We start from the raw sequence: 55540 nt of genomic DNA, 5'->3' as shown, positions 1-55540 counted from the left end.
CGTCGCTGTCGTTGCTCGCGACCGTCCCGGTGATGGTGGTGTCCTCGTTGCCCGAGTTGGTGTCGGCAACCGCAACCGGCGCGTCGTTGGTCCCGGTCAGCGTGAGCGTCAGCGTCGAGGTCGACGTCGCGCCGTGCTCGTCGGTGACCGTGTAGTTCGCCACCACGGCCGTCGTCGCGCCCTCCGCCAGGTGCTGGTAGGCCGCATTTCCGGCATCAAAGCTGTAGCTGCCGTCCGCGTTCAGCGTCAGGCCGGCAACCGGCGCATTCAGGCTGTAGCTCAGAGTCGCCCCGTCATCGACGTCGCTGTCGTTGCTCGCGACCGTCCCGGTGATGGTGGTGTCCTCGTTGCCCGAGTTGGTGTCGGCAACCGCAACCGGCGCGTCGTTGGTCCCGGTCAGCGTGAGCGTCACAGTTTGGGCGGCGGTCGATCCGTGACCATCATTGACCGTGACCACAAAGCGCTCGGTCACGCTCTGGCCCTCGGCGAGGTACTGCGCAGCCGTGTTGTTCAAATTGTAGTGCCACTGCACCGCGCCATTGGCGACATTGGCCGCCTCGCTCACCGGATCGAGCGAGAAGGTGCCCAGCGCGGTAGTGTTGCCTGGCGCGGCGACAAACGTTGCGGTATGCCCATCGCTCAGATCTACGTCGTTAAAACTGATGCTACCGGCGGCAGCCAGGGAGTCCGACAAACTTGGCGTCGACGGGGCGTCCTCCACCACCGCGCCGCTCTGGACACCCGAGGTGATCGACACGATGTCGTTGGTGCCCGTGATCGTGACCGTCACCGTCTGGGTGGCTGTTGAGCCGTGACCATCATTGATCGTCACCACGAAGCTCTCGGTGACGGTTTGGCCTGCAGCGAGGTACTGCGCAGCCGTGTTGTTCAAATTGTAGTGCCACTGCACCGCGCCATTGGCAGCATTGGCCGCCTCGCTCACCGGATCGAGCGAGAAAGTGCCCAGCGCGGTAGTGTTGCCTGGCGCGGCGACAAACGTTGCGGTATGCCCATCGCTCAGATCTACGTCGTTAAAGCTGATGCTACCGGCGGCAGCCAGGGAGTCCGACAGACTTGGCGTCGACGGGGCGTCCTCCACCACCGCGCCGCTCTGGACACCCGAGGTGATCGACACGATGTCGTTGGTACCCGTGACCGTGACCGTCACCGTCTGGGTGGCTGTTGAGCCGTGACCATCATTGATCGTCACCACGAAGCTCTCGGTGGCGGTTTGGCCTGCAGCGAGGTACTGCGCAGCCGCGTTGTTCAAATTGTAGTGCCACTGCACCGCGCCATTGGCAGCATTGGCCGCCTCGTTCACGGGGTCGAGCGAGAAAGTGCCGAGTGAAGTGGTGTTGGAAGAGGCCGCCGCGAACGAGGCCGAATGCGTGTCGCTGAGATCGGCGTCGTTGAAACTGATAGTGCCGGCCGCGCTCTGCGAATCCGAGAGATCCGGTGTGGCATTCGCGTCCTCTACCACCGAGCCGCTCTGCGGACTTGATGTGATGAAGACCGAATCGTTTGCGCCATTGTACTGGAGTGTCACGGTCGCCCAGCTGAGCGTGCCATTGCCCAGCTGGATAGCGTACGTGAATGTGTCAGTCAGCGTTTGCCCGGTCGCCAGCGCCTGAAGCTGAGCGTTGATGTCACCCTTGTCGTAATGAATCGTGCCGTCCGACTCGATCCAGATGCGGGCACCGAGCGCGCTGCGGTCACTGGTCCCGGCCATGCCGGCTGCGTCACTGCTGTACGCCACATCCTTCACCAGCAGATCAGCAGGTGCGTAGCTCTTGGTGGACGCGGAGGCGCTCGTGCCGTCGTCCAGCGAGAACAGCGTCTTGGCCGCGCCCCCAAGGTCATTTGCCAGCACGTTCAAGATGAGAATGTTGCTGGCGTCCTCCGTAAACGAGAAACTGTCCGTGTTGGCTTGCGGAGTATTGCCGAACGAAACCGTGCTGCCGCCGCCCGTTGTCTGCGTCGCCATAGCTTAAATCCTCTGGGTGATGCGCCGTCCGCATTCACGGACCGGCACAAATTGCACAATGGCGCGGGGATGATCGGCCGTTGCCTTGCCTATGCTGCTGAAGAAAAATGCCGAGCTGCCCAGCATGCCTGCCGTCCTGCTCAGCGCTTCGAAAATGTGCAAAGAGAACATGTGCCGCTCAAGCCAGTTTGGGGCTGGAGTCGCTCCGAGCTTGCGAGCGGATGTCGCGTGCACGGTCGCGCGCCTGGCAGCCGCCATGTTTGCAAACCGCAAACCTGGCTGGATCGAACGATCGCAAACTGACGGAGAAGAATTCGAAATTGCGCGAGCCCGGCCGAACATTGCTACAAAATGCGTGCACGTCATTCGCAACCCTCGTCTGCCAATGCAGAGCAGAGAGCGTCACCGCAAAATCACAATTCACGCAAATTGGTAGCGCTCGCTCGGACGGCGATAGGTCCGCCGCCAGCGACAAATCCCTGCCAAGTTACGCAAAAGAACTAGCGGTTCCCCCTGCCCACCGTGGCCGGTGCTTGACCTCCACGTTGGCAATTATTGATTCCTCAATATTCGCGGCTTCAGAAGCGACAACCGTGATCAAGAAGCGCCACGATCATTCCCTCCTGATTAAATCAAACCTATTTTAAATTGAAGCGTCAGTCCATTTTTTTATTTATTCTTCAAATTTAATAATTAATGCATCGAAATCAATAACAAGGAGGCTCTTGCGCCCCTCCTTGCGAGACGACACCGGAATTTTACGGCTTGTCTCCACGATGCACTCGGTCCGCGAGATGATCCTTGCTTCGTAAATCGGCAGTCGCACGGAGCCATTGGAGCCGAAACTCAGCACTGTCTGCGAGGACGAGGCATGAGAATGACAATCTCGCAATGCGTTGTTGGTCACCCTCGTCGGCTTGTCGCCCGGGCGCACATTCCGGAGCGTGAGACCATCGCGGACTCAAGCGAGCCGCGTAGCCAGACCGCTGACGCAATCCAATGGCTGGGTTATGGCTCGGTAGCCGGCGCATGTGTCCTGGAGTGCGGCGAGAAGAGGCCTCGGTTGGGATTTCTGACTAGCGATGCTCGCGCACGAAGCTTCGCATCTCGTGCTGCTGTCCCGCGCACGTTTCTCGTTCGCTTTACCGCGCAGCGGGGCCCGCCGAGCAAGCATTCGAAATGGATGTGAAGCTTAAACCGAAAGCAGTTCCCGGTCGGCTTATAAATGGAACCAAATTGACCGCCATTAAATGAGAAATTTGATTATTCTGTATAATCATGATGACTCCATCGCAAAATTAAAAAATATGTTTGGGGAAAACATGGGAGGTCGAAATGGAAGCTGCCCGCCGCTTTCGCGCAATGGCGTTGCTTTGTCGACAGACTGCCGCACTCCAACCTGAGAGAAGCTGGAAACTGCTTGCAGAGGCAGAGTACTGGGAGCATCTGGCGGCTGCGGCTTTAGCTCATTGAGCTTCGGTCCGGCGTTCTTTGTCTTTCGCTTTTCGTCGACTTCTTACTCCAAGTCATTTTCTGAGGCATGTGATGTCGAGTACGCGTCAGATTTTTTCTAGTGCTGTTCTGAGCGAACGGCACCAGGCACTTCTGGAGGAGCTTAGAGAGGTGGAGAAGCTTCGGAGTAAGCTCCGACATGTAGAAGCAAGAACAATCGGCAGAAGACGGCGTACCAAACCGAGCGGCAGAGCGAGAACCGTTTAGAGACCCGCCGGGTTCGAAGGTTGACCGCGTTGGCTCGCTGGGGCGATTCGATGCACGGATTGCCCGCGCATCCGGCCATGGCTTTGAGGGATTGCGTGCGATAGGCTCAGGGCAGCAACTGATCGATATCTCGCTGTTCGGATTACCATCGACGATTCTGGCAAGAGCGTCGGTACCCGGTTGGTGCAGGGCCGCCTTTCGGCTCTTAAGAGTTCAGTTTGATCCGGGCAGCACTTTCCCTTCAAACGTCACGCGCCCACTCAGGCGAGAGGTCGACGGACCAAATCACATTGGGCGAGATGCGCGAGATGGCCGTGCGCGCCGTGCTGGTCTACTGTCACTGCGGACACATACAGCACTAGAAGCCGATCGATAGCCTGACGCGGTGCGGATGTCCGATCTCGAGCCGCACTTCGTCTGTGTAGGTTGCGGAAGCCGCGGTGCCGACGTGCGGCCTGACTACGGTCGAAGGCAATTCTCGGCTTACGATCAATGGCTATCGAGACGCGCAATAGACGCGCCAAAGCTTCGGTCCTCCGTCACATATCGTGATTGAACCGATAACCAATTTAATTATTTAATTTCCGACTTAATAATATAACGTGGACGCGTGGCCTCGGAGAGCGCGGAGAGTGAGATGACAGAACGAGAAGATAACGATCGGCGGGAATTCCTGAAGGCCTGCGGTAAGTTTGCCGTCGTAACTCCTCCCACCATCACAGCGTTGCTATCGACGTCTCTCACCAGTACGGCCATCGCCCATTCCGGCGGCGGCTTGGTGCATGGCCATCGTGGCAACAATGGCTGGGGCAACGGCGGGCGTGACGGCAGCCCCAACGGCAAACCCGATAAGGATCGGTGACCTAAGGCGAGGCTTGGAGGGCTTTGCCAGTTGCTAGCTTTCCCGATGCGTTCCCCCAAGGGTGACCCCGATTGGCCCCAGCTCCTCCCCATTGCCCCCCGGGAGCTGGGGCCACTTTTGCGGGTCAGTAAGCCAAGAAATGAACAAGCCACCACTGTATTGATCTCGGCCCACACCAGGGAAACTCTGGTGCATTGCCATGCTTTCCCGGCGCGATTCACATCCGTGAAAGAAGCTAGAAGATGAATGCCCCCTCCCTGCCAGGTGCTGGGCACATCGGGAGCATGCTTCATTGACTGACGAAGTCCCATCACGGAGGCGGCCAGTTTGACCAAGGAGCAAGCTGAACAAGTGCTACGCTCGCTTACTTCTTCGCCTGCGGAGAAGCCGCCCCCCTGAAACCGACAGTGGCCCGCCAGCGTGAACCGGCGGACCACTGATGCGGCTTAATGGGGAGCTTCTCTTCTCGGTTTAGCAGCTCCAGTCGCCTTTCTAGCTCTTCTTTCTTCGCCACGAGCCCTCCGGCGAGAACGTCACTGACGACAGTGTGGAGCTGCCACAGTTCTTCGAGAGACATGCTCTCAAACGGTTTCCCTTTCCAAGAATTCTTCCCCGACTAGCAGAGGGCCGAAGCTTGGAGTTAGTAGACGAGGACGGCAACGAGACGTGGACTGCGCGGAAGGTGTTTTACAGGCGCTTCGTCGGCCGGTTTTCGGGAAACTGCGATCTCAACGGACAGCGGCTTAAATCCGCCGACGTTGTGGCCGGCGGGAGTTAGATCGAGATATTGGCTACCAGCAGGCACCGGGTCACGGGGGGCTTCTAGCAGCGAAGCTCCGCACCGACACAAAATGCGAGGGCCGCAGGCACCGCTCCGGAGCAGCTCCTGCGGCCAGTGCCGCGACTTTCCGCACGATCGGCGCGGCGCGGTGGTAGGTGGTACCACGGCGACTCACCAGTGTGAACCGACGGACCACTTGTCACTGCCTCAGCCGTTTCGGGGCGGCAGGAGCTGCTCCAGTCCATCCTCGATCACTCGGAGATCCTCAAGTAAAGCGTCTCGCGAGTGGGTCGGGCTCACGCCCGATGTGGACTGTAGCTGTTCAAGCAACTGGCGCCGAAGGTCTCGCATATTCTCCAGAGCTTGTCGGTTGTTCAAACGCACATAAGCCGAAACGATCGATCCAATGCTTGAACGGGTAGATCCAAACACAAATTTCTAAAACAGGTTGTATAGTAACTCATTCGAGATAAATCACAAGCGGCCGCCATGCCACCGGGCTGAGTGGATATTTCACTTAAACAGGCCGCAGCGACAACAGCGCTGCGGCCTTTCGCATTTCATCGGCCCAGCCTTCGGCGGTGCATCATCAGCCGCTGCCGGTCGCGCTTTCTATGGGGTCTGCGGCGGCGCTTCACTAGTCGCGCTCTGCTATTATGCGACGGAGTTCGGCCGTCGCCATCATCTGATCTAGGGCGAGAGCTGAGCGTGTTTCGCCGCAATGTCAGCCGCTTGCTTTGTCAGCGCCTCCCGGCCTCCGGCGCGACGTCGCTGCGCCATGTCGGGAACCAGCCAGGCCGGGGCGCCTCACGAACTAATCGGCGGCGAGACGTCTATTCAGGATCGCGCGTTAGCTCCGGCTTCCATTCGACGTTGCACTTCGGAACACCGCAACGAGTCGATTGCCTTCCCAAAGCTCAACGTCGTGCTCGTCATGCATTTGCTCGGCTCGGCGTCTCGCCGCCTGCTCGTCAATGCAGTCGAGCTTTGCAGCGCAGATCACCTGCCGGCTGCCGTCCACCACGAACACCTTGTACCGCATAGTGCAGTCCGATCCCAAAGGCGACCGTCATCGTACTCGAATGCTCGTCTAAGGCACTGCCAAACTAGGTGTGGCGCACGGAACCTTTGTTCGTGTTGCAGTCCGGCTATATCAGCTCGTGGAATCCACCGATCGCGCGGCGGCTGTACCTCGTATCTAAGCTACCTCAGTGGCGTAATCTCCACGCGTGCCGAAGCGTGCGGCTCGAGCTTAAGAGCGAGAGGCCACCAAGCGTCATCAGCAGCACACCGAACCAGGTCGTCCAGCTGCGCGCTTCGTCGCGCGCCTCTGCAGTGCGCGCCCCCAGCGGCATATCTTGAGGTGGGTCGGCGGGCGCGGCGGCGAGAAGCTGCCCAGCGTCGACTTGGCCCGGCACGGAGTGTTCGGGCGTGAGCTGGTTGGGAAGATCGACAATGGGGGCCGCCGACAGGGCGGGGCCCGTGCCGAGACTGGAATCGGCATCAGCTACCTTCATTTCGGGTACAGGCGGCTGAGATTGCTCGGGCGGTGCTGAGCGCAGCAACTCCGCGCGCGCATCGACGACCGCGCTCCGCCTCGTCCCGTTTTCGTCCGAACTGGCGCTGCGGTCTTTGGCCACGCGCGCCCGAATGGGCTTCTTCACCGTCGCGATGCCCTCGGCCAGGAACCAGCATTTGCGGCGACCGTCCGTCCGGTAGACCCAATGCTGTCCACCAGTGATCGAGGTACCCGGACGCGACACGCATTCGGCTTGCGGCGGAGGGGTTACCGTGGGTTGGGACCTAGCAGTATTGAAGAAATCGGCAAGAGGATCGGAAGACGCAGGCCCCGCCGAAAAACCTCCGACAAGGACCAAACTGGCGAAGTACAATCGCAAATGACCGGACATCGAGAACTCCCGGGTGCGCCCTTACCCCCGCTCGAGCCTTAGCGGCGACAACGGCTCCCATGGGGCTTAAATCGGGCAGCGCGATGAATTAATTGTAGTCTTGGCTACCTAATTAATATGCCGGTCCGGCACTCCAGGGGTGCAACACGGGGCAGCGCGATCGATTCATCGAGCCACCTGAATTGCGCCGGGCCTCACTCCCGCCCGCGATCCGCGGCGCCGTCGCCCGCCATCATTGCGCTCGTTCCCCAACACGAAAGCGCGCAACTGTCCGAGGGGGAGCTTGTGGATGTCACGATACCTGGATACCCCTCGCAGGAAATTAAACACTCCGCCACGATATTACCACTGTCGCGCCTTTCTCCCTGCTACCCTTGGCATTTAAATGTGGATTGCACGATCAATATTTAACTGACGGCTTGTCTGCTCCCGGATTCCCGACTTGTCTGCCTGGGCCTTCTGCCCAAGATTCGGATGAAGCCATGAACACCGCGCATTTCAATTCGCTCTCCGTTGACGAGCTCTGGATACTTCACCAAGAGGTCGCCGCCAAACTCACTCAGAAAATGTTGGTGCAAAAAGCACATTTGGAGGAAAGGCTCCACAGGATTGGACTGGCCAACGAGGCCACGCGGTTCAATCGTAAGCGCCGTCCATACCCGCCCGTTCGTCCCAAATATCGCAATCCGAAGAACCCGGCGGAGACATGGTCGGGGCGCGGCAGGCTGCCTCGATGGCTGCGGCCGCAGCTTCGAGGCGGCCGAGATTTGCACGATTTCCTGATCGATCAGGCCTCAGCCCAAAAGCGGCAGACAAATTGAGCGCCGATTGCGGCATTTTGGGATGGGAATGCTGGCTCCGGCTGCTACCCCTGGGGCTCTGAGCTTTTCACATCATCGCTCGAACGCGGATCATACCATGCTTGGAGGCATGGCATAGCGAGCGCGCTGGCGATCTGGCTGATGGTCTCGCTGAATCGCTCGGGGGGCCCGCGGCGCAGTGAAGACATCGACGAGAATCTCGAGCGCGCGACGGCCCGCGTCTAGTCGTGGCGCCCTCTGAAGTGCCGCCTAACCGCATTCCACGCTCGAAGGACTGGAAGGACGAGGACGACGAAAAGAAATCTGATTGCAACCGGCGTCATCCCGCGCCGCAGGAGTGGTGGGTTGTGATCGTCCGATCGACGGGCCGTCGTGTTGATCGTCACCGGAGATGGAGTTCCTGCTCGCCGAGTAGGTGCCGGTCTGCGCGAGGGCAGGACAACTACAACGAACAGAACGTTCACCAGTAGCCATATTCCCACAATGAGAAGGAATGTACGCACGAGAACGACCATCGTTTGATCTGAAATCTGCCGAGCCTGCTCCTGCCTCATACCCGGCACGCAGCCGGCAGCACTGCGTTCGCGGACGGAGCCGCTTCAGCACAGCCGGCACATTGGCATCCCCCGAGGCCATTGGGCCCCGAGCGCTTCGCGAGCGTCCGGGGTCACTCACAAGCCTAGTCCGGCGCAACAATCGCGTCTGTGCGCTTTCGAACATTCATGCCCTTTCAGGTATGGTAGTTTTATGCATCCGGCGAGAGCCGGACAGGTATGGCTCATCAGAGCGTGGCTAGATATCGCAGCATGATGAGCGGCGAATTTGGCGATCCGCATAGAACCAATATCCAGTTTCGGCAGTTGACTCCCGGGCGATCGGAACAAGCGAACTGATCCTTCGGGCCGAGGATAAGTTTAGAAGCTGAGCCGGCACACATGAAGGACCTCCGACGACGTTTGGAAAAGGTCCGCGCTGACGCCAGAGAGTTTGCGCTGATGAGTCAGCGGACGACGGACATGGAAAAGCGCGAGCTGTTTAAGCGCATGGCGGATGAGCTCGCCTTCGAGGCTCTCGAGCTTGAGCTAATCGTGAAAAAAAATGAGCCACCTGATCCGTGCGACCAGCACGAGGTCGTGGAGTTTAAGCCACCCTCTCAGCGCAAGCGCGGCTGACGCGGAAGCGCGTTAAGCCGGCTGGATCGTGCGTGCACAACTGATCTTTGCTTGTCTCCGCTGTCGGCCTGAAGCGATTGTAGCAGGTCGTGTACGACTGAAGCTTGTCCGCAAAGTGGGCACATTGATCGCAAGACGAAGAAGAGACCATCGAGGACACGACGGTCATTGGCGGCACAGGCCGCGCTTGAAGCGCGCAGACACACGTTGAGCGAAAGATCGGGATCGGGCTTCGGCCATTCATTGATGCGGCGCGCCGCTTCGAGGCGGAGACAATTATGCTGGCGCGCAGCGAATCCCATCAAGGGGTATTCACTGTAGCTCAGAACGACCGTAGGAACGGGCTGCGGCGTCGGTGCCGAAAGCAGCACAAAACCTAGCAAAGGCGCGCCGCGCTCGGTCCCAACTGCGCTTGCTGAGCGGCAGCACGCCGAACGCGCCGCTCGTACTCGCGGCCGACCATGAAACCGGTAATGTTCTGCAGGAACAGCAGCGGCGTACGATTCGTGTCGCAGAGCTGAATGAAATGGGCGCCCTTCAATGCGCTATCGCTGAACAAGACACTCCCAGATGTAGCCGCTGCCGCCATGGATCTGCACCGCCTTGATCAGGTGGAACGCTTGGTCCGGCCACCATTCCTCACGGTCCATTCAGCGAACCGCGCCGGTGCCGCTCTTAGTCCCTGTAACGCGAACCCTTTGCGTCCAATGCGCGCCGATAGGCTTCGAACGAATCTTGTCCAAAGGCGGTCTTTTCGTCGAAGCCCTTCGCAACCTCGCTCTGCATCTGTCGCGTCGTACGGCGCAAAATCTCTTCCGGCACCGGCCGCCAGCCCTTCCCGAACGTTGCCGCCGCGAGCTGCGCCTCGCACGCCCGTTGCAGGATCGTCATGCGGAACAGCGCCTCCGCGGCAGTCCTCCCGCAGGTCAGAAGCCCGTGATGTCTCAGGATCATGTAGTTCTTGTTGCCGAGCGATCTGACGAGGCGTTCGCGCTCGCCGAGATCCGTCGAAATGCCCTCGAAATCGTGATACGCGATTTGCTCGTAAAGCATCGCGCCGTAGAAGCTGTGATGCGAGAGCCCCTCATCCGTGCAAGCAACGGCCACACCGGCCGTCGTGTGCGTGTGGGCGATAAAATGGGCGTCATCGCGCGCGGCATGAACCGAAGAGTGGATCGTGAACCCCGGCGCATTGACACGACCCGGAACGTCCACAACCTTATTCCCATCAAGATCGATCTTGATGAGATTGGAAGCCGTGACTTCGTTGTACGCCAGCCCGAACGAATTGATCAGAAAGTGCTTCTCGGGACCCGGGACGCGAGCCGTGATGTGATTGTAGATGTGTTCGCACCAGCCTAGATCAAAAAACACATGATACAGCGCACCGAGGTCCTCACGGACCAGCCGCTCGTCGGCGGCCCGAGCGTTCTGGCTGACTTTTCCAAGGGAAGTTTGGGCGTTCATGCGATACCTCCGAACAAGATTATTGCTGGCCGGCACCTCAGATGAGCAGATCCGGCTGTTCTTTTACGATCGAATACAGGGTCTGGAATTGGAAACCACCCTGCAGGCGGGAAGTTCGTTGACCTTACGGGACTATAATCGTCTCGCCGATCCATTCCTGTTGGTCGGAATAAACCAGGCAAGCATAGGCTGTGCTTCGGTAGCGCCTCGCGGGCCGCAATTTATCCTCCTACACTCGCTCGCCGAGTTTTGCGTGAGCCCTGCGGCGATATCGACCGCATCATGAGGGGCTCAGAAGACAAACGCAGCCAAGCGGCCCACCACGGCGACCGATAAGGCTACGAGAACGACGAGAAGTTGCCCAAACTGGACCTCTTCCATGTCGATGTCCGGCATCGTGATCATGGCGTATGTGATCATGTGGCAATTTTCCATGGCAGTTCCTCTCCTAGCTATTGTTCTGCCGTCTTCCGGGCAGTACCAACCCGCTCGGAGCGGATCGCTCGAGGGGCGACTCTTCGCTTAACACGCGCGGATCAGGCCGCCCTGCTTTCAAGCTCCGTCTGATGAGATGCCGCAATCGTTCCGACGCACACTCCGAAGCCGATGGATGCAAAACCCTCACGAGTGCAGCGCCCCTCAAATCGGATCTCGTCACCGTCGTGTAGAAAGCCGCGACGCTCTCCGTTGGGAAGCGTAATGGGGCGGGTTCCGGCAGAAGTGAATTCGAGCATGCTGCTCAATTCAGCGTCGGTAGGTCCGGAGATCGTGCCGGTGCCGATCAGGTCCCCCGGTAGAAGGTTGCATCCATTGATCGTGTGGTGCGCAACCATCTGCGCCGGTGTCCAATATAGATATCTGGCGTTCGAGCTGAGAATTTCGACCGGAACGTCCCTTGCGGCCCGCATCTTTTCGGTCGTAAGAAAAACCTTCAGGCTTATGTCCAGCCCGCCACTTTTCTGATCATCGTCGTCGAGCAGATATTTCAACGGCTGGGGGTCCCCGTGAGGACGAACCATCGCCGGAATGCGGAACGGCGCCAATGCGTCCGCGGTGACAACCCACGGCGAGACCGACGTTGCGAAACTTTTGCTGAGGAATGGGCCGAGTGGGTACATCTCCCAGCGCTGGACGTCCCTCGCCGACCAATCGTTGAGAAGTGAATAGCCGACAATCTGTTCGCTTGCGCGCGCAACCGGGATCGGACTTCCGAGCTCGTTGCCGCCGCAGAGATAGAAACCCATCTCCAATTCGAAATCGAGCCGGTCGCACGGACCGAAGCCCGGAGTGCCTCCGTCGACCGACGGCGGCCGCTGTCCAATCGGTCGGCGAACAACACCCTGCCCGACTTGCACCGAAGACGCCCGTCCGTGATAGGCAATCGGCACCCATTTGTAGTTGGCGGGCAGCGGATTCTCAGGCGTGAGAAGTGCGCCCGCCGCCTTCGCGTGATGTATACCGGCATAAAAATCCGTGTAGTTCGGCACCGCGGTCGGACGATACATCGTGCAGGCGCCCATTGAGACCAGCAGGTCCGACGCCCGGCGGCGCGCAGCCTCACCGCTTGAACCCGCGTCAAGCGCGGCACTGATTGCCTTTCGTAAGGTGCGCAACGCGCGAGGTCCCAACGCAAATAGCGAGTTGAGCGAGGAGTCGGCGACGGTCCACTCGGGAATTTCTGCCGGGAGGAGACCGGCCCTGTGCGCCGCATGAAGATCGAGGATCTGGTCGCCGATCCCAATCCCCGCGGATCGTGTCCCGTCCTTGCCACGGCTGAAGACACCGAGCGGCAGGTTCTGGATGGGGAAGTCGCCGGAGGGATCGTTTGCGGACGACACAAAACTGCGGCGCGCCGGATCGTGGGTCTCGTCGATCGTGGCGCTCATCGTGCAACTCCCGCCAGCGCGTTGTTGCCTTCAGAGAGGCCGATGCCGATCTCCGATTGCACAAACTGAGCGTCAAACGCGCGCCGCTCCGCCGTGGCACGCGCCGTTCGGTCACTCAGCGAACCGAGCCAAATCACCAGAAATGCAAGGGGCATCGAGAAGAGCGCCGGATTGTCGTATGGAAACAACGGCGCCGCGAAATGGAACACCGCGACCCAGACCGTCTTGCTTAGCACCACGAACAGGAGAGAGCTGAACAGCCCGACCAGGCCGCCGGCAACCGCACCGCGCGTGGTGGGTACCGCGCCAAAAGATCGCCATCGCCAGCACTGGAAAATTGCAGCTTGCCGCGACCGAAAGCGCTAACCCCGCCATGAACGCGACATTCTGGTTCTCGAAAGTGATGGCAAGACCCACCGCGACGATGCCGGTCGCCACCGCGGCAATCTTCGCAACCATGACCTCACGTGCCTCCGGCGCGTTACCCTTCGCAATCACCTGCCCATAAATATCGTGGCTCACCGCGGAGGCGCCGGCGAGCGTCAATCCGGCTACCACGGCGAGAATGGTGGCAAACGCGACGGCCGAGATAAACCCAAGCAGGATTGGTCCGCCGAGAGCGCCCGCCAGGTGCACCGCCGCCATATTGGGACCGCCGATCAGATCGGTAATCTTGTTGAATTGACCGCCCGCGCCGACGTTGAAGAAACTCGCGTCCGGCATAAGGACCACCATCGCGGCAAAGCCGAACAGCGGGATGACCAGGCAGAAATAGGCCACGCAGGTCGTCGCGTAGAAAACCGACTTCCTTGCGCCTGCGGAATCGCTGACGGTGAAGAACCGCATCAGGATATGCGGCAATCCCGCGGTACCGAACACCAGCGCGAGTCCAAGCGAGATCGCGGAAACCGGCTCAGCGAACAGCCCACCGGGAGAGAGAACTGCGGCCCCCTTGGGGTGCACCCGGCTCGCCTCGGCAAATAGGCGTCCAAGACTGAAATCGAAGCGCCACAGCACCACCAGCGCCATCAAGGTGCCGCCGATCAGCAGCAGCAGCGCCTTGGTGATCTGAACCCAGGTGGTAGCCTGCATGCCGCCGACAGCGACATAGACGATCATCAGAAGTCCGACGCCAACGACTGCGAACAGATAGTTCACGCCGAACAGAAGCTGAATCACCTTGCCGGCGCCGATCATCTGCGCGATCAGGTAAAACAGCACGACCACGAGACTACCCGTGGCGGCGACCAAACGAACTGAGGTGCGATCAAGACGAAACGACGCTGCGTCGGCGAACGTGTAACTGCCGAGGTTACGCAATCGCTCCGACATCATGAACAGCACGATCGGCCAACCCGTCAAGAAGCCTAATGCATAGATGAGGCCATCAAAGCCGGTCGCATAGATCAGCGCCGAGATACCGAGGAAAGCTGCGGCCGAAAGAAAATCCCCCGCAATCGCCAGGCCGTTCTGGAGGGGTGTGATCTCATGTCCCGCGGTATAGAAGTCCGCCTTCGATTTGGTTCGACCAGCCGATCGATAGGTGATGAGGAGCGTGACGGCGACAATCAACAGGAACATGCCGATAGCAACCCAGTTCAGATCGCGGCCCGCTACGACAGCGGTGGCCTGCGCATGTGCCGAGAAGGACACCGTCGCGGCAATGGCGGCCAGCAGAATGCGCATGATCATCGGCCACACTCCCGGCGAACGAGCTGTGTCAGGCCGTCGAAGTACGTGTTGGAACGGCGCACATAGTAACCAGTCAGGGCAACGACCATGGCGATCATGCCAAGCGCGATCGACATGCCCAACGGAACGGCTCCGCCTGCCATGCTCTTCCCGAGCGCTGACGACGCCGCTGAGATCAGCCCGATGAAGCCGAAGAACATCAGCAACGTGACGATCGAGAGCCCCCACCGCAACCGTGCCCGTGCGGCGGTCAGCTCCCGAAAAGACGGATTAGACAGGATTTTTCGCGTTTGTTCCGAAGACAGCGACAACGACATGATCTCCCTCCCGCATTCCTTGATCAGTTGGTTTCGACCCAGCTAGGACGCCTGCTTCAGGACATCGTCACTATCGGGCGGCGCGGATTCTTCTATCGACGGAGAGGGTCGCGGCGGAATGTTCGTCAACAGCACGCCCGAATTGGTAAGGGCAGCAATCTCCTGATCGGAGTAGCCGTATTCCTTCATTACTTCGACGTTGTGTTCGCCGCGAAAGGCAGCTTCGCGCGCAGCGGCCAGTGGCGTCTTTGAGAAGTGCCAGGGCTTGCCGGGGATTCTGACAGCTTTGCCGCGGCGGTCCGTAACCTCTTCTATCGCGCCCCACCATTTGACCCAGTCCGAACCGGCGAAGTCCTTGACCGAGCGGACCACGCCGAACGCCAGCTTCACTTCGTCGAGCTGTGCATCGAGTTCGCCGGCCGTGGCAAAGGAAAGAATCCACTGCTGGATGATCTGGTAAAGGGCGTTGAGATTCTTCCGGCGCGCCGCCGGCGTGGCGAATCGGGGATCTGAAGCGAGGTCGGGGCGACGCATCGCCGCGATGTAATTCGGAAACGTCAGACTGCTGACGACGCTGGTCGCGATTGTGATGACGTCACCGTAGCTTGTCTTGAAGAACGGCGAGTCAGCAGGTCCCAGCGCCGCCGGTTCGGCGCCGAGATCCACGTCGGAGAGATCGGCGTGCACCCGCTCATTGACGGCAAGCATGGTGGCGGCCATCGCAATATCGACATATTGGCCTTCGCCTGTTTGGTCGCGGTGATGCAGTGCTGCCAGAATGCCGATGATCGCTTCGAGGCCCGTATAAATGTCAGCATGCGAATAGGCATCATGCCTCTTGACCGTGAGATCCTCGCCGAGATGGTCGATCATCCCGCCGACAAAGCCGGATTCGGCATGGACGGTCGGCGCGTAGGCGCTGCGGTGTGACAGCGCGCTCCCTTGGCCGTATCCGCTGATTGAGGCGTAAATCACTTTCGGGTTGCGCGCGGCGACGGATTCATAATCGAGGCCGAAGAATTTCAATGTGCCGGCGCGAAAATTCTCAACGATGATGTCGGCGCTGTCGCACATCTTGCGCACGACTTCTCTTCCTTCGGGGAAGTTAAGGTCGATGCTGATGTTCCGTTTCCCGACGTTCTGTTGGATATAGTAGTAGGACATGCTCGCGGTTTCGTCGCCAGGCAGTGCGTATCGAGAGATGTCTCCGCGCGGCGGCTCGATCTTGATCACGTCGGCGCCGAGGTCCGACAGTGCCCTGGTGCAGTGGGGACCAGCAAGGACACGCGAGAAGTCGACGACCTTGATTCCGGCAAGGGGTGTACGATTTGTCATGATAACGTCCCTCAGCGGCCCGAGAAAATGGCGTGACCAGGCCCGGACTCGCGGAAGGCCTTGAGGCCGACGACGAGATCGTTGCTCTGGAAGATTGGACGCTGCGCGTCAGACATTGCGCGGTCGGCTTTCACGACGGTCTCGTCCGTGTATTCCCGGATCAGCCGTTTGGTGGCGCCATGCGCCACTGTCGGCCCCATCGCAAGCTCGAGCGCGAGGATCCGCGTCGTTTCTTCAAGCTGGGCTTCGGGCACGACGCGATTGACGATATTCCAGCGCTCTAGCGTCGCCGCATCATAGCGACGTCCGAACAGAGCCATCTCCTTGGCGCGCGCCACACCGGCGCGCGATGCCACACGTTGTATGGCGCCCATCAGCGGATGCAGGCCCAGCGTCACCTCGACCATGCCGGCCTTCGAGGAGTCCGCGGCAACGATGATGTCGCAGGCCAGCGCCAGCTCGAATCCGCCACCGAGGGCCAATCCGTGCATGCTCGCGATGATCGGCACAGGAACCTGTTCGAGCGCATCCAGGCAGGCGCATACATCAATTTCGGGCAGCCGTTCGCCGCGGTTGTCGAATAGTTCTATTTCAGCACCGGCAGAGAAGTGTCGCAACCCGCTGCGAAGGATAATGGCGCGCGCGCCTTCCTTATGAGCCTTTTCGACTGCGTCCAGTAGCGCAGTCAGCAGCGGCTTTGCCACGAGATTGTATGGAGCGAAAGTCATCGTCAGGGTAACGAGATCGCCCTCCCGACTGACGGTAACCAACTCGTTTGGTGTGGCCATTGAATTCCTCCGGATTTTTTTGAGTCAGTCTTTGGGTTCGTTAATGGAACGGTATCTGAAAAACTCATACGGTCAACATAAAAAAGATATTATTCAATCTATCTTGTATTCTCGCGAATCCTTGTGAAAATGGGCGGGATGCCCCAGGACGCGACCAGCCTTACCGTTTCAGCCTATGTTCGACTTCGCTCGGACATCTTGGCCGGCCGCTTGCCGGCCGACGGAAAGCTGAAAATTCAAGATCTGGCTCAATATCTTGGGGTCAGCCCGAGCGTTGTACGGGAGGCTCTTTCGCGTCTCTCCGCCGAGGCACTGGTTATTGCGGAGCCCCAGCGGGGTTTCCGGGTGGCACCCATCAATGCCGCCGACGTTTCCGACCTAACCGCCGTCAGAATCGACATCGAACTGAAATGCATGCACCGCGCGATGAAACTCGGCGGCCTCAAATGGGAGGCTGCGATTGTCGCAGCCGATCATGAGCTCTCGCATACGCCCCATGACATTCGCGACCTTGGCGACGACTGGATGATCGCGCACGCGAAATTCCATGCTACCCTGGTGGCGGCCTGCGACAGCCCCTGGCTGCTGCGAATCCGCGAACAACTCTTCGTCCAGGGCGAACGCTATCGCCGCATCAATGTGCGAATGTCGCGCGCGGATCGTGATCTACGCGCCGAACATTCGGCACTGGCCCAAGCCATTCTTGGCCGGGATGTGAAACTCGCCACCGACCTGATGACGGAACATCTGCGCTTGACCGAGGTGCTGACGCTTCAGTCGCTCAAGTTGCAGGACGCAGTGGTCGCCTAGCAAAAACGTCTCCCGGTCCGATACATTCAATTCGGCCAGCCGCACTCAATTGACCATCCGCTCATATCCTTCCCAGTAGCGCTCTCGCAGCAGCCGCTTCAGGATTTTCCCGGATGGATTGCGGGGAAGCTCGCGCACGAATTCGATCGACTTCGGGATCTTGAACCCCGCCAGCCTTGCTCGCGCGAAATGCAGTATGCCCGTCGGGTCCGCAAAACGATCCGGCTTCAACACGATGAGGGCCTTGACCGCTTCACCCCACCGGTCGTCAGGCACGCCGATGACGGCGACGTCGGCGATATCCGCATGTCCATACAAGGCACTTTCGATCTCGGCGGGATAGACGTTCTCTCCGCCGGAAACGATCATATCTTTCAAACGATCATGAATGTACAAGTAGCCGTTTTCATCAAGGAATCCGGCATCGCCGGTATGCAGCCACCCGTCCCTGAGGGTCCTCGCGGTGTCGTCCGTCCGATTCCAATACCCCCGCATATTTTGTGATGATCGACACACGACCTCACCCACCTGTCTAGCCGGCAGCGATTTTCCCGAAGCGTCGATGATCTGCAACTCGACGCCTTCGATAGGGCGGCCACACGACCTCAAGAGTTCGCCATCGCCAACGGAGTGGTCCGCGTCTCCCAAAACGGTGATGACGCCAGCCGTCTCGGTTAGACCGTAGACCTGGAAGAACCCCGTATGCCTGAACACCCGGAGCGACTTCCTGAGGAGCTCGAGCGGGATCGGTGACGCCCCGTAAAGAATTTGCCTCAGCGAGGAGAGATCGCATGTCTCGACGTTACGTTCGGCCAGCATCGCCAATAACATTGCCGGAACGAGGAACGTGACCGTAACTCGATCGCGCTGTATCGTCTCAAGCGCCACCGATGGAACGAACTCGCGAAGCACGATCGTCTTGAGGCCGGCGACCAGACCGAACACGCCGGTACCCACCCCTGCGATTTGGAATAACGGCATTGCGAGCAACATGACGTCGTCGGACGACCACGCCTTCCAGTCGTCAAGCGCGTGTAGCGGGAAATTTGCGTGAGAAAGCTGCACGCCCTTCGGATAGCCGGTCGTGCCACTTGTGTAGAGTTGCAGGCAAACGTCATCGGGCTTGACTGGCAGTCTCGTCTCAGTCGGCGGGTGAGCATCGCGCCACTTCAGGTAACGAGAGTCCAGCACAATGATTTGGTAAACAGTGTCCAGCTGATCCTGGATTTCAGTGATGAGTTTCTCGAACGATTCCCCGACGAAGAGAATCTCGGTTTTGGCATCGTTGACAGCGAAAACGACCTCGGGAGGTGCCAGCCTTGCATTGATGGGAACCAGGACGGCGCGGGCCTTGGCTGCCCCGAGAAGCACTTGAAAAAAGATATCCGAATTCTTGTCGAGTATCGCAATTCGGCTGCCCGGTCGCACACCCCCAGCCACGAGGCCATTGGCGACCTGATTCGATAATTCGTCCAGGACCCGATAGCTCGTGTCGCGCCCCTCGAAGCTCACGGCGACGGCGTCGGGAGTGATCGCCGCGTAACGTCGCGGAATATCCGCGATCGTCTGGATCGGCGTTGACAGCAAGGCCCCTTCCGATTTGGACATCCATCCCTCCCGTTATGATTTTTGGGATGGAGGATGACCGGCACGGCGCCCGGCAAGTATCTAAATTCTGAACTACCGCTATTCAGCGCAGAATGGCCACGGCCTCTTCGCGCGTCTTACCGCGATATTTCCAGACGCGGCGAAGGCAGCATGTGAGACGGCCTCAGGCCTTGCGTTTGATCACTCTCGCATTTCGAGGGCTGCTCGCGAGCCATTCCCTGGAAGCGGCGAATTCTGCTTCCAGGAATCGCCTGACTTCACGAGTCAATTTTCTCAGGTCGCTCTCGCGCCGGCGCAGCAGCCATACGTTCATCGTAACTGTCTCTTGCGGCAAGACCTGAACCAGTCCCTCGGCTTGCGCGAATGGTACAGCAAGAAGCGCAAGCCCGAGACCGCAACCGGCGGCGGCGAAATGGTTAGCAACCGGGTTGACCCGAACAACGCTGCGGATGCCCGCCGCTTCCGAGAAATACTCCAACAAATGTCTCTGATTGGGCCGAACGTTGCGGAAGGAGACAAAATCGGCAGTATGGCCGATGATGTCGTGATCCCTCAGCTCTGACAATGACCGAGGCGCGGGGCGTCCGGCAAGGTACTGCTCGGAGGCAAAAATCCCCATCGGTACGTCCGCGACCCGCTTTCCAATGAGATCGTTCTCGCCGGGATCTCCCATCCTGATGACGTAGTCCAGATCGCTCGTTGCCAAGCTCTGCTGGTTCACCGTGGAGATGATTTCCAGGTAGATTCGACTATCGCGCCGTCGCAGCTCCGCAACCCGCGGGAGAAGCCAGTGCTTGGTCATGCCTTCGGTCGCCGATATCCTGACCACTGACGATCGTTGCCCGACGCGTGAACGCAGATCGCGATGAAACGACTCGAATGCGAGCATCATATCGCCGGCCGAGCGTTGCAGGTCCTCGCCTTCCCGCGTCAGCTTCACCCCGGACGAGGCGCGAAAGAACAGGGGAGCGGCCACGTAGCGCTCCAGCTCCTTCAGACGCCTGCTCAATGTCGGTTGGCTCATTCCCAGTTCGTGTGCGGCACGATTGACGCTTCCAGTTCTCGCAACCACGGAAAACAAGCGAAACAAATCCCAGCTTGCCTCGGTCATGCTCTCGTCCTTTGCGCAAGCGCTTTTGGTTCCTAATCGCCGAGTGCGAACGACGTCGCAGGACCCGGAAACACAAGCGAAAAAGCCATCAAAGCCTGGCCGCTATTCAATATTGCGTTCCCCGTTCAACAAAATCGACATGGCCTTCCTCGCAGTTTGGGGAAATATGCGAAACAGCTGAACCAACGGACACGGCGATGGCAAAAATCAAGCTCGAGGCGATCAGGGATTTCGTAGGCCAGAATCTCGGAACATCCGACTGGATCACCATCGACCAGCCCATGATTGACCAGTTCGCGGCCTGTACTGGAGACAGGCAGTGGATTCATGTGGACACGGAGCGCGCCAGCAACGAAAGTCCCGCAGGCGGCACCATTGCTCACGGCTTCCTGAGCCTGTCGTTGATCGCGCCCCTCGGCATGGACCTTGGGCTCGCTCCGGTCGACGCAGCTGCGGTCTTCAACTATGGCCTGGATAAGGTCAGGTTCCTGACACCAGTAAGATCGGGTAACCGCGTTCGCCTTCAGCTTTCCATGACCGGTGTCGAACCAAAGGACAACGGGCGTTTGTTGATCAAGGGCAACGCGGTACTTGAGATCGAGAATAGCCAAACGCCGGCTCTGGTTGCCCAGACGCTGACCCTGGTGGTCCCCTAGCCCTCCACCTGCCACCAGAAGGCGGCTATATAGCGACGGTCAGGAAGACGATAGCACCGAAGTCAGACCGCCATCCACGGCGAGAATCTGCCCGGTAATGTGCTTGCCGGCGTCGCTGGCGAAGAGAGCCGCGGCCCCTTTCAGATCGTCCTCGTCACCGATGCGGCGTAGCGGCGCACCGGCGGCGAGCTTCTCGACACCGACAGCTTCGATCGTGCCCTTCGTCATCCTCGATGGGAAAAATCCGGGCGCCAGAGCATTGGTCGTAATTCCGTAACGCCCCCAACTCCCCGCCAGCGCCCGCGTGAAATTGACCACCGCGCCCTTGCTCGTATTGTAGGCGACAGTCTGCATATCCCCGGAACTTCCGAACAGGCCCGCGATCGAAGCAAGGTTGATGATGCGGCCATATTTGTTGGGAATCATCGAGCCCTTCGCAATCTGTTGGCTGAGCAGGAACAGCGAGCGGATGTTCAAGTTCATCACCTTGTCCCACGCTTCGATCGGGTGATCTTCCGTCGGCGCGCCCCAAGTTGCGCCCGCGTTGTTCACCAGAATGTCCACCCGTCCGAGCTTCTTGATCGTTTCGTCGGCAAGGCGGTTGACGTCTTCGTCCCTGGAATTATCCGCTGCGATCCACTCCGCCTTGACGCCGAGCCCGGCAAGATGCGCCTGGGCCTTTTCCAGGTCTGGGGCCTTGCGAGAGGAGATCACGATCCGTGCTCCTAGCTCACCCAGCGCCTCGGCGATCTGCAAGCCAAGGCCACGGGAACCTCCCGTCACAAGGGCGTTTCTACCGGTGAGATCGAATGCCTTCTTGATGCTTCCCATGGTCAAATCCTCCGACTCGTGAGCGAAGTCGTACTGTACGGTCCGCCAGATTCTATTTCCCGAGGAACACTGCCGAGCGACGTTCCACGAAGGACTGGATGCCTTCTTTCATGTCTTCGCTGCTGAAGACGCGATCCTTGATCTTGGGAATGTAATCGATCGCGGCTCTCTCGCCGGCCTCGATGTATTTCAGCGCGGCCTCCTTCGTCACCTGAATGCCGATCGGCGCATTCTTGGCGATCAGATTCGCAATCTCCATCGCGCGCGCAATCTGCTGGCCGGGTGCAACGACTTCCTGAACGAAGCCGATCTTGTGAGCCCTGGCTGCGCCGAACTCGTCACATAGGAACAGGTGATACATCGCGTCTCCCCAGCCCGCCCGCGTCAAATACCGGAAATGGGCACCACCAAGAGGCGCGATCCCGCGCTTGGATTCCATCTGACAGAACCGGGCGTCGTTGGCGGCCACGACGATATCGCCAGCCAGCATCATTTCGATGCCAATCGTGAAGCAGATCCCCTGCACTGCAGTCACAATCGGCTTGCGGCACCGGCTCTTCAAGGCGAACGCATCGATGTTGCCGGGCTTTAGCTCGGTATTCTCGGCCTTGGGTCCGAAGAATTTCGGCATATCCAGCCCGGCCGTGAAATCCGGACCCTCGGCGCAGAGCACTCCGACCCAATAATCGTCGGTGCGATCGAGAAGCGTCATCGCATCCGACATCTGCGCCATCATCTGCGGGCTGAAGGAGTTCTTCTTCGCTACGTTGTCGATGATGATCTTGAACACATGCCCGTGCACCTCGGTGCGGATCTGGCCGACTTGGGTCTTGGTGTCGCTCATTGTTCGTCTCCGAAATTCTTCCAGGCGACTGCGCAATGACGCGCATGCCCCTCCCGTCGACCGGCATGCGCCGATCTTCTTTGGCAACCAGCTTGGACAGATCGCCGAAATACCGGCCACCAAATATTTGGATAACCTTTATTCAGTGGCGACGCACCCGGCCTCGCAACCCTTCATCGCTCAGCGCAGCGCAGCGAATGCAGTCCGTTCGAAGGACATCAATTCCTCCGTCCGGCCGTCGCGTATCTTCAGGAGCCATTGCGGATCCTGAAGCAGCGCCCGCCCCACCGCGACAAGATCGAACTCCTCGCGATCGAGGCGGCGGATCAGTTCGTCGAGGGACGCCGGACGGGAGCTCTCCCCGCCATATGCGGCGATGAACTCGCCGGTCAGGCCGACCGACCCGACCGAGATCGTCGGCACTCCCGTCACCTTTTTGGCCCATCCGGCGAAGTTCAAATCGGAGCCATCGAACTCCGGTTCCCAGAAGCGCCGTTGTGAGCAGTGCAGAATGTCGACCCCCGCGTCGACCAGAGGTTTGAGCCAGGCTTCCAACGCGCGAGGCGTATCGGCCAGCTTCACTTCGTAGTCCTGTTGCTTCCGCTGGCTGATGCGGAGCAATATCGGAAAGTCCGGTCCGACCGACTTGCGCACCGCGTGAACGATATCAGCGGCAAACCGGGCCCGGCCCGGCAGGTCCTTGCCTCCATAGGCATCCTCGCGGTGATTGGTGCCTTTCCAGAAGAATTGATCGATCAGATAGCCGTGCGCGCCATGCAATTCGACGGCGTCGAACCCCAGGCGCTTCGCGGCAAGCGCCGCATCGGCGAAAGCGCGGATGGCGTCTGCGATGTCCTCTTCGCTCATCGGCTCGCCGAATTTCTTCTCCGGCCGCGACAAACCAGACGGGCTGTCGTAGGCGCCCGGAGGAGACCAATCCTGGGCGCGGGTGCGAACGGCTCCGACGTGCCATAGCTGCGGTGCCATCATGCCACCCGCGGCATGCACCTCATCGACCACACGCCGCCACCCCGCCAGTTCCTTCTCTCCGTGAAAACGGGGAACATTCGGATCGTTCAGGGATGCCGGACGATCCACGCCCGTGCCCTCCGAGATAATGAGGCCGACCGCTCCTTCGGCACGCCGACGGTAATACCGCGCGACGTCTTCGGTTGGGATTCCGCCCGGAGAGAACGAGCGCGTCATCGGCGCCATCACGACCCGGTTCGGCAAGTTCAGCCCTTTCAGCTTGAAAGGCCGGAAGAGAACGTCGCTGGACATCCGTGCTCCATGGTTCAGTTGGTCGTTTTGCGGGCTTAGATCATCCGCATGTTCAGAAGGTACAATTCACCTTCCGTCAGCGCTGAGTACGTCGCCGAATTGCTCCCACGTGGTCCCGTTCCAGCGCTGAAGCTGGAGTTGCGTGTACGCCATGCTGCCTTCGGGGCCCGTGTTGACCACGACACCCGGTATGGAAGTGGGAAGAGACAGCCCGCGTATGCTCCGCGATTGCTTGACGATGTTCTCGCGCGAAAGATCGTTGCCGCACTGCTTCAGCACCTGCTCCAGGATCTGTCCCTGCTGGGTACCGAACAGATAATTGTTGTCGCCGATATCCGCGCCCGGCAGGTATTTGGCAAAAAAGTCCCGGTACCACTTAATGCCCGGATCGTCTGCCCATTTCTTGTCGTTCGGATCCTTCGTGATGGTCGCGGCGACGATGCCCACGGCCTTTTCCGGTCCCGCGGGGACGATGGTCGACGACACGGAGCTCGAAACGAAGTTGATCAGGAACAGAGGCTTCCAACCGATCTCATCGACTTTCTTGATGGCCTGCGCTGCGAATTTCGGTGTGCCGGCCACCAAAAAGGCCTCTGCCCCAGACGACTTCAGCGACACGACGTGGGAATCAATGGTTGGCTCGGTCACCTCATAGGAGGACACGACGACTTTCTTGTCGAAATCGTCCTTCAGGTAGGCCTTGAATGCATTGACGAAGTCCTTACCCAAATCGTCGTTCTGATAGAGTATGGCGATCTTCACGTCGGGCCGGGTCTGGGTGATGTATTTTGCGTAGATTCGTCCTTCGGTGTCGTAGCTTGGCAATCCCGTCGTGGTCATGGGGAATTCAGTGAACTTCGTGAACTTGCTGACGCCGCTCACGACAAACAGGTGCGGCACTTTCTTCGCGTTGACGTACTTGATGGTGGCGCTGATGCCGGGCGTACCCAACGGGCCAAACAGGAACGCCACCTCGTCGCTCTCGATGAGTTTCCTGGTCTGCTCCACCGTCTTGGGAGGGCTGTAACCATCGTCGTAGGTGATGAGGTTGATCTTCCGTCCGTTGATGCCGCCACGCTCGTTGATCGAATTGACGTAGGCGATCATGCCCTTTCCGGTATTGCTGAGCGGCGAAGCGGGGCCGCTAAAAGGGAACGTCGCCCCTATCTTCACCTCGGATTCGGTGACGCCCGGGGTCTGCGCATGCGCGCCGGCTATGGATGCCGCGAGCGCGGCTACAATCATGGCGCTTCTCAACATTGTCATCTCCCTACGGCGACAAGTCCGTCGCTCACCGTTCTTTCCTGAACCGGCATATTGCCGTTCAAATCACTCCTGACGCCCGTCAGCCAGCGGCTGCCGCACGGGACGCCTTCGGGGCGGCCTGTTCGTTCGCCATCTCCCGTAGCTTGTGTTTCAGTATCTTGCCGGTGGAGGCCGAGGGCAGAGCGTCAAGCACGATCAATTCGGTCGGACGCTTGTAGGACGTGAGCAATTGGGCCGTGTACGCCTTGAGGTCTTCCGCGCCGATGCTCGCGCCGGGGAGAAGCTGAACGAACGCGACGACCTCCTCGTTGCCCTCGACCTTTCGTCCGACGACGGCCGACTGAACGACCTGGTCGTGAGCGTTCAGGACCGCCTCCACCTCGGCGGGATAAACGTTGAAGCCGGAGCGGATGATAAGCTCCTTGGTGCGACCAGCGATGTAGAGATGCCCCTTGCCGTTCACCCGCGCGAGATCCCCCGTGTTGAACCATCCCTGCTCATCGATCGCCGCCGCCGTCAGGTCGGGCGCACGATAGTAGCCGAGCATGATGTTCGGACCTCGAACGTGCAATTCGCCCACCTCTCCGATCGCCACCTTTTTTCCTCGCTCGTCCACGATCCGGTGCTCAATGCCAGGAAGAAACGGGCCGACCGACTCGTCCGGGACAGGCTGTTCCGAACGGACCCCCGTGAGCCCCGGTGAGCATTCCGTTATGCCGTAATTGTTCAGCAGCGGGATTCCAAACTCGTCCTCGATCCGCTTCTTGAGGTCGAGGTCGAGCGGAGCGCCGGCGACGGCCATGATCCGCAGGCTGCCCCGTTCGAGCTGTTGGATGCCCTTGACCGCCTTGTGTTCGAGCAGACGCTGATATGTGGCAGGTACGCCAAACAGGCTCGTAATCCCTTCCTCGGCGATGGCGTGAGCCAGCGCAGCGGGATCGGCCTTGGCCACGACATGCAACGTGCCGCCGTGCATCAGCGTCGAGATCAGCAAGATCGCATACCCGACGATGTGCGACATCGGCAGCACGCCGTAAATGCGGTCGCCTGGACCGCTTCGGCGAAGGATTCCCGACGTCCTTGCGGTGAAGAGGAGGTTGCGGTGACTCAGCATGACGCCCTTCGGTGCACCGGTCGTGCCTGAGGTGTATAAAAGGCCTGCGACCTGGTGGGCGCCATCCTTCTCGACGGGCTCCGCTTCGGCATCCGCATTGAGAGGACCGATGCCGATTCCGTCGAACGGCCCCACGGCGCCGATTTTCGCACCGATGCGGCTGGCATGGTCGGCCGCTTCCTTCGACAGCGCCGAGTTGAACAGTACGCGTCTGGCACCGCTGTGCGTCCCGATCAGGTCGATCTCTCGGGGCGAAAGGCGGGGATTGACCGGAATACCCCAGGCACCGAGCTTGCTGGCTGCGAAGAGCATCACGCCGAGGGCCACGCTGTTCTCACTGGCAATCATCACGCGATCACCGGGCCTGATGGCCAATCCGGCGAGATTCTTTGCCGCAGCGTCGACCGCATCCGAGAACTGCCGGTAGCTCCAGGCACGCCCGCCTTCCACGAGGGCCGGATGATCCGGAATATCCCGCACGAACGGTGCGTAGACCTCGTGAACTCTGGACGGCAAGCCGTCCAGCAGTTCGGCTGCGGTGAGCTCGTCCACGCTCCTCATGCCATCCTCCCTCGCGCCTTGTTTTCGGCAGCGTGCGCGGCCCCCTTCAACCGGGAGGTCCGCACCCTTCATTCCTATCGGCCGGCTGAGTAAACCGTTCTAAAATAGAACTGTCAAGACAAGTGAACGTCAATGAACCAGCAAAATACGGATTCCCTTGGTGCAGAAACTGAATTCTAATTTAGAATTGGTCATCTTTGCGCAATTGTTCGGAGGGATCAGCTGAGCGCAATTACCATTTCTCGACCCACGGCCGCAGCACGACTTGAAAAGCCCAGGTCGACCGGTGCTGGCGGTGCAGCTGCAGATAGGTTTCCGCGATATGGACAGGGTCGGCCATGTTGTCGTCCACGGTCGTTCCCGCCAGCCGGTGCGCGCGGGTCCCGTCCTCCTGAGTCCAACCGATCGCGGCATCGATCGGCACATTCGCCACGTGGATTCCCTGCGGCATCAATTCTCTCGCCAGGCTTTGCGCGAGTCCGGACTTGGCATGGCACGCCATCGCAAATGCACCACTTGATGGAAAGCCCTTGAGCGCCGCGCTGGCGTTCGTAAAGATGATCGTTCCTCTCGTACCATTGACGTCGGGTTCGTTTCCGAGCATGAGCCGAGCTGCCTGTTGACCCACCAGAAACGCGCTGAATGCCGAGTTTCGGATTGTTTCGAGCGCCATCATCGGGTCGGCTTCGAGAATGCCCTTTCGGAAAATGCCGGGAACGCGGCCATCGATGTTATGCACGACAAGCCTCGGCGTTCCGATCTCTCGAGCGACATTCGCGAACAGTTGTGCCACGGCAGCCGGTTCGCTTGCATCGCAGGCGTACCGACGCACGCCGTGCATCTTTTCGAGAGTCTCAAGGACGGCTTTTTCCGGATTCCTGGCTGCGACGGCGACACGCATCCCGTTTTCCGCGAACAGCCTGGCGCAACTCGAACTGATGCCCGGGCCACCACCCACTATAAGCGCAACCTCCTGTGTAGAAGTCTGGGTGCCGGGGCTGGACTGAATCATGTTGCTTCCTCCGATGCATTTGATGGCCGTCAGGATCTTCTCTCCGATCGTACACGCGAGAAATGGGGCCGCGCCTGCGCGACCCCATGGTCGTCAGCGGGCTGCCCCAGCGATGACGGGGTAGTCGGTGACGCGATCCCGGATCGCGCACAGCAGTTCGTCCGTCCCCGTATCAACCGAGATGGATCCATCAGTCACGTTTCTGACCTTTCAAGTCCCGCGGAGAGCTCTCCAAAGTGACCCAGCGCGCCGTGTCCGTGTTCGAACATCACCAAATTTCGTTGAATGGCCGCAGTTCCGTGAGAAACGACCAGGCCGAGCGGTCCTGACCGTAGAGATGCAATAATTCGTCGGCGATCGCCGCCGGCTTGATGAAGAATTCATCCGGTTTGTCGCTCATCCGCGCGCGCATCCGGGGCGTATCGATAACGGCGTCGATGAGAACGTAGGAGACGTGCACACCGAGAGGTCCCAAGTCACGTGCGATCGACTCGGCCAGAATGCGCTGCGCCGCCTTTGTCGGAGCGAAGCCGGCGAAATTGGCCTTGCCTCGGATCGAAGACGTGTTTCCGGTCACCAGGATTGCGCCCTTGCCCCGATCGATCATGTCAGGCGCCAGTTCGCGTGACAGGTACAACAGGCCCATCACGTTGACCTCGAAGTTGCCCTTCAGCATCTTCGGATCGATCTCGCGAAAATTCCCCCAGCCCCCACCGACCGCGTTGTGGATGAGAACGTCAGCCGCGCCAAAGCGGCGCTTCACGTCACTGACCACAGTCCGCACCTGGCCTTCGTCCGAGACGTCGCAGGTCACCGCGTGCACGTCCGGAAGCTCTTGCGCAAGTCGATTGATGAGGTCCGCTGAGCGGGCAAGCGCGATGATACGAAACCCGCCAGCAGAGAAGCGCTTGACGATGGCGGCTCCCGTGCCCGGCCCTACTCCCGTCACGATCGCGATTGGTTTCTCGGTCATTAGACCTCCCCTCGAGCTCTTATCCGGCCGCTCTTTTATGAATTCGTTCGGACTGCGACTGATAGGCGGCAGCCTCGTGCCCTGACACCAGGGTCAAACGCACCGGAACGTTCTTGTGGTACGGCGTGCCCGCAATGGGATCGCGGTTGCCGCTCTCGGTGAGCAGATTGATGCGTGGCCCGTTGATCAGGCGCTCTCCATCGGGCGTGGGGTATGCCTGACCGTACCCGTGCGGCAGCGCCAGCTGGCCATTCCGCATGGAGTTATCGACCTGGCAGCGAACGACGAGACGCCCGACCGCCGACTCCACGGCGATCCAGTCGCCATCCTTCGCACCCAGCTCACGCAGATCGCTCGAATTGATCAACAAGGCGCCGTCCGGGTCCTCGCGACGCCACGCGGGATCGCGAAAGATCTGGTTGGCGTTGAACATGCGGCGACCACCCGCCGCCAGCATGAACGGGAACTCGCTTGGCGCGCCCACGGCTTGCGGATCGAGACGCGCCAACCATTCCAGCATCTGCGGGACGACCAGCCGAACCTTGCGATCCGAATGGCTGATCAGTGACCAGACCTCGTCATAGTCGTGCCGGGTAACCGCTGCACCCTGCCGGGCGGCCACGATGGTGTCGAAGAGGAGATCTCCGAGCTGCTGGTCCGCCACCTCGTCGGAGGCGCCGATCGCCCGCCGCACCGCTTGCGGCGATCGCTTCGCGCAAGCCAGCGCGGCGCTCCACATCGGTGCCGCGGCCGCGGTACCGTCGGGAAGCGTCTTTCCCAGCGTATGGTAGAGCACCAGGGCGGGCACTGCCGCAGGGTTTTCCGCGATGAAAGCACGAAAGGCCGCGGCGAATTCAGCTCGCGAGCGCCCTGCTATTTCCCGCAACGGCGCGAGCACATTGTCACCCGGCAGAAGCCCCATGGCGACGGCAAGCCGCGTGTAGATTTCTGGCTCCGGCAAGGTGCCAGCAAGGGGCGGCAAGACACCGGCACGAACGTGAAAATAGTTTGTCGGGAACTCGTAGTTAAAGAGAGTAAATTCGGTCTTCTCGTATTGTGTGGACGCCGGGAGAACGTAATGCGCGAGCCGTGCGGTTTCGGTCATCGCAACATCGACGACAACGCATAGTTCGAGCGATTGCAGCGCGCGTTCCACCGCCGCCGTGTTGGCCGCCGTGTTGGCAGGATTGGAGCTATCGATCCAGGCGCAACGTAAGCGGTCCGGATGGTCCTTGAGCACCGCTTCGGGGAAGATGTTGGGCGGCAACAAGCCGCCAATAATTGCGTCGCCGGTCGGCGCGAATGTCTGGTTCGGCGAATTTCCCCATAGCGGTTGAAGCCAGCTATGCAACTGGTTGGTGCCTTCCCGGCCGAAATTGCCGGAAAGCATGATCAGGAGCTTCTCGAGATAGGAGTTGAGAGTCGAGTTGACGCCTTGCTGGATGCCGAGTTCAACCCGAACCACCATGGCCTTCGCGGCCGCAATCATGGCGGCGCAGCGCTCCAGCTCCGCGATGGAGATGTCGGCGGCGGCCGCCCATTCCTGAACCGGGATGTTCAGTAGCACCTGCCTCACTTCCGCGAAGCCGATCGTGTGCTCCTCAATGAACTTGTGGTCAAGCCGGTCGGAACGGACGAGCGTGGCCAGCAGCGCGCCAAGAAGAAACGTATCGCCGCCGGGACGAACCGCAAGATGCAGATCGGCCATTTTGGCGGTTTCGGTTCGCCTGGGGTCGATGACGATCAGCTTGCGTGCGGGATCCTTGCTGATCTGATTGAGATGGTCGCGCGCATTGGGGAAGCCGTGCGCGATCCAGGGATTGGCGCCGATGACAACCAAGAGATCGCAATGATGCACATCCTCTGTCGTGTGGCAGGTTTGGCTGCCGAACATGTGGCCATTGACCCAGAAGTCGCCGGTTTTTTCCTGCGAAAGGGCGTTGAAGACGCTGCGCGAACCGAGCGCGCGCAACAAGCCACTGGCATAGGCGCCGCCGGCATGGTTGCCCTGCCCGCCGCCGCCGTAAAGGGCAATGCTCTTGCCACCGTGCCTGTCGACGATGTCCCGCATCCGCTGCGCGATTTCTGCGATCGCCACGTCCCATTCGATCTCGTCAAAGCCGCCGTCGGACCGCCGACGCAGCGGGGTCGTGAGCCGATCCCTGTGGTGCGCATAATAGGGAATGCGGGTCGCCTTGTTGCACAGATAGCCTTGCGACTTCGGATTTGAACGGTCGCCCCGCACTTTCTCAAGGCGCCCGTCGTTCACCAAGACTTCGATACCGCAATTTACGTAACACAGGTTGCAGGCCGTCTTGAGCCACTTACCGGCCGTCATGGTGACCTCCCTATTTGTCGCAGCGTATCGCCTTCTTTGTTCTGCGCCGGGGCTTCTGTCTCCGGCGGCCTGCAGTCATACGTCCGGCATCGAGAATGCTATCGGAAAGTTTCCCGGCACCGACAGCACGCGACAGCACGATCGATCCAACCATGGCTGCAATGGCGCCCGTCGCGATTTGGCGAGCCTGTTCGGGCGCCTCATCGGGAAGCAGCTCGACAAAGACGTCGATCATATTTTCCAGTTTGGAAGCCAAGGCCCGCCGCTCGCCGGGGCTCGATCGAGCGACATCAGCAGCCAGGGCTGGAAGCGCGCAACCGTGTCTTGGATTGTCGCGATGCCGGGGGCTGAGATAGTCGGCGATCAACGCCTCGAAGCGATCCTCGTCGCCCTTTCCGTTCGCCAGTCTTTTCCACCGCTCGACCATTTGGTCCATTGCAAAAGCGATTGCCTCGCCGACAAGCGCGGCACGCGAATCGAAATGGTTATAGAACCCGCCATGCGTCAGACCCGCGAGCTTCATCAACTCGATAACACTGAGCCCCTCGGCGCCGTTTTGACGCAAGCCGTAGGAAGCATTTTCAACGATCCGTTCGTGGGTTTGCCGCCTGTGGTCTTCGACGTAACGCATCGCCTCTCCGTGAAAGCTCATGGGTAGCCAGCTGTACAAGCCGTTCCCATCCCCTCCCTGCAATTCTGGAACCGCGCTTTTGCAGACCACGGCAACATTTCATTGCAATGCCGGCTATCTTATATGACTATCGTCATATAACAACAGCGATCAACAGGAGAATTCGCCATGGCTGCCGCTTCCGATCCCGTCGTCATCCTTTCCGCCGCCCGTACGCCGCTCGGCCGCTTCATGGGCGAGCTCTCGCCGCTCAGCGCACACAAGCTCGGCTCCCATGTGATCGGAGCTGCTCTGGAGCGGGCCAAGCTGGCGCCCGAGCGGATCGACGAGGTGTTCATGGGCAACGTGCTGCCGGCCGGACAAGGCCAGGCGCCGGCGCGCCAGGCCGCTCGTGGCGCCAAATTGCCGGATGCCACCGGCGCCACCACCATCAACAAGGTCTGCGGCTCCGGCATGAAGGCCACCATGCTTGCTCACGACATCATCAATGCCGGTTCCGCCGAGATCGTTCTGTCCGGCGGCATGGAGAGCATGAGCAATGCGCCCTATTTGCTGGCCAAGGCGCGTGGCGGCTATCGCGCTGGCCACGACCGCATCATCGACCACATGTTGATGGACGGGCTGGAAGATGCATATGAGACCGGACGCTCGATGGGCGACTTTGGCGAGGCCACGGCGGAGGCCTATCAATTCACCCGCAAGGACCAGGACGACTATGCGATCGAGACCTTGACCCGCGCCCGCAAGGCGGTTGAAGGCGGCGCGTTCAAGGCTGAGATCGTTCCGATCACGTTGACCGAGAAGGCCGGGCCGAGGATCATCTCCAATGACGAGCATCCCCTCAAGGTCGATCCCGCCAAGATCCCAGGACTGAAAGCCGCGTTCCGTGCCAACGGCACCATCACGCCCGCCGCCTCCTCCGCCAATGCTGACGGCGCTGCGGCGCTCATCTTGGCGAAGCGCTCGCTGGCCGATCGCGACGGCCTTCCCGTGCTGGCCGAGATCAAGGGCCATGCCACCCACAGCCAGGAGCCACAATGGTTCACCACGGCCCCGATCCCGGCTATTCGCAAGCTGCTGGACAAGGTGGGCTGGAGCGTTGGCGACGTCGATCTGTTCGAGATCAATGAGGCCTTTGCCGTCGTAGCGATGGCGGCGCAGAAGGATCTCGGCATCCCCAGAGAGAAGCTGAACGTCAACGGCGGCGCCTGCGCGCTGGGTCATCCCATCGGCGCCACCGGCGCGCGGCTGATCGTGACGCTGCTGCACGCGCTCGAAGCGCAGAACCTCAAGCGCGGCGTCGCGTCGCTCTGCATCGGCGGCGGCGAAGCCACGGCCATAGCGATCGAGCGAGTCGTCCGCTGACACCACGGCTGCCCGGACAAGAAGCGGCTCGGCGAGTGGCGTGAACGCGTCACTCGCCGCTTTGCAACCAATCTCTTTTTATCAGTGCAAAGTCTAGATGGCTGACCAGATCAAGAACAGGCCGAGGGACGTTCCCACCTCCAGCGCCCTGCCGATCGCGGTCCTTTCCGTCCTGGCCGCAATGGGCACGCTCGCGACCAACATTCTGCTGCCGTCTCTGCCGCAGATTGCGATCTCACTGAATGTCACGAGTGCGGCGGTCACGTCCGCCATCACGGTCTTTCTGGCAGAGTTCGGGTTGGGCCAGCTCCTGGTCGGACCGCTCTCGGATCGCTACGGAAGACGTTGGCCGGTCCTGATCGGATTTGGCGTGTTCTTCGCCGGCAGCGTTTGGTGCGGTCTGGCAACCGATCTGCCCAATCTCCTGATCGGCCGCGTCGTGCAGGCAGCAGGGGCTTGCGCGACCTCCGTGCTGTCTCGCGCCATCGCCCGCGACATGTTCAGCGGCGCGGCACTGGCACGCGCAATGGCGCTCATCATGATCGTGATGTCCGCCGCCCCCGGGTTCTCGCCGCTGCTGGGTGGCGCACTCGACCACAGCTTCGGCTGGCGCGCCGAATTCGCGCTGGTCGCTGCCTTTGCCGCAGGCGGCGCCGTCGCCTACAGCATTGTTCTCGGCGAAACCCACCATTCGATCCGTACGCCGTTCAATCCGATTGTCATCGGCAGGACCTATGCCGGCCTGATTGGCGACCATCGCTTCGCTATTCCCGCGGCCACCTCGAGCCTCATCATAGGCGGTTTGTTCTCGATGTTTTCGGCTGCACCGCGCCTATTCATCGAAGCGCTGCACTTCACGCCGATTCAGCTCGGCCTCTTCTTCGCCGGCACCGTCTTTATCGTATTCGCGGCTGGCCTGCTGGCGACGAGATTGGCGCCACGCTACGGGCTCGATGGCCCGATCCGGGCAGCATTGTTGGCGACAGCGGCCAGCAGCCTGGCGGTTCTGCTCATCTCGATGCTCAACCCGACTTTCTTGCCGTTTCTGGGCGCGATGAGCGTCTATCTCCTCGGCATGGGGATTGTCAGTCCACTGGCCACCGCACGCGCTCTCTCTCCATTCGGCAACAAGGCCGGCGCGGCCTCGGCGCTGCTGGGCTTCTCGCAGATGATGACCGCCGCAATCGGCGTGTGGCTTGCTGCCACGGTATCGCAAGAAGCGATGCTGGCCCTGGGCGTCGTGTTGAGCGCGTTTTCGATGCTGGCCCTTGGCCTGTACGCGTGGGGGCCCGGGACTTGATCAGCTTGTGACTCCACACGCTCCCCGGCACGGCATCAGGTGCCGTGGAATTCCGGCTTGCTGCTGCCGGGCGGGCGCTTCATCTCGAACATGTTTTCGGTCCTGACCTCGAGGTAATCTCCACCCCGGCCCGCACGCAGTATCGGACGCGCAAGTGCCGTGTTGTAGACGCCGTCCTCGATCAAGGATTTGTCGATGTAGACCGCGACAACCTCGCCAAGCACGAACCAACCTTCGACCTTTTCGCCGCGTGCGTTGGCCAGTTGAGAGACCTCGACGACCTTGCATTCCATGGCGGCCCTGCTCTCGCCCACCCGCGGCACACCAACGTGGCGCCCGGGTATCGGCGTCAGTCCGGCTGCTTCGAACTCGCTCACGCCGTGATCGAGCGGTGTCGCTGTCACGTTCATGCGCTCACCAAGATCCATGGTGACCAGATTCCAGACGAACTCGCGGGTCTCGCTGACGTTCTTGACCGTGTCCTTCCACGAAATCGAGGAGAACCCGATGATCGGAGGATCGTAGAGGAACGCGTTGAAGAAGCTGTACGGCGCGAGATTAAGTTGACCAGCCGCATTCCGCGACGAAATCCAGCCAATCGGACGCGGCGCGACAATCGCGTTGAACGGATTATGCCGGAGCCCGTGCCCCTTCGAAGGCTCGTAATAGTGGAAGTCGGACGGATCCATAAGGTCCCTTTCCCGAGGTCGACGAAAATCGGCCATCGCTCGCTAAACGCGCTCCATCACACCGCAAGCGGCTCCCGCTACCACTTCTCGCCGAACGGACGAATCTCCAGCTCGAAAGTCCAGGCGCTTTTGGGCTGCTGATAAAGCAGCCAGTAGGACTCCGCGACCGACGATGGCGGCATCAAGAGATCGGGGTCATCCAGCGCATTCGGACCGAGCGCCTCGATTCGCCGCTGGCGGACCCATTCGGTATCAACGCCGGAATCGATGATGAGGTGGGCCACGTGGATGTTCTTTGGACCCAGTTCGCGCGCGGTCGCCTGGGCAACGGCGCGCAGGCCGAACTTGGCGCTGGCGAAGGCTGCGTATCCGCTTCCGCCGCGAAGGCTCGCGGTAGCACCGGTGAAGAAGATATTGCCCTTGCCGCGGGGCAGCATCAGGCGGGCTGCCTCACGGCCGGCGAGAAAGCCGGAATAGCAGGCCATCTCCCAGACCTTGCGGAATACGCGTTCGGTCGTATCCAGGATCGGAAAATTGACGTTGGCACCGATGTTGAAGATACAAACCTCGAGCGGCGCGTGCTTGTCCGCGTCGCCAAGAAATGAGACGATCTCCTCTTCCTTGCGCGCATCGAGGGAGCGCGCATGGATTTCGCCGCCCGCCGCCTCGATTTCCTTGACCAGCGGCTCGAGCTTGGCGCCATTGCGGCGCCCGGCGAACACGGTGAAGCCCTCTGAAGCGAACTTCTTGGCGATCTCGCCGCCGATATAGTCTCCGGCGCCGATCACAGCCACGGTTGCGTTTCTTTTTTTCAAGGATGTCCTCCCGGTAAAGTTAGATATGTTGCCGGCGGAGTTCGGGCTGCACCGAAGGGACTGCGCCACCTTCGCGCAAGGACTCCGCCAGCTTGTGCTTGAGTATCTTGCCGGTCGAGGTCGCCGGCAAGGCATCAAGTATGACGATTTCGGACGGCCGTTTGTAGGAAGTCAGCTGAGATCGGGCGAAACTCTTCAGAGTCTCGGGCGTCGTGCGAGATCTCGGCAGCAATTGCACAAAGGCGACGATCTCCTCATTGCCGTCCGCGGCACGACCGACCACAGCGGATTGCACGACGTCCTTGTGTGAATTGAGGACCGCTTCGACCTCCGCGGGATAGACGTTGAACCCGGAACGGATGATCATTTCCTTGGAGCGGCCCACGATGTACAGGCAATCGCCGTCGAAACGCGCGAGGTCGCCGGTATTGAACCAGCGCTCGCTGTCAATCACCTTCGCGGTAAGCTCGGGGGCACGATAGTACCCCAGCATCACATTGCGCCCGCGAACATGCAGCTCGCCGACTTCACCTGCTGCCGTCGGAAACCCTTCCAGGGTTCGCACCCGTGCCTCCACACCCGGAAGCAGCGTCCCAACCGCCTGATCCGAGCGCGGCCTATCGAAACGTACGCCTGATATTCCCGGCGAGCATTCGGTGATCCCGTAGCCGTTGAGCAACGGAAGCCCGAACTCCTTTTCCACACGCGACTTCAGATTCAAATCCAGCGGCGCGCCGGCAACGGCAATCAAGCGCAACGAACCTCGGGCGAGCTGCTCCACGCCTGATACGCTCTTGTACTCCAGCAGGCGCTGATAGGTGGCAGGCACGCCATTGAGGATGGTGACGCCCTCCTGCGCGATCGCCTTTACGGTCGTTGCAGGATCGTACTTGCTGACCATCCGCACCGTGCCACCGACCATCAGCGTCATGATCAGGAGGGAGATGCCGACGATATGCGAGATCGGCAACACAAGATAGATTTTGTCCTTCTCGTTCATTCTGCGGAAGTACGCGGTAGTCTTTGCGCTGATCAGAAGGTTGTCATGCGAGAGCATCACGCCCTTGGGAGTCCCCGTCGTCCCTGACGTGTAGATCAAAACCGCGACTTGCCTTGCTGGATCGGTCTCCACGGGCTGGACTGTCGCACTTTCGTTGAGCGGGCCGACACCAATTTCCGGCAGCGGGCCAATTCGCCGGTTCTCGGCGCCGTAGCGTGAGGCGTGAGCAGCGGCCTCCTTCGAAATACCCGACGTGAACAACATCCGCCTGGCGCCGCTGTGATCGCGGATCTGGTCCAGTTCGCGCGCCGACAAGCGCGGGTTGGCGACAATTGCCCAGGCGTCGAGCCGGCTCGCCGCCAGCAGCAAAGCAGCAAGCGCAATACAGTTTTCGCTGACAATGATCATCCGGTCGCCGGCCCTGATCCCCAGCGATGAGAGCACGGTGGCGGTCTCGCCAACGCGCTGCTCCAGATCTCGATAGCTCCAGGAAGCCCCGTCCTCGACCAGCGCAATCCGGTCGGGCGCTCTGGCAACCGGTCCTGCCGTTATCTCATGGATTCGGCTCGGCAAGCCGACAGCAATCTCGTCGCCACTGATCGTCTCTGAAAGCTCCAGCACGACTGACCTCCCGATCGACCATGCCGACGCTGCAATGCGGCACACTTGGCGTCGATTTATAGTTCTTTTTTAGAACTCGTCAACTGATTGATCATCGTCCAGCCTTTTTCGAGAGCCGAATGGACAGTCCATCTCCGAGCAATGGTTTTGCGCGGCTCATAAACCGCCGTTTACAACGCATCATCCGACAGCTAGTCTAAAGTATCAAATAAGAACTTAAAGGGAGGATCGAGGATGGCGGCGAGCCGCGGTGTAGCGATACTTGTGGGCGCAGGCGATGCCATTGGCGCGGCGGTCGCCCGGCGTTTTGCCCGAGGCGGCTATACGGTTTGCATCTGCAGGCGCGATGCCTCCAAATCGCAGGGACTAGTGGCCGAGTTGAGGGCCGCGGGGCATGACGTTCACGCATTCAGCGTAGATGCGCGCCAGGAAGCAGAAGTCCAAGGCATTTTCGCGCGCGTCGAGAATGAGCACGGGCCTGTCGAGGTTTGCCTCTACAATGCCGGCTCGAACGTCAACAAGCCTCTGCTCGACACGACGGAGAAGTTGTTCTTCAAGGCCTGGGAACTCGCCTGCTATGGTGGTTTCCTGGTTGGACGCGAGGCTGCCCGCGTGATGCTGTCGCGCGGACGCGGTGCCATCTTCTTTACGGGTGCGACGGCAAGCGTGCGTGGCGGCCCAGGATTTGCAGCATTTTCATCAGCGAAGTTCGCACTTCGAGCAGTGGCCCAGGCGATGGCGCGCGAGCTTGGACCGAAGAACATTCACGTCGTGCATCTTCTGATCGACGCCGGCGTGGATAGCGAGGCGATTCACCAACGCATGAAGGCAGCGAAGGGCATCGAAGCAAGCGATATTCCGCCCGATAGCCTGACCACGACGTCTTCCATTGCCGAAGCCTATTGGTTCACCCACCAGCAAAGCAAAGATGGCTGGACCCACGAGCTCGATCTCCGTCCGTCCGTGGAGAATTGGTAATATGAATGCGACACCAGACCTGACCCTGTGGGGCGTTGGAACGAGTCGCACCATTCGTCCGCATTGGGCCATGCACGAACTGGGCTTAGCCTACAAGATAAGGCCCATTGGCCCGCGGACCGGCGAAACGAAGACCGCAGAATACACGAAGCTCAATCCGCGCCAGAAGATCCCGCTGCTTCAGGATGGCGACTTCTGCATCGGCGAGAGCGCGGCGATCGTTGCGTACCTGTCGCGAACATATTCCACAAAGGAACGCTCGCTGATTCCGGAAGCGACCCGCGAGTACGCCGCGTGGCTGGAATGGTGCTTCTTTATCGTCGCCGAGCTGGATTCCACCAGCCTTTACGTGATGCGCCGCCATCGGGCCGACGCGCTCGGACCGATCTACGGCATTGCACCGGAGGTCGTTGCCCAGGCCGGCGAATATTTCCGCCAGCAGTTGCGCCATGTCGAAGTCGCGCTCGCAGACGGTCGGCAATTCCTGATGGGCGACCAGTTTACGAGCGCAGACATCCTGCTCACGACCTGCCTAGAGTGGGCCATCGCCTATGGCGTCGGCATTTGCGACAACGCTCAGCCATATCTCGAGCGCATCAGGAAGCGGGAGGCCTTTCAGCGAGCCCTTGGGGCGAATGTTCCGATGGCACCGATCACGCCGGCGCCGGCAAAGGTCTAGAACACGTCGCCAACAGGTCTCGCAGTTAGACCGCGACGCGCACGCTGCGCTCGGCGACCATCTTGTCGATGGCGCCGTCGTCGTAGCCCAGCTCGTGCAACACGTCCCGGGAGTGCTCGCCGACCCTGGGAGCGGGCCCACCGATCGTGGACTCGTTGATCGCAAAACGCGCTGCCGGCTTAGGTTGCCGCACCCGCCCTACTTTCGGTTGATCGAACTCCGTGATGATATCGCGCGCGACCACCTGTTCATTGTGAATGATCTCGCCCCGCCGCAGGATCGGCGAACAGGGGACGTCGGCGGAATCCAGACGCTCCAGCCATTCTGCGGTGGTGTGCTGGCTGATATACTCCGCCATCTTGTTGATGCGCGCCGTGGCGTTGACGGAGCGCGCCGCCGGCGTCGCAAACCGGGGATCCTTGGCAAGCTCGAGGTCACCGGTGGCCCGGCAAAAACCCTGCCATTCGGAATCGGAAATAGTACCGGCGGTGATGTAGCCGTCGCTGGTCTTGAACACGAGATCAGGCCGATCGTTAGGATCGGCAGCAGCGGCCTCGGCACCCACCACCGTGTATTGCATCATGCCTTCCGGCCACAAATACGAGATCATCGCATCCAGCATAGCGACCTGAATGTGATCACCCTGTCCTGTCTTTTCGCGGGCATAGAGTGCCGCTGCCACCGCTTGGGCGGTGAACACCGCAGTGGTCTTGTCACATACGATGGTTCGGATCATCTGCGGACGGTTCGTGACCGGCTGCGATTGAATATCGGCAAAGCCCGAGAGGCCCTGAATGATCGGGTCGTAAACACGCTTCTTCACATAGGGTCCGGTGTCGCCAACACCGCTGATCGAGACATAGATCAGGCGCGGATGGAGCTGGCGCAACTCTTCGACGCCGAGACCGAGGCGCTCCATGGTGCCGGGCCGGAAATTCTGCACCAGCACATCCGCCTTCGCGACCAATTTGGCGAGAACCTCACGGCCGGCCGCGCTCTTGACGTCGATGGAGAGCGAGCGCTTGCCGCGGTTTGATGAAATAAACAGTGCCGAAAACTCGCCATCCTTGTCGATGGTGGCGCGGCTGCGCCGGGTAATATCACCGCCGATCGGCTCGATCTTCAGGACGTCGGCGCCCTGATCCGCCAGGAACATGGTCGCGAACGGGCCAGACACCACGCCTGTCAGGTCGAGGACGCGAACGCCGTTGAGTGGACCTGGCATGACATTCTCCCTGAATTGACTTTATTATGAGGCCGACTGAGCTTTCGTCATGCAGGCGCCGGACATCTGCTCGGCTCTGCAGGCTTCAGGTACTGACCTTAGGCAGTCTTCGAAGCGGGCTGACCGATCTGCTCGACAATCGACTCCTCCACATCGCGGAGCTGATCCTTGCCGAAGAACATTTCCTTTCCAACGAAGAAGGTCGGCGAGCCGAATGCGCCTCGGTTGACGGCGTCGGTGGTCCGACCGATCAGCCCCTTCTTGACGTCGTCCTGCTGCGCACGCGCAAGCAACCGATCGATATCGACGCCTGAGGAGATGAACGCTGCTCGGAAGGTTTCGAGGTCATCCATCTTCTTTGGCTCCTCCCACATGTGGTGGTAGGCCGCGCGGAAATAGGGTTCGAACACGCCTTCGAACTGCGCCGCGACGGCGCCGCGCATCAACATCAGCGTATTGACCGGAAAGAACGGATTGGGACGAAACTTCGTCACGTTATGGCGGCGAATGAAGCGCTGGGTCTCCACAGCCTGGTATTCCAGCTTGTTCTTGATGCCACGAAGGGAATCAAATGGGGACATGTTGCCGGTCGCCTTGAAGATGCCGCCAAGCAGGATCGGGACATACTCGAATTTCACGCCGGTGCGTCGCTCGATTCCCGGAAGGGCCAGTTCCGCGAGGTAAGCATTCGGACTGCCGAAATCGAACAGGAATTCAACTTTGAGGGACATGTCAGCTCCTCCCGCAGAGCGCGATGTTGGTCAGGTTTGGGTGATCTTCTCGGCCGAACGCATGCTCTCGCTCTTTTCTATAGTTCTAAAATTGAACTGTCAAATCGCTCTGAAATCACGGGATTTCGGACGACCGGCGGGGGTATTGTATCCACTTTAGTACCTATCTAGAATGGTGTGAGCGGCGCCTGCCGTTTCCCCTGATTCGAGCGGAACAGGCCCGGTCGACCGGAGAGCAGAATGAAATGGGATGAACTTGAGGAAGAGCCCTGTTCGATGGCTCGCACCATCGGTGTGATTGGTGACCGCTGGACTCTTCTGATTCTCCGCGAATGCTTCCTGCGCACGCGCCGCTTCGAGGGCTTTCAGTCCGCGCTTGGAATTACGCGCCACCTGCTCGCCGAACGGCTAAAAAAGCTGGTTCGGCAGGGCGTCCTGCGCCGCATTCCTTATCAGGAGTCGCCCAAACGCCACGAGTATATCCTGACGCAAAAGGGCCTCGACCTCTATCCCATCATGATGGCGCTCGTACATTGGGGCGACACCCACATGGTCGACGAACGCGGGCGTCCCCTGCTGCATGAGCACCGCAAGTGCGGAAAGATGTTCGACCCCGTGATGGTGTGCTCGGAATGCGGCGAGCCGCTTTCGGCCAAGGAAATTCATGTGCATCCTGGTCCAGGCGCGCGCCCGGCTCCACAGAGAGTCTTGCTCGACAAGAAAGCAAAGCCGAAGCCCCGCAGAAAAGCGGCGTAAGGGCCCAAGCCGCGCTCCCGCGCAATGGCCGGGCGGCCAAGCCAGCACGTCACTGGAAGACCATTCGCGAGCGCGCCGGTATGCCGGATGTGATTCTCTATGCTTTGCGGCACTCGAGCATCGCGCGCGGTCTCCGAAAGGGTTTGCCCATCCAACAGGTCGCTAAACTGCACAACACCTCGGTCAAAATGATCGAGCGGCACTACGCGAAATACATTGCAACCGCCTTGGAAGACCTCGCCAGGGCGGCAGTCGTATCCCTGGTGCCGCGGAGTGATGGAACCGTGCTGCCGATTGGAAAACGCGCGTAAATGTTTTCTTTCTATTTTAGGGTGGAAGGCGCGGACCTAACGACCGAAAAGCGACGCGCGCTTCAACCCTTCCCGCAACTCTTGCGAAAGCCACCTCTCTAGTGTCTTGAGGTCGCTCCTCGAGGCAAGGTGCGGCGCGATCCAAAGCGAGAGCTGTCGTTTTCCAGGCGCAAAGCCAAACGGGGCAATCAGCCTGCCGGATTCCAAGTCGTCTATTGCGAGCATATGTGGGACAACGGCGATCCCCAGTCCGAAAGTCGCGGCCTGGATCATCAAATAGAAATGATCGAACCTTTGATGCACTTGCGGTGCCCTCTCCTCTTCTCCGACAGCTGCGAGCCAATCAGTCCAGGCGTTTGGGCGCGTCGTAGTCGCGAGCAATCTGGCGTTCGACAAATCTTTGCGCTTCTTCAGCGAGATAGACTTGAGATAGGCCGGAGAACACACCGGACCGATCCACTCAGTGCCCAGCGGACGAATAACTGCCGATTTCGGCGGTTCGAACGTGTTGTTGCGAATAGCTACGCTGATGTTGTCACGCGTGAACTCCACTCGGTCGTAGTTCATGTCGAGCTTGATTTCCATGTTGGGGTGCTTGGCGTGCAAACCGGGCATCCGCGGAATAAGCCAGCACATGGTTATCGACGCCGAGCAGGACAGCGTTAACGGCCCAGGTTTCAAACGCTCAATCGTCGCGTGAATGAGGTTGAACGCCGTCGACAGCCCGTCAACGAGTTGCTCGCCCTCCCGGGTTGGCACCGATTCCCTGGTGCCGCGCTTGAGGAGCGACACACCCATGACCTCTTCGAGCGCCTTGATTTGGCGACTAACGGCGCCATGTGTCACACCCAGCTCGACGGCTGCACGGCTGATGCTGCGATGTCTAGCCGTTGCTTCAAATGCGCGGAGTGCGTTCAAAGAAGGCAACGATGCGGACATCAGATCCTCCGACGTATGTGACATCATTTCATATCAGGCCCGTCCAGCCGATTGTCTTTCTGAGCCGTGGTTTATTCGGAGGCAACCGGTTTTTGCGCCGTGGCCGGCCTTGTCCGGAGAGACCACGGCATCAGGTTGGCGCCACCGACATCCGCAGGGATGAATGCAGATACGAGAAAAACTTACATGCGCGGCTCGGCCGCCCCCGAGGCGCAATAGGTGAAGTTGCTGCCTGATCTGTTGAAGCAGGAATCGAGGAGACGCTGCCACCGCCGTCGCGATGTAGCGGCGTGCCTCGAGTGCAAGATTGGTTGCCCAGGCAAAACCGTGCGCTCGTCGGCTGCAGGCGTTACAAAAACTCATATACGGTTGAGAATTTCTGCAGTCCCGTCCCGGAAGCGAGTGTTTAGTGTTGGCGGACTGGCTGCACGCATGCTCGAACCCACAGCACGTTAGGTGCGTATCACACAAGGTGGGGACTGCGGCGAAGTCAGCGACACCAAGAGCCGACACTGGCTCGGATAAGCAACAGGAAGTTAGGGATGAAACCGATCGTCATCAGCTCGCGCTCAGGCTCATGGTAGCTGAGCGGCTGTTTCAAGAAGTATCTCAGCATCGCAAATCCGACTGAAATCGTTCAGTAGCCGGCCTTGTCGAACATGAGCCTTTACCTGGAAAAATCACGATCCCATTCTCAGTGGCGCTCGCTCGTCGCGCCCCATGTGCGCAAGGAAACGAGAAGCCGCGGCCATGAGTGCTGACATCGCCATTTCATGCGCAGCCGAACTTAGCGCCGCTAAGGTTGTCGGCATCGACAAAAGGTTTGGCGGCGCGCACGCGCTGCGCGGCGTGTCGATCACTTTCGAGAAGGGCGGCGTGCATGCCATTGCTGGCGAGAACGGCGCCGGCAAGTCGACGTTAGTGAAGATCCTGTCAGGCGTCATCGGCGATTACGCCGGCGCAATCGAAATAGACGGTGTTGGCCGCCGCTTCGACAGCATCCGCGATGCCGAGCGACATGGAGTGTTCCTGGTCCCGCAGGAACTCAGCGTCGTGCCGGAGTTGCGGGTTGGCGAATATCTGTTTCTCAACCGCGAGCCCCAGCGCTGGGGGATGGTAGACACGAGGAAGTTGTGGGCCGATGCCGCGCATTGGCTCGACGTCTTCAAGCTCGATGCCTCGCCGCTGGAGCAGATGGGCAATCTAAGCACGCACCAGCAGCAGTTGGTCAGTATTGCCCGCGCGATGACGCAAGGCGTGAAGCTGCTCATCCTCGACGAACCAACGTCGAGCCTCACAGAGCGCGAGACCGAGCTCATGTTCGCCCGGATCGCGGACCTGCACCGGCATGGTGTCACCACCATCTACATATCCCATCGGCTGCGCGAGTTGGAGCGCGTCGCCAATGTGGTGTCGGTGATGCGGGACGGCAGAGTCGTCGACCATTTTAGGCTTCCGGACCAAAGCGACACGCCCCGTCGGATTGTTCAAGCCATGGTGGGGCGGGACATCATCGAGATGTATCCAAAGGTGACTGCTAAGGTCGGCGAACCGATCCTCTCGGTCCGCGACTGGACCGTAGAAAGCACGGGAGTCGGCCGGGTCCATGCTATCAAAAACATCCACCTGGATGTCCGATCAGGAGAGATCTTAGGAGTTTTTGGCCTGCTCGGCTCCGGGGCCTTTGATTTGGCCCGGTCGCTGTTTGGCGCTCATGCTGGACGCGTGAGCGGTTCGATGCAGATCCGCGGGCAGGTCATCTCGGTTAGGACACCACGCGACGCGATCCGCAACGGCATCGCCTATGTTCCGGCCGAACGAAAGCGCGACGGCTTGATCGAAGCTCATTCGATCGAAAGCAACATGACGCTTGCTGCGCTCAACCGCTTCAATCGCTACGGTATCCTCAACCGGTACGGCGAACTCCAGCGTGTACAGCAATATGTCGCGAGCCTGAAGGTAAAGTGCGGCTCGGTGGAGCAGCCCATGTCGCAGCTCTCCGGCGGCAACCAGCAGAAGGTCGTGGCCGCGAAATGGCTTCTTTCCGAGCCGGAGATCTTTATCCTGGAGGAGCCGACCCGTGGTGTCGACGTGAACGCCCGCATCGATTTGTACGCACTCGTCAACGAAATCGCCACGGCCGGCAAAGCAGTCATCATCGTATCTACCGATCTGCCGGAAGTTCTCGGCATGTGCGACCGCGTGCTGGTCATGTGCGAGGGACGCCTCGTGCGCGAATGGATGCACGGCGAGGCGAGCGAAGAAGACGTGATGATTAGCGCGGCAGAAGAATACAGTGAGGGGGCATGACCTCAACAAAAACAGTGACAGAACGGGGCGCACCCGCCAAGGGCTTCCAGCTTCGCGAGCTGCCGGCTGCGATGTCGCAAGACAGGCTTCGGCTGCTGCCGCTGATCGTCGTCCTCCTGATCGTCTGGATGGTGCTGCAATATCTCACAGGCGGTCTGTTCCTCAGCGCCCGCAACTTAACCAATCTAAGCGGTCAGGTCGCCATCACCGCCGTGCTGACGGCAGGCGCCGTGCTGGTGATGATCCCAGGCTACATCGACCTGTCGCTTGGCGCGACCGTCGCTGCCGCAGCCGTGGTAGCAGCCATCGCAGGCACGAACTATGAGCTTTCGCTCTGGCCAACCGTCGTAATCACGCTGGCTTTCGGGCTGTTGATCGGTCTGTGGCACGCCTTTTGGGTGGCCTGGATGAAGGTGCCATCGTTCATCGTAACGCTGGGCAGCTTGCTCGCCATTCGCGGTTTGTCGCTGGTTATCACCAATGCCGAAACGATCTCGCCCAATCCCGACATCCTGGTGATCTCGGACGCTTCTCTGTCACCGATGCTAGGCATCGTCGTGCTGTTCGCTTTCTGGCTCGCTTTCGCCCTTTTGCAGGTACGAGAATGGCGCGCCCGGCAGGCGGCCGGGATTCGCTCGTCGTTCGGTGCCGTCGTCGGCCTGCCTGCCGCTTCTGTCGGCATATTCACGCTGGGCGTCATGATCATGGCGGCCAGCTATCGTGGCTTGCCCCTGCCCGTTGTCCTCGTTCTGGCCGTAGTGGCTTTGGCCGGGTGGTTCCTGCGCTTCACTGCCTTTGGCCGTCGGCTCTATGCTATCGGCGGCAATCGTCAGGCTGCGCTGCTTGCCGGCATCAACATCCGAATGCAGGCCTCCTTGGTCTTCGCCTTCATGGGGCTCCTCTACGGCCTGACGGGCCTGGTCCTCGTGGCACGTCTCGACAGCGCTCCTCCGGGCGCCATGCAGGGCCTCGAGCTCAACGTGATCGCCGCTGCTGTCATCGGCGGAACTAGCCTCATGGGCGGCCGCGGAACTGTCGCAGGAGCGGTGATCGGCGCGATCTTGATGGAGAGCCTTTCCAACGGCATGAGCCTCATGAACCTGCCATCTGCCTATCAATCCATCACAGTCGGTCTTGTGCTGCTTTTTGCCGTCTACGCCGACCTGCGTAGCCGCGGCGGAAGGTTCGGAGACTGATCGAACCCGGAGCAATGCGGCGAAAACCACGTGACCATCGCCAACCTGATGCAGCCAATCCAAGGGAGAGAAACATGACGAAGGAAATCTGTGGGAATGGCCTTGACCGTCGGCAGACGCTCGGCATTGCCGGGTCTGCACTGCTCGCTGCCATTGTCGGTCTGAAGGCTGCTCATGCACAAGGCAAAAGGCTCAAAGTTGGATTGATCATGCCAAATTACGACCAGCTTCGCTGGAAGAATGCTGATCAGGCGTTTTTTGAAAAGCAAGCCGCCGCACTCGGTGTGGACGTGTTTGCTCAAGCCTCCAATGCGTCGGAATCGCTTCAGGCGAGCCAGGTTGAGAACATGTTGACGCAGGGCATCGATGTCCTCGTTCTGACTCCGGTCAACGCCAACGCAGCAAACGCATTGATCCGGAGAGCCAAACAGGCGAATGTGCCGGTCATCAACTACAACTTTCTGATCAACAAAGGCGATGTCGTCTGCTTCCTCGGCCGTGATGCTGTGGAGATGGGCGAGAAGATCGCGAAGGCTGCAGTTGATAAACATCCGAAAGGCAAGTACGTGATCGCCGCCGGCGAGGAGGCGACGAGCGTTGCCAAGGAAACCCGCCAAGGCTTCCTCAACGTTCTTAAACCCTACATAGAGAAGGGCGACATCAAGCTGGTGTCAGATCAGTTCAACAAGAACTGGTCGACCGATAGCGCGCGTGCGCAGGTCGAAAACGCTCTCACCAAGAACAACAATGATGTCGTCGCGGTTCTGTGCGGCAACGATGGCATTGCCTATGGCGCGATTCAAGCCTTGCAAGCGCAGGGACTGGGAGGAAAGGTATTTGTGACCGGCGTTGATGCCGAGCCCCGCGCCCAGGAGCTCATCAAGCAGGGTCTGATGGGACTATCCAACTTCACGGCCTTCGATCAAATGGGAGTCGAGGCGGCCAAAGCGGCTTACGCTGTCGGAAACAGCAAGCCCATCGAGGCGAACGCTACCGTGGATAACGGGCTCAAAGTCGTGCCCTGGATCAAGATCCTGAATTTCAATGTGACCAAGGAAAACCTGGACCAAGCTACGAAAGACTTCCCCTGGTGGTTCAACGCTAAGGCCTGATGAACGTCAGCGGCCTGTCGGGCGCTTTGCTACGATCAGAACAAACTTCGGTACGGTGGCCGCCCATTCCGGTGGGCGATCCGTCCTTTCACGCAGAACTGAAAAATGGAGGAAACCGTGACTTCTCATCCCCAGACCGGGGCCGCAACTCGTCTCCAGGAGAATATCGTAATTCAGCTAGGAGCCATGCTCAGGAGCATGCGAGTGGTCGACCTTTCGCCAACCCTGGAGCGAGGCATCCCCAATTGGCCACTGCATCCGCCGCTAGTGATCGATAAGGTGCGGCTACGGAGACGGGACGGGTACTACTCCCAGCTTCTGATGATCTCGGAGCATACCGGCACCCATGTAGATGCGCCGGTTCATTTCCATGACGACTTAATGCACATGTCGATCGATAAATTTCCAGCCGATATTCTGATCGCACCAGCGGTACTTTATGATTTTTCCAGCAAGCACATGCAGCCGGGCGATTTAGTGACCTTGGATATGGTGAAAGCCTATGAGGACGAAAAAGGAGTTCAGATCGGCGAAGGTGAGATCCCGCTGATAAATTTTGGCTGGATGCAGCGCTTTTGGCGGACCGACGACGAAAGTACTTGGTTCGTAAAGAATGCTCCAGGCATTCGCGAAGATGCCATCATCTACTTTAAGGAACGCGGCATTCGCGCGATCGGTTGCGATACCGTGGCCTGCGACATGGCCGTCATCGACGGCGTCGGACAAGAAACCAGCGGGCATACCACCCACTGGTTGCCCAATGGAATCCTGATCATCGAGATGTTGACCAATCTGCACAAGCTTTCATTGCGCAGCCTATTCGTCGCCACTCCGCTCAAAATCAAGGAAGGATCGGGCTCGCCCATCCGCCCACTTGCCTTTTGCGAGGAAGCCGGAACACGTCGATTTTCGGCGCCGCACGCTACACGTCCCTAAACCAAAGGGAGGCATGAAGGCTTCAATATTCCGTTGTTGCGGCAGAGCAAGCTTCAGCCAAACAGCGGCAATCAAGCAAGATGCGACACAATACCAGTGCCCGCCCAACCGATCGCGGCTCGCGCATTCGGCATCTGCAGTCTACACCTAGATCGCGACGAACGATTTTAAGGAGCTGTTTCGCGCGATCGCTCTTGTACCGAGGCGATTGCCGATAGGGAGGGACAACGACGACTACTCTTCCGAACCGAAGAGCGTCGGAACGCAAAATGGCAGATGACGCTATCGAGACTCTCGTTGACGTCGCGAATGCGATGCCCGTGAAAGGCCATCCAGTTCTCGATCCGGCGCACGCCCGAACGTCCCAGGCCCGGCTGCGCCAGGAGCTCGGCCCTGGTATGGAGCGACGCAATCTCGAGGAGGTAGTACATGCGCGTCAATGGCTCTCTGCCAACCAGCGCCGCGAGCGGGCTGTGAACCAATATGCCTGCAATTCGCTCCGGCAAATGGCTGTGGCTTTGCTTGAGAACGAAGGCCTTCCTCACGTCAATTCCACCCGAACCTGCAAACATTCCAAAGATCGTTCTAAGAACACCTCTACCAGAGCCGTTCGGCATTGTCTCAGGTATGCACGCCTCGGTTGATTTCGATTAGACAAGTTCTAGATCGGGGAAGCTCCAAATCGACATCGGAACACGCCAAATTATGTCCATCGAACATCGTGAATGAACGGAGATGAGGCAGCTGGAGCCGGAATGCAAACCATTTGCAAGTACGTTATCGGCTCGGCTTGCAAGCGAGACCTTCGTTTGGTCGATCGCCGTCAGATCTTCGGCTCCACTCAGTCAATTGCGCCTGCGATCCCTGTCGGGTCCATGGATTCGGGGTTCAGCCGAGTTCCAGAACCCGCGGGAGATCCTCTTGTGGCTGGGCGCGACGCATGGCTTGCGAAGCGAGGCGCTCGGCAGCGATGCAACACTCCGCGCCGACCAAGCCAAGATGCTGCTGAACGCCGAAGAATCCAGACGTCTGGCGCGATTTCTCCACGTCGAAGATCGAATGAGCTATCTTGCCGCACACGCCGGCGCGCGCCTCCTGCTGGGAGCTTTGGCGGGGCAGGCAGCCGACCGGGTGCGATTTGAGACATGTCCGCTTGGCAAACCCCGGCTCGTTGATGCTCCCACCGGCCTCGACTTCAGCTTGAGCCATGCCAGAGGCGCGGTCGCCGTTGTAGCGGCATACATGCCGATCGGGGTGGATATCGAGCCGCTTCGGCAAATATCCGATCTGGACGAGATGACCGAAATCGCCTTGTCGGCAGAGGAACGCAAGACGCTCGCAAGAATGCCTGAAGCCCTGCGATCCCGTCACTTTCTTCGCTACTGGACGTTGAAGGAGGCAATCCTCAAGGCCGCAGGCGTCGGTTTGTCGGTGTCACCGCACACAGTGATCGTCGATGCGGGCTCGTCTCCGGCCGTGCTTGCCCTGCCGGCTGCACTTGGTCAGGCCTCGCAATGGCACGTGATCGCCTCGAGCTAGGCGATGAGTTCCCGGCGCGAAATTGTCGAAAGCAGTGACTCCGCAATTTCCTGGGATCGCACCGCAAGAACCGAGAGCAGCGTATCGCTCAAGCCGTGAGAGGATTCCGAATAGCCCTGGAGATGGATCTGCGGCCGGAACGCCGGGCTGGTGACGAGCCTGTAACTGCGATCGAGCGCGCCATCGCGAATGTAGCGACGGACCGGCTCGAGAAACCTGTGCGGGGTTTCCCTGTCGTATCCCGTTGCCAGGATCACGACGTCATAGGTCGAACGATGGCTTTCGCCACGGAATTTGTCGGCCAGCCCGATTTCGATGCCGTTCGGTCCCGGATCGACGTTCGTAATCTCGCTGCGGGGACGCAATACGATCGTTTCGTCGCCACCGACGCGTTGCTGATAGAGCAGCCGGTAGAGCTGGTCCAACAGGTCGGAATCGACCACGGCATAGTTCGTATTCCGGAAGTTGCGGACGATTGCGTCCCGCCGCTCGGCAGGCTGGGCGTAGACAAAGTCGGTATAGTCCGGGTTGAATATCTCGTTGACGAAGGGGCTGCTGTCGGACGGCTTGAGCGCATGACCGCGAAAGATCAGATCGATGTGCGCCTGGGGACATCTGCCATGGAGGTCGATCGTCACCTCGGTCGCGCTCTGTCCGCCGCCGACGACGGCTACTCGTACCGCCCGGCCGCCCGGGACGACGTGCTCGATCAAGTCGAGATAGCGGCTGGAATGCAGCAGCCTGCGATCGTCAGCGGCCTTGGCAAACACCTGGGGGACATACGGCTGGCCTCCCACCGCGACCACGACATTTCGTGCAAGCCGCACAGTCTCTCCGCCGGTGATTGGCCGTGAATGCACCCGCAACGACGTCACCGTCTGCCCGGCCATCACCGGCTCGATGGCGACGATGGTTTCGCCGTAAGCGGCCTGCGACTTGAAGTGGCCAGCCGCCCACTGGAGGTAATCATTGAACTCGACCCGGCTCGGATGGAACGTCCTGCAGTTGATGAACTCCAGCAAGCGACCGCGCTTGTGCAGATAATTCACGAAGGTGAAGGGACTGGTCGGATCGCGCAACGAGACCAGATCCTTGAGAAACGATATCTGCATGTCGCTGCCTGGAAGCAGCATGCCGCCATGCCAGGTAAAGCGCGGCTGCTTCTCCACGAACAGTGGCGCGCATTTCAGCCGCGATCGCTTCGCGCATTCGTCCAATGCGATGGCCAGCGCGAGGTTGGAAGGCCCGAACCCAACGCCGATGACGTCGTGCTCGATCGCAAGTTGATGAGACATGAAGCCACGCTCCGCTTGCGCTTTAGGACGAGACCGCCGGACCGGCGGCTGCCGGAAGCCAGAGCCGATCGGCGAAGAAGCGCTCGCGCAACAGCATCACCAGGGTCGCCCGCTTGTGGGGAAAGTCGAAATTCTTGATCTTCGCAAATCCCGAGAGCTCGAGATTGCGAAGCTGCTGGGAATGCGCCGCCGCCGGCTCCCCGACGATTCGCTGCGTACGGCAATCGTCGAGGAACATGTAGTGCATCAGCGAGGGCAGCCACGCGCTGATGTAACGACGGCCGCGAAAGGCGTCCTCGCCCACGACCACGTGCCACCCCCGGTCATAGTCGCCGGCATCATAGAACGGCGCGATGCGATTTTCCTTGGCCCAATAGAGCTCGAAATAGCCAAACGGCTCATCACCGAAGCAGCCTATCAGCGGCAGCATATGAGGATCAGCCAGGATGCCGGCCAGATATCGTCGATGCTTGTCGAGATCGCCCGCCTCGTTCCAGAACGCATCGACGCGGGGATCGTTCATCCAGCGATGCAACAAATGGAGATCGTTATCGAGGTCGGCCACGCGAAACGAGATGACCTCCGACAGCCAGGGGATGAACCGGCCATATACTTTTCCCGTCGGCTTTGCGGCGCGTCGCGGATGTCGCCGTCCGTCCGTCATGACGTGGAGCTGCGGCAATGGCCGTCGTCCGGGATTCACCAGCCAATTGTCCCGTCGCTGCATGACCAGCTCGGGAAGCAGCACCAGTTGCCCCTCGGACATGATGGCCAGGCCGCTATCCATCAGCTCCCGAGCAAGTGACGCTCCACCGCCGAAATCCAGAACGAGCCGATCAACACCCGGCCGCCAGGCAAACAGCGCCTCGGCAGACGCCGATACGGCTCGTGCCGCAAGCTCACGGTCGTCCGACGCATTCAGGACCTCGAGGTGATCGATCCGCTCCCGCAGACGCTGTTCCAACGCCGTCACGCCGTCGGCGACGACGCGAAGGCGATCGCCGTCCTGGAAAACGGTCAGAGCGGAATATGGGCCGACCGGGAACGCATGAGGTCCGGTCCCGGAATCCGATGCCTTGTTCATCCGGCCCTCGCATCTCGATCATCGCTGACGCGTGGTGTAGATCACTCGCCTACAGGCTGACAAGGAATGCGCGCACACGCAGATTAGATTCTCTACAAATCTGACAGTCAGTCGCAAAACAGGATGGCATGTTGTCGTTTGCGTGCGACAAAAAAGCACCCGCACTTCGCCACAATAGGTCTAAAGCGGCGCGTCGGTTGGAACTGCGGAAGCTGCCGCGAGGTTATGCGCCTTCGCCTCGCTTGCGACGATCTTGCCTTCGCGCAGCCGCACGAGATGATCAGCAATCCCGAAATAGCGATCATCGTGTGAAATCACGATGATCGTCTTTCCGAGACGCTTCAGATCGGGCAGCAGCTCCGTGTAGAAGATGTGCCGGAACGCCGGATCCTGATCCGCGGCCCATTCGTCGAACACGAGGACGGGTCTTTCCTCGAGCCATGCATTCATCAGGGCCAATCGCTTGCGTTGTCCGGTCGACAGGTCCGTCGTCGTAAACACACCGTTCTCGACCGAGACCTTGTGCGCGACCTCCAGCCGCTGGAGATAGCGCTCCGCGACATCAGGAACCACGCCTTCTCCACGAATGAGATCCTCGAACAGATAGTAGTCGGAAAAGATGGTCGTGAAGAGCTGGCGGTAATCGTCCCGCGTCTCGGTCAGGACGGGCGAGCCGTCGCGCAGCACCGTGCCGCCGTGCGGAGCATACAGACCCAGCAACAGCTTGATGAGGGTCGTCTTTCCGCTGCCATTCTGCCCCACGATGAAGACGATGTCGCCCTGCCGAACAAGCAGATCGACCGGCCCAAGGACAAAGGGGTTACTGCCCGGTACGGCGCGAAAGGCATAGGTTACGCTGCGGAGCTCGATGGATTCGATCGTGGTCTTGCCCGGCCCGGCAGGAGCAATAACCAGCAGATCGTGCTCGGGGGTCGAGAACTGCTCCGAGAGGTCCGCAATGCGCCGCATCGCGACCTGGGCGCGGCCGAGCGCCGGCAGGATACCGATGACCTGATCGATGGGTCCGCGCATATAGAGCAGCACCAGCACGAAGCCGCTGGACACCGCGGCGGGACTATCGGGCCACAGGAACGGACGCAAGGTCAGCGCCACGCCGATCACGACAAAAAACAGCATCGTGCCGAACGCCCGCGCCGTCACGAACAGATTGATCGACCTGATCTGCACCGAGCTGATCCGGTCCACGGTGTGCTGGAGTTGCTCGACATAGACGCGCCGACGGCGGACACGATTGAGACGCAGCTCCTTGGCGCCCTCAGCGATCGCGCGATACTGCTTGTGCAGCTGATCCTCCGAATCGCGCGCGACGCTGAAGCCGTGGACACCTCGCGTCCTTGCATATCCATGCGCCAGCGACCCCAGAACGATGACGGCCCCCGTGATCAGGAAAAGCGGCCACGACAGCACCGCAAGGTAAACCATGCAGCCGAGCGCGATCACGAGCGACACGAAAAAGGACGAAAAGAAGAACGCGAAATCACTGATCGTGTCGACGTCCTGCGTGAGAACCGGGATCAGGCGATGCGTCCGGTAGATTTCGAGCTGATCGATCGGCGCGGCCAGGATCCTGGCGGCCAGCGACTTGCGAAGCTCGGCGATGATCCGTTGTCCGACGTAATTGGCGCTGATATCGGCACCGATGGACCCGATCAGGATCAGGAGGCACAGGCCGGCGAATGCGAGAAGCAGCGTTACGACGTCGGCCTGCGTGGCATAAAGCCCGCGATTGACGACCGCGAGCAATGCCGCGACGCTGGCACCACCAACCAGACCCAGAACGATGCCGCCGAGCACGAGCGGCCAGTAAGGCCGCAGGAGGTGCAGGATCTGCGCCGTCAGGCCGCTTCGTGAGTTCATGATGAGAGCCGCGCTGGAGGAGACCTGAAGCGAACCTATACGGCCCGTCACGATCAGAACAAGCCGTGCCGATGTGATGCGAATACATGATGGCAGCACCGCAACTCCAGCGCTTATTTTCCATGTTCTTTCGATGGATTCTAATTTGGGATCGGCAATGCCTTTAATATGATGCGGGTAGTACCGCTTTTGCATCGCAGCCGGCGAGCGAGCAGGATTTTGATCCAGCGCCGTGCCAGGCCGCGACATCCGGACATCGAAGCGCTTGCAGGCCAGCATCGGACAGGCCCGGTGGAGAATGACTTTGGACTTGCTTATCTCCGAAGCCCGCATCGCGCTTCCCGATGCCGCCGGCCTCGCTGCGCGGATGATCGATCATCTGGCCGAGCATGACATCGCCTTCGAGGACCGGGACGGCCTCATGGTGGCGAAGCTGCCGTTCGGCACCAGCTCCCTCGCCGTCGAGGCCGAAGCGCTCAAGATCCGCGTCGAGGCCAACGACAAGGGCAATCTGGAGATGTTGCGCTCGGTCGTCGCCTCGCATGTGATCGAGTTCGCGGGCGACAGTGCCCCGACCATCGTTTGGTCCGGTCATGAGTCCAATGGCGGCACACTGGCCAACTTCCGCGAGGTGCGGCTGAAGGCCGCGCTCACCCTGACACCGCACATGCGGCGGCTGACCTTCACTGGCGACGACATCGCCCGTTTCGTGAACGACGACGACCTGCACGTGCGGCTGTACTTCCCGCCGGAAGGGCTCGCCAAGCCCGAATGGCCGTGGCCCGCCCCGGACGGACGTATCCTGTGGCCGGAGCCCGACCGCAGGCCCGTCACCCGCTATTACACGATCCGCCGCATCGACTTGCAGAGCCGCGAGATCGATATCGACTTCGTGGTCCATGATCACGCCGGACCGGGTTCGGCGTTCGCCGTCAACGCGAAGGCCGGCGCCATCTGCGGCATGGCCGGCCCGCTCGGCCGCGGCATTCGTCCGGCGCGCTGGTTGCTGCT

45 protein-coding genes and 3 pseudogenes are annotated in these 55540 nt (G+C 60.1%); 17 read left to right on the top strand and 31 right to left on the bottom strand.

Annotated features, from left to right (window positions below; all coding sequences use genetic code 11):
* Together MOV74_RS02590 and MOV74_RS02585 are read right to left on the bottom strand one after the other, a co-directional pair.
* A partial coding sequence (locus MOV74_RS02590) for a VCBS domain-containing protein (RefSeq protein ID WP_246917518.1) occupies nt 1-1984 on the bottom strand: 1984 nt, incomplete at its 3' end.
* Nucleotides 1985-1987: 3 nt separating this feature from the next.
* Complete coding sequence (locus tag MOV74_RS02585; protein ID WP_246917515.1) at nt 1988-2155, bottom strand: hypothetical protein; 168 nt, start codon at nt 2153-2155, stop codon at nt 1988-1990.
* A gap of 2185 nt (nt 2156-4340) precedes the next feature.
* Here MOV74_RS02585 and MOV74_RS02575 point away from each other — a divergent pair.
* The gene (locus MOV74_RS02575; protein WP_246917512.1) at nt 4341-4565 is read left to right on the top strand and encodes a hypothetical protein; all 225 of its coding nucleotides are present in this window, start codon (nt 4341-4343) and stop codon (nt 4563-4565) included.
* A 1989-nt stretch (nt 4566-6554) separates the two neighbouring features.
* Here MOV74_RS02575 and MOV74_RS02570 read toward each other — a convergent pair.
* Complete coding sequence (locus MOV74_RS02570; RefSeq protein WP_246917509.1) at nt 6555-7256, bottom strand: hypothetical protein; 702 nt, start codon at nt 7254-7256, stop codon at nt 6555-6557.
* A 482-nt stretch (nt 7257-7738) separates the two neighbouring features.
* Here MOV74_RS02570 and MOV74_RS02565 point away from each other — a divergent pair, with 482 nt between their 5' ends.
* Nucleotides 7739-8077, top strand: a complete 339-nt coding sequence (locus MOV74_RS02565; protein WP_246917506.1) for an H-NS family nucleoid-associated regulatory protein — start codon at nt 7739-7741, stop codon at nt 8075-8077.
* 935 nt (nt 8078-9012) lie between these two features.
* The gene (locus tag MOV74_RS02560; protein ID WP_246917503.1) at nt 9013-9249 is read left to right on the top strand and encodes a hypothetical protein; all 237 of its coding nucleotides are present in this window, start codon (nt 9013-9015) and stop codon (nt 9247-9249) included.
* A gap of 442 nt (nt 9250-9691) precedes the next feature.
* Here MOV74_RS02560 and MOV74_RS02555 read toward each other — a convergent pair.
* The 8 genes and pseudogenes from MOV74_RS02555 to MOV74_RS02525 form a co-directional block, all read right to left on the bottom strand.
* Nucleotides 9692-9820 (bottom strand): annotated as a pseudogene (locus tag MOV74_RS02555) (carboxyl transferase domain-containing protein); the annotation flags it as partial.
* 104 nt (nt 9821-9924) lie between these two features.
* On the bottom strand, nt 9925-10716 hold the full coding sequence (locus tag MOV74_RS02550; RefSeq protein ID WP_246917500.1) for a class II aldolase/adducin family protein: 792 nt from the start codon (nt 10714-10716) through the stop codon (nt 9925-9927).
* Nucleotides 10717-11007: 291 nt separating this feature from the next.
* The gene (locus MOV74_RS40725; RefSeq protein WP_258719485.1) at nt 11008-11136 is read right to left on the bottom strand and encodes a hypothetical protein; all 129 of its coding nucleotides are present in this window, start codon (nt 11134-11136) and stop codon (nt 11008-11010) included.
* A 116-nt stretch (nt 11137-11252) separates the two neighbouring features.
* Nucleotides 11253-12602, bottom strand: coding sequence for a fumarylacetoacetase (gene fahA, locus MOV74_RS02545; protein WP_246917497.1), 1350 nt, complete (start codon nt 12600-12602; stop codon nt 11253-11255).
* Nucleotides 12599-14294 (bottom strand): annotated as a pseudogene (gene actP, locus MOV74_RS02540) (cation/acetate symporter ActP). The gene fahA and the pseudogene actP overlap by 4 nt, the downstream one beginning before the upstream one ends.
* Entirely contained in the window at nt 14291-14611 is a 321-nt protein-coding gene (locus tag MOV74_RS02535; RefSeq protein ID WP_246917494.1) for a DUF485 domain-containing protein, read from the bottom strand. The pseudogene actP and the gene MOV74_RS02535 overlap by 4 nt, the downstream one beginning before the upstream one ends.
* A gap of 42 nt (nt 14612-14653) precedes the next feature.
* Complete coding sequence (locus tag MOV74_RS02530) at nt 14654-15946, bottom strand: CaiB/BaiF CoA-transferase family protein (protein ID WP_246917491.1); 1293 nt, start codon at nt 15944-15946, stop codon at nt 14654-14656.
* 11 nt (nt 15947-15957) lie between these two features.
* Nucleotides 15958-16734: an enoyl-CoA hydratase/isomerase family protein gene (locus tag MOV74_RS02525; protein WP_246917488.1), complete on the bottom strand. Its 777-nt coding sequence runs from the start codon at nt 16732-16734 to the stop codon at nt 15958-15960.
* A 138-nt stretch (nt 16735-16872) separates the two neighbouring features.
* Here MOV74_RS02525 and MOV74_RS02520 point away from each other — a divergent pair, with 138 nt between their 5' ends.
* Entirely contained in the window at nt 16873-17544 is a 672-nt protein-coding gene (locus MOV74_RS02520) for a GntR family transcriptional regulator (protein WP_246917485.1), read from the top strand.
* A gap of 45 nt (nt 17545-17589) precedes the next feature.
* On the opposite strand, the gene MOV74_RS02515 is transcribed toward MOV74_RS02520, so the two are convergent.
* Together MOV74_RS02515 and MOV74_RS02510 are read right to left on the bottom strand one after the other, a co-directional pair.
* On the bottom strand, nt 17590-19152 hold the full coding sequence (locus tag MOV74_RS02515) for a fatty acid--CoA ligase (RefSeq protein WP_246917482.1): 1563 nt from the start codon (nt 19150-19152) through the stop codon (nt 17590-17592).
* Nucleotides 19153-19315: 163 nt separating this feature from the next.
* Nucleotides 19316-20263, bottom strand: coding sequence for a LysR family transcriptional regulator (locus MOV74_RS02510; protein ID WP_246917479.1), 948 nt, complete (start codon nt 20261-20263; stop codon nt 19316-19318).
* Between the two features lie 197 nt (nt 20264-20460).
* On the opposite strand from MOV74_RS02510, the gene MOV74_RS02505 reads away from it, so the two are divergent.
* Entirely contained in the window at nt 20461-20919 is a 459-nt protein-coding gene (locus tag MOV74_RS02505; RefSeq protein WP_246917476.1) for a MaoC family dehydratase, read from the top strand.
* 39 nt (nt 20920-20958) lie between these two features.
* On the opposite strand, the gene MOV74_RS02500 is transcribed toward MOV74_RS02505, so the two are convergent.
* The 9 genes from MOV74_RS02500 to MOV74_RS02460 all read right to left on the bottom strand — a co-directional run bounded on the left by MOV74_RS02500 (nt 20959) and on the right by MOV74_RS02460 (nt 31770).
* Complete coding sequence (locus MOV74_RS02500) at nt 20959-21750, bottom strand: SDR family oxidoreductase (protein WP_246917474.1); 792 nt, start codon at nt 21748-21750, stop codon at nt 20959-20961.
* A 52-nt stretch (nt 21751-21802) separates the two neighbouring features.
* Entirely contained in the window at nt 21803-22594 is a 792-nt protein-coding gene (locus MOV74_RS02495) for a crotonase/enoyl-CoA hydratase family protein (RefSeq protein ID WP_246917471.1), read from the bottom strand.
* Between the two features lie 180 nt (nt 22595-22774).
* On the bottom strand, nt 22775-23875 hold the full coding sequence (locus MOV74_RS02490; RefSeq protein WP_246917468.1) for an NADH:flavin oxidoreductase: 1101 nt from the start codon (nt 23873-23875) through the stop codon (nt 22775-22777).
* Nucleotides 23876-23941: 66 nt separating this feature from the next.
* Nucleotides 23942-25135: an ABC transporter substrate-binding protein gene (locus MOV74_RS02485; RefSeq protein ID WP_246917465.1), complete on the bottom strand. Its 1194-nt coding sequence runs from the start codon at nt 25133-25135 to the stop codon at nt 23942-23944.
* An 85-nt stretch (nt 25136-25220) separates the two neighbouring features.
* A complete protein-coding gene (locus MOV74_RS02480; RefSeq protein ID WP_246917462.1) occupies nt 25221-26816 on the bottom strand; it encodes a class I adenylate-forming enzyme family protein in 1596 nt (531 codons plus the stop codon).
* A 232-nt stretch (nt 26817-27048) separates the two neighbouring features.
* Nucleotides 27049-27828: an SDR family oxidoreductase gene (locus MOV74_RS02475; RefSeq protein WP_246917459.1), complete on the bottom strand. Its 780-nt coding sequence runs from the start codon at nt 27826-27828 to the stop codon at nt 27049-27051.
* A 268-nt stretch (nt 27829-28096) separates the two neighbouring features.
* Nucleotides 28097-28801: an SDR family NAD(P)-dependent oxidoreductase gene (locus tag MOV74_RS02470; protein ID WP_246917456.1), complete on the bottom strand. Its 705-nt coding sequence runs from the start codon at nt 28799-28801 to the stop codon at nt 28097-28099.
* Between the two features lie 19 nt (nt 28802-28820).
* Complete coding sequence (locus tag MOV74_RS02465; RefSeq protein ID WP_246917453.1) at nt 28821-31139, bottom strand: molybdopterin-dependent oxidoreductase; 2319 nt, start codon at nt 31137-31139, stop codon at nt 28821-28823.
* 10 nt (nt 31140-31149) lie between these two features.
* Nucleotides 31150-31770, bottom strand: a complete 621-nt coding sequence (locus MOV74_RS02460) for a TetR/AcrR family transcriptional regulator (RefSeq protein ID WP_246917448.1) — start codon at nt 31768-31770, stop codon at nt 31150-31152.
* A gap of 168 nt (nt 31771-31938) precedes the next feature.
* Between MOV74_RS02460 and MOV74_RS02455 the strand changes: the two genes are divergently transcribed.
* Nucleotides 31939-33135 (top strand): acetyl-CoA C-acyltransferase, encoded by a 1197-nt coding sequence (locus tag MOV74_RS02455; protein ID WP_246917445.1) that lies wholly within the window; start codon nt 31939-31941, stop codon nt 33133-33135.
* 97 nt (nt 33136-33232) lie between these two features.
* The gene (locus tag MOV74_RS02450; RefSeq protein ID WP_246917441.1) at nt 33233-34435 is read left to right on the top strand and encodes a multidrug effflux MFS transporter; all 1203 of its coding nucleotides are present in this window, start codon (nt 33233-33235) and stop codon (nt 34433-34435) included.
* A 35-nt stretch (nt 34436-34470) separates the two neighbouring features.
* Here the strand turns inward: MOV74_RS02450 and MOV74_RS02445 are convergent, their stop codons facing one another.
* The 3 genes from MOV74_RS02445 to MOV74_RS02435 form a co-directional block, all read right to left on the bottom strand.
* A complete protein-coding gene (locus MOV74_RS02445; protein ID WP_246917438.1) occupies nt 34471-35124 on the bottom strand; it encodes a flavin reductase family protein in 654 nt (217 codons plus the stop codon).
* A gap of 77 nt (nt 35125-35201) precedes the next feature.
* Nucleotides 35202-35939: an SDR family oxidoreductase gene (locus MOV74_RS02440; protein ID WP_246917435.1), complete on the bottom strand. Its 738-nt coding sequence runs from the start codon at nt 35937-35939 to the stop codon at nt 35202-35204.
* A gap of 19 nt (nt 35940-35958) precedes the next feature.
* Nucleotides 35959-37560 carry a class I adenylate-forming enzyme family protein gene (locus tag MOV74_RS02435; RefSeq protein WP_246917432.1) on the bottom strand — a complete coding sequence of 534 codons (1602 nt, stop codon included), beginning with the start codon at nt 37558-37560 and terminating at the stop codon, nt 35959-35961.
* A gap of 234 nt (nt 37561-37794) precedes the next feature.
* On the opposite strand from MOV74_RS02435, the gene MOV74_RS02430 reads away from it, so the two are divergent.
* Nucleotides 37795-38538, top strand: coding sequence for an SDR family NAD(P)-dependent oxidoreductase (locus MOV74_RS02430; protein WP_246917429.1), 744 nt, complete (start codon nt 37795-37797; stop codon nt 38536-38538).
* Between the two features lies 1 nt (nt 38539).
* Nucleotides 38540-39217, top strand: a complete 678-nt coding sequence (locus MOV74_RS02425; RefSeq protein ID WP_246917522.1) for a glutathione S-transferase family protein — start codon at nt 38540-38542, stop codon at nt 39215-39217.
* Between the two features lie 25 nt (nt 39218-39242).
* On the opposite strand, the gene MOV74_RS02420 is transcribed toward MOV74_RS02425, so the two are convergent.
* Nucleotides 39243-40442, bottom strand: coding sequence for a CaiB/BaiF CoA-transferase family protein (locus MOV74_RS02420; RefSeq protein WP_246917426.1), 1200 nt, complete (start codon nt 40440-40442; stop codon nt 39243-39245).
* Between the two features lie 98 nt (nt 40443-40540).
* Nucleotides 40541-41173, bottom strand: a complete 633-nt coding sequence (locus MOV74_RS02415; protein ID WP_246917423.1) for a 2-hydroxychromene-2-carboxylate isomerase — start codon at nt 41171-41173, stop codon at nt 40541-40543.
* A gap of 240 nt (nt 41174-41413) precedes the next feature.
* On the opposite strand from MOV74_RS02415, the gene MOV74_RS02410 reads away from it, so the two are divergent.
* Both MOV74_RS02410 and MOV74_RS02405 read left to right on the top strand, forming a co-directional pair.
* A complete protein-coding gene (locus MOV74_RS02410; RefSeq protein ID WP_246917420.1) occupies nt 41414-41929 on the top strand; it encodes a helix-turn-helix domain-containing protein in 516 nt (171 codons plus the stop codon).
* Between the two features lie 53 nt (nt 41930-41982).
* A pseudogene (locus MOV74_RS02405) lies at nt 41983-42240 on the top strand (integrase); the annotation flags it as partial.
* A gap of 36 nt (nt 42241-42276) precedes the next feature.
* Here the strand turns inward: MOV74_RS02405 and MOV74_RS02400 are convergent.
* A complete protein-coding gene (locus MOV74_RS02400; RefSeq protein WP_246917416.1) occupies nt 42277-43179 on the bottom strand; it encodes a LysR substrate-binding domain-containing protein in 903 nt (300 codons plus the stop codon).
* A 750-nt stretch (nt 43180-43929) separates the two neighbouring features.
* On the opposite strand from MOV74_RS02400, the gene MOV74_RS02395 reads away from it, so the two are divergent.
* The 5 genes from MOV74_RS02395 (at nt 43930) to MOV74_RS02375 (ending at nt 50272) form a co-directional block, all read left to right on the top strand.
* Nucleotides 43930-45489 carry a sugar ABC transporter ATP-binding protein gene (locus tag MOV74_RS02395; RefSeq protein WP_246917414.1) on the top strand — a complete coding sequence of 520 codons (1560 nt, stop codon included), beginning with the start codon at nt 43930-43932 and terminating at the stop codon, nt 45487-45489.
* Complete coding sequence (locus MOV74_RS02390; RefSeq protein WP_246917411.1) at nt 45486-46685, top strand: sugar ABC transporter permease; 1200 nt, start codon at nt 45486-45488, stop codon at nt 46683-46685. Before MOV74_RS02395 ends, MOV74_RS02390 begins: the two co-directional genes overlap by 4 nt.
* A 74-nt stretch (nt 46686-46759) precedes the next feature.
* Nucleotides 46760-47797 (top strand): substrate-binding domain-containing protein, encoded by a 1038-nt coding sequence (locus tag MOV74_RS02385; RefSeq protein ID WP_246917408.1) that lies wholly within the window; start codon nt 46760-46762, stop codon nt 47795-47797.
* Between the two features lie 204 nt (nt 47798-48001).
* Nucleotides 48002-48733 (top strand): cyclase family protein, encoded by a 732-nt coding sequence (locus MOV74_RS02380; RefSeq protein ID WP_246917404.1) that lies wholly within the window; start codon nt 48002-48004, stop codon nt 48731-48733.
* Nucleotides 48734-49654: 921 nt separating this feature from the next.
* Nucleotides 49655-50272 (top strand): 4'-phosphopantetheinyl transferase superfamily protein, encoded by a 618-nt coding sequence (locus tag MOV74_RS02375; RefSeq protein WP_246917401.1) that lies wholly within the window; start codon nt 49655-49657, stop codon nt 50270-50272.
* Here MOV74_RS02375 and MOV74_RS02370 read toward each other — a convergent pair.
* From MOV74_RS02370 to MOV74_RS02360, 3 genes are all read right to left on the bottom strand, one after another.
* A complete protein-coding gene (locus MOV74_RS02370; RefSeq protein ID WP_246917397.1) occupies nt 50269-51567 on the bottom strand; it encodes a lysine N(6)-hydroxylase/L-ornithine N(5)-oxygenase family protein in 1299 nt (432 codons plus the stop codon). The genes MOV74_RS02375 and MOV74_RS02370 overlap by 4 nt on opposite strands.
* A 22-nt stretch (nt 51568-51589) precedes the next feature.
* Complete coding sequence (locus MOV74_RS02365) at nt 51590-52651, bottom strand: GNAT family N-acetyltransferase (RefSeq protein WP_246917394.1); 1062 nt, start codon at nt 52649-52651, stop codon at nt 51590-51592.
* A 180-nt stretch (nt 52652-52831) separates the two neighbouring features.
* On the bottom strand, nt 52832-54529 hold the full coding sequence (locus tag MOV74_RS02360) for a cyclic peptide export ABC transporter (RefSeq protein ID WP_246917391.1): 1698 nt from the start codon (nt 54527-54529) through the stop codon (nt 52832-52834).
* A 265-nt stretch (nt 54530-54794) separates the two neighbouring features.
* On the opposite strand from MOV74_RS02360, the gene MOV74_RS02355 reads away from it, so the two are divergent.
* Nucleotides 54795-55540 (top strand): DUF2218 domain-containing protein (locus MOV74_RS02355; RefSeq protein ID WP_246917388.1); only part of this gene is annotated, 746 nt, incomplete at its 3' end.

The sequence above is a fragment of the Bradyrhizobium sp. SHOUNA76 genome, from assembly GCF_023006445.1.
Lineage (GTDB): Bacteria > Pseudomonadota > Alphaproteobacteria > Rhizobiales > Xanthobacteraceae > Bradyrhizobium.
This window is presented reverse-complemented; position numbering and strand designations above follow the sequence as displayed.

Excerpts from the sequence above, each read along its gene's own strand:
- MOV74_RS02585 (WP_246917515.1), bottom strand. The coding sequence starts at position 2,155 with ATGTTCTCTTTGCACATTTTCGAAGCGCTGAGCAGGACGGCAGGCATG.
- MOV74_RS02575 (WP_246917512.1), top strand. The coding sequence starts at position 4,341 with ATGACAGAACGAGAAGATAACGATCGGCGGGAATTCCTGAAGGCCTGC.
- MOV74_RS02570 (WP_246917509.1), bottom strand. The coding sequence starts at position 7,256 with ATGTCCGGTCATTTGCGATTGTACTTCGCCAGTTTGGTCCTTGTCGGA.
- MOV74_RS02565 (WP_246917506.1), top strand. The coding sequence starts at position 7,739 with ATGAACACCGCGCATTTCAATTCGCTCTCCGTTGACGAGCTCTGGATA.
- MOV74_RS02560 (WP_246917503.1), top strand. The coding sequence starts at position 9,013 with ATGAAGGACCTCCGACGACGTTTGGAAAAGGTCCGCGCTGACGCCAGA.
- MOV74_RS02550 (WP_246917500.1), bottom strand. The coding sequence starts at position 10,716 with ATGAACGCCCAAACTTCCCTTGGAAAAGTCAGCCAGAACGCTCGGGCC.
- MOV74_RS40725 (WP_258719485.1), bottom strand. The coding sequence starts at position 11,136 with ATGATCACATACGCCATGATCACGATGCCGGACATCGACATGGAAGAG.
- fahA (WP_246917497.1), bottom strand. The coding sequence starts at position 12,602 with ATGAGCGCCACGATCGACGAGACCCACGATCCGGCGCGCCGCAGTTTT.
- MOV74_RS02535 (WP_246917494.1), bottom strand. The coding sequence starts at position 14,611 with ATGTCGTTGTCGCTGTCTTCGGAACAAACGCGAAAAATCCTGTCTAAT.
- MOV74_RS02530 (WP_246917491.1), bottom strand. The coding sequence starts at position 15,946 with ATGACAAATCGTACACCCCTTGCCGGAATCAAGGTCGTCGACTTCTCG.
- MOV74_RS02525 (WP_246917488.1), bottom strand. The coding sequence starts at position 16,734 with ATGGCCACACCAAACGAGTTGGTTACCGTCAGTCGGGAGGGCGATCTC.
- MOV74_RS02520 (WP_246917485.1), top strand. The coding sequence starts at position 16,873 with ATGCCCCAGGACGCGACCAGCCTTACCGTTTCAGCCTATGTTCGACTT.
- MOV74_RS02515 (WP_246917482.1), bottom strand. The coding sequence starts at position 19,152 with ATGTCCAAATCGGAAGGGGCCTTGCTGTCAACGCCGATCCAGACGATC.
- MOV74_RS02510 (WP_246917479.1), bottom strand. The coding sequence starts at position 20,263 with ATGACCGAGGCAAGCTGGGATTTGTTTCGCTTGTTTTCCGTGGTTGCG.
- MOV74_RS02505 (WP_246917476.1), top strand. The coding sequence starts at position 20,461 with ATGGCAAAAATCAAGCTCGAGGCGATCAGGGATTTCGTAGGCCAGAAT.
- MOV74_RS02500 (WP_246917474.1), bottom strand. The coding sequence starts at position 21,750 with ATGGGAAGCATCAAGAAGGCATTCGATCTCACCGGTAGAAACGCCCTT.
- MOV74_RS02495 (WP_246917471.1), bottom strand. The coding sequence starts at position 22,594 with ATGAGCGACACCAAGACCCAAGTCGGCCAGATCCGCACCGAGGTGCAC.
- MOV74_RS02490 (WP_246917468.1), bottom strand. The coding sequence starts at position 23,875 with ATGTCCAGCGACGTTCTCTTCCGGCCTTTCAAGCTGAAAGGGCTGAAC.
- MOV74_RS02485 (WP_246917465.1), bottom strand. The coding sequence starts at position 25,135 with ATGTTGAGAAGCGCCATGATTGTAGCCGCGCTCGCGGCATCCATAGCC.
- MOV74_RS02480 (WP_246917462.1), bottom strand. The coding sequence starts at position 26,816 with ATGAGGAGCGTGGACGAGCTCACCGCAGCCGAACTGCTGGACGGCTTG.
- MOV74_RS02475 (WP_246917459.1), bottom strand. The coding sequence starts at position 27,828 with ATGATTCAGTCCAGCCCCGGCACCCAGACTTCTACACAGGAGGTTGCG.
- MOV74_RS02470 (WP_246917456.1), bottom strand. The coding sequence starts at position 28,801 with ATGACCGAGAAACCAATCGCGATCGTGACGGGAGTAGGGCCGGGCACG.
- MOV74_RS02465 (WP_246917453.1), bottom strand. The coding sequence starts at position 31,139 with ATGACGGCCGGTAAGTGGCTCAAGACGGCCTGCAACCTGTGTTACGTA.
- MOV74_RS02460 (WP_246917448.1), bottom strand. The coding sequence starts at position 31,770 with ATGCGTTACGTCGAAGACCACAGGCGGCAAACCCACGAACGGATCGTT.
- MOV74_RS02455 (WP_246917445.1), top strand. The coding sequence starts at position 31,939 with ATGGCTGCCGCTTCCGATCCCGTCGTCATCCTTTCCGCCGCCCGTACG.
- MOV74_RS02450 (WP_246917441.1), top strand. The coding sequence starts at position 33,233 with ATGGCTGACCAGATCAAGAACAGGCCGAGGGACGTTCCCACCTCCAGC.
- MOV74_RS02445 (WP_246917438.1), bottom strand. The coding sequence starts at position 35,124 with ATGGATCCGTCCGACTTCCACTATTACGAGCCTTCGAAGGGGCACGGG.
- MOV74_RS02430 (WP_246917429.1), top strand. The coding sequence starts at position 37,795 with ATGGCGGCGAGCCGCGGTGTAGCGATACTTGTGGGCGCAGGCGATGCC.
- MOV74_RS02425 (WP_246917522.1), top strand. The coding sequence starts at position 38,540 with ATGAATGCGACACCAGACCTGACCCTGTGGGGCGTTGGAACGAGTCGC.
- MOV74_RS02420 (WP_246917426.1), bottom strand. The coding sequence starts at position 40,442 with ATGCCAGGTCCACTCAACGGCGTTCGCGTCCTCGACCTGACAGGCGTG.
- MOV74_RS02415 (WP_246917423.1), bottom strand. The coding sequence starts at position 41,173 with ATGTCCCTCAAAGTTGAATTCCTGTTCGATTTCGGCAGTCCGAATGCT.
- MOV74_RS02410 (WP_246917420.1), top strand. The coding sequence starts at position 41,414 with ATGAAATGGGATGAACTTGAGGAAGAGCCCTGTTCGATGGCTCGCACC.
- MOV74_RS02400 (WP_246917416.1), bottom strand. The coding sequence starts at position 43,179 with ATGTCCGCATCGTTGCCTTCTTTGAACGCACTCCGCGCATTTGAAGCA.
- MOV74_RS02395 (WP_246917414.1), top strand. The coding sequence starts at position 43,930 with ATGAGTGCTGACATCGCCATTTCATGCGCAGCCGAACTTAGCGCCGCT.
- MOV74_RS02390 (WP_246917411.1), top strand. The coding sequence starts at position 45,486 with ATGACCTCAACAAAAACAGTGACAGAACGGGGCGCACCCGCCAAGGGC.
- MOV74_RS02385 (WP_246917408.1), top strand. The coding sequence starts at position 46,760 with ATGACGAAGGAAATCTGTGGGAATGGCCTTGACCGTCGGCAGACGCTC.
- MOV74_RS02370 (WP_246917397.1), bottom strand. The coding sequence starts at position 51,567 with ATGTCTCATCAACTTGCGATCGAGCACGACGTCATCGGCGTTGGGTTC.
- MOV74_RS02365 (WP_246917394.1), bottom strand. The coding sequence starts at position 52,651 with ATGAACAAGGCATCGGATTCCGGGACCGGACCTCATGCGTTCCCGGTC.
- MOV74_RS02360 (WP_246917391.1), bottom strand. The coding sequence starts at position 54,529 with ATGAACTCACGAAGCGGCCTGACGGCGCAGATCCTGCACCTCCTGCGG.